The sequence below is a fragment of the Umezawaea tangerina genome, from assembly GCF_003002815.1.
Taxonomy (GTDB): domain Bacteria; phylum Actinomycetota; class Actinomycetes; order Mycobacteriales; family Pseudonocardiaceae; genus Umezawaea; species Umezawaea tangerina.
This window is the reverse complement of the sequence record NZ_PVTF01000019.1, coordinates 1-57671: the sequence shown is the minus strand read 5'-3', so window position 1 is coordinate 57671 and position 57671 is coordinate 1. Positions and strand designations below refer to the sequence as shown.

General features: G+C 71.1%; 58 protein-coding genes and 1 rRNA gene (1 of these 59 running past the window's edge). 17 read left to right on the top strand and 42 right to left on the bottom strand.

All coding sequences use genetic code 11. The features are described from left to right. Positions 1–23, bottom strand: the 5' end (the start) of a protein-coding gene (locus tag CLV43_RS42020; RefSeq protein WP_106195821.1) for a molybdopterin-dependent oxidoreductase. The gene continues 2206 nt to the left of window position 1, outside the view; only the first 23 of its 2229 coding nucleotides appear in the window; the start codon lies at positions 21–23; its stop codon lies beyond the left edge, outside the window. A gap of 361 nt (positions 24–384) precedes the next feature. On the opposite strand from CLV43_RS42020, the gene CLV43_RS48255 reads away from it, so the two are divergent. Continuing rightward, entirely contained in the window at positions 385–843 is a 459-nt protein-coding gene (locus CLV43_RS48255) for an SRPBCC family protein (RefSeq protein ID WP_170156255.1), read from the top strand. 44 nt (positions 844–887) lie between these two features. Here CLV43_RS48255 and CLV43_RS42010 read toward each other — a convergent pair whose 3' ends face one another. Together CLV43_RS42010 and CLV43_RS42005 are read right to left on the bottom strand one after the other, a co-directional pair. After that, a complete protein-coding gene (locus tag CLV43_RS42010; protein WP_170156254.1) occupies positions 888–1535 on the bottom strand; it encodes a TetR/AcrR family transcriptional regulator in 648 nt (215 codons plus the stop codon). A 112-nt stretch (positions 1536–1647) separates the two neighbouring features. Next, positions 1648–2478 (bottom strand): class I SAM-dependent methyltransferase, encoded by an 831-nt coding sequence (locus CLV43_RS42005; protein WP_106195815.1) that lies wholly within the window; start codon positions 2476–2478, stop codon positions 1648–1650. Between the two features lie 127 nt (positions 2479–2605). Between CLV43_RS42005 and CLV43_RS42000 the strand changes: the two genes are divergently transcribed. From CLV43_RS42000 to CLV43_RS41980, 6 genes are all read left to right on the top strand, one after another. Next, positions 2606–3595, top strand: a complete 990-nt coding sequence (locus tag CLV43_RS42000; protein WP_106195814.1) for a PHP domain-containing protein — start codon at positions 2606–2608, stop codon at positions 3593–3595. Positions 3596–3768: 173 nt separating this feature from the next. Next, on the top strand, positions 3769–3921 hold the full coding sequence (locus CLV43_RS48250; protein WP_170156253.1) for a hypothetical protein: 153 nt from the start codon (positions 3769–3771) through the stop codon (positions 3919–3921). Next, the gene (locus tag CLV43_RS41995) at positions 3921–4325 is read left to right on the top strand and encodes an ATP-binding protein (RefSeq protein ID WP_106195812.1); all 405 of its coding nucleotides are present in this window, start codon (positions 3921–3923) and stop codon (positions 4323–4325) included. Before CLV43_RS48250 ends, CLV43_RS41995 begins: the two co-directional genes overlap by 1 nt. Further along, complete coding sequence (locus CLV43_RS41990; protein ID WP_106195810.1) at positions 4322–5062, top strand: SigB/SigF/SigG family RNA polymerase sigma factor; 741 nt, start codon at positions 4322–4324, stop codon at positions 5060–5062. The genes CLV43_RS41995 and CLV43_RS41990 overlap by 4 nt, the downstream gene beginning before the upstream one ends. Before the next feature lie 73 nt (positions 5063–5135). Beyond that, positions 5136–5552, top strand: a complete 417-nt coding sequence (locus CLV43_RS41985; RefSeq protein ID WP_146175120.1) for a DUF4383 domain-containing protein — start codon at positions 5136–5138, stop codon at positions 5550–5552. A gap of 51 nt (positions 5553–5603) precedes the next feature. Further along, the gene (locus CLV43_RS41980) at positions 5604–6605 is read left to right on the top strand and encodes a baeRF2 domain-containing protein (RefSeq protein WP_106195807.1); all 1002 of its coding nucleotides are present in this window, start codon (positions 5604–5606) and stop codon (positions 6603–6605) included. 569 nt (positions 6606–7174) lie between these two features. Here CLV43_RS41980 and CLV43_RS41975 read toward each other — a convergent pair. After that, positions 7175–8149 carry a DNA topoisomerase IB gene (locus CLV43_RS41975; protein ID WP_106195805.1) on the bottom strand — a complete coding sequence of 325 codons (975 nt, stop codon included), beginning with the start codon at positions 8147–8149 and terminating at the stop codon, positions 7175–7177. A 79-nt stretch (positions 8150–8228) separates the two neighbouring features. On the opposite strand from CLV43_RS41975, the gene CLV43_RS41970 reads away from it, so the two are divergent. Next, positions 8229–9311: a carboxylate-amine ligase gene (locus tag CLV43_RS41970; protein WP_170156252.1), complete on the top strand. Its 1083-nt coding sequence runs from the start codon at positions 8229–8231 to the stop codon at positions 9309–9311. 79 nt (positions 9312–9390) lie between these two features. After that, positions 9391–9795 carry an STAS domain-containing protein gene (locus tag CLV43_RS41965; protein ID WP_106195802.1) on the top strand — a complete coding sequence of 135 codons (405 nt, stop codon included), beginning with the start codon at positions 9391–9393 and terminating at the stop codon, positions 9793–9795. Here CLV43_RS41965 and CLV43_RS41960 read toward each other — a convergent pair. The 3 genes from CLV43_RS41960 to CLV43_RS41950 form a co-directional block, all read right to left on the bottom strand. After that, positions 9792–10145, bottom strand: coding sequence for a hypothetical protein (locus CLV43_RS41960; protein ID WP_106195800.1), 354 nt, complete (start codon positions 10143–10145; stop codon positions 9792–9794). The two genes, CLV43_RS41965 and CLV43_RS41960, sit on opposite strands and share 4 nt — an antisense overlap. Before the next feature lie 102 nt (positions 10146–10247). After that, positions 10248–10691, bottom strand: coding sequence for a nucleoside deaminase (locus tag CLV43_RS41955; protein ID WP_245887439.1), 444 nt, complete (start codon positions 10689–10691; stop codon positions 10248–10250). Between the two features lie 9 nt (positions 10692–10700). Continuing rightward, positions 10701–11303 carry a TetR/AcrR family transcriptional regulator gene (locus CLV43_RS41950; protein WP_106195796.1) on the bottom strand — a complete coding sequence of 201 codons (603 nt, stop codon included), beginning with the start codon at positions 11301–11303 and terminating at the stop codon, positions 10701–10703. Positions 11304–11349: 46 nt separating this feature from the next. Here CLV43_RS41950 and CLV43_RS41945 point away from each other — a divergent pair, with 46 nt between their 5' ends. Further along, positions 11350–12699 (top strand): MDR family MFS transporter, encoded by a 1350-nt coding sequence (locus CLV43_RS41945; protein WP_211304820.1) that lies wholly within the window; start codon positions 11350–11352, stop codon positions 12697–12699. Here the strand turns inward: CLV43_RS41945 and CLV43_RS41940 are convergent. Beyond that, positions 12657–15284 carry a CHAT domain-containing protein gene (locus tag CLV43_RS41940; RefSeq protein WP_245887438.1) on the bottom strand — a complete coding sequence of 876 codons (2628 nt, stop codon included), beginning with the start codon at positions 15282–15284 and terminating at the stop codon, positions 12657–12659. The genes CLV43_RS41945 and CLV43_RS41940 overlap by 43 nt on opposite strands. A 107-nt stretch (positions 15285–15391) precedes the next feature. After that, complete coding sequence (locus CLV43_RS49850) at positions 15392–15730, bottom strand: hypothetical protein (protein WP_245887437.1); 339 nt, start codon at positions 15728–15730, stop codon at positions 15392–15394. A gap of 9 nt (positions 15731–15739) precedes the next feature. On the opposite strand from CLV43_RS49850, the gene CLV43_RS41935 reads away from it, so the two are divergent. The 5 genes from CLV43_RS41935 to CLV43_RS41915 all read left to right on the top strand — a co-directional run bounded on the left by CLV43_RS41935 (position 15740) and on the right by CLV43_RS41915 (position 20841). Then, on the top strand, positions 15740–16585 hold the full coding sequence (locus tag CLV43_RS41935) for a S8 family peptidase (protein WP_245887436.1): 846 nt from the start codon (positions 15740–15742) through the stop codon (positions 16583–16585). 112 nt (positions 16586–16697) lie between these two features. Then, positions 16698–17309, top strand: a complete 612-nt coding sequence (locus CLV43_RS41930; RefSeq protein WP_106195790.1) for an RNA polymerase sigma factor — start codon at positions 16698–16700, stop codon at positions 17307–17309. Then, the gene (locus tag CLV43_RS41925) at positions 17287–17739 is read left to right on the top strand and encodes a hypothetical protein (RefSeq protein WP_106195789.1); all 453 of its coding nucleotides are present in this window, start codon (positions 17287–17289) and stop codon (positions 17737–17739) included. The genes CLV43_RS41930 and CLV43_RS41925 overlap by 23 nt, the downstream gene beginning before the upstream one ends. Before the next feature lie 170 nt (positions 17740–17909). After that, positions 17910–18707 (top strand): SAM-dependent methyltransferase, encoded by a 798-nt coding sequence (locus CLV43_RS41920; RefSeq protein ID WP_106195787.1) that lies wholly within the window; start codon positions 17910–17912, stop codon positions 18705–18707. Positions 18708–18798: 91 nt separating this feature from the next. Further along, complete coding sequence (locus tag CLV43_RS41915) at positions 18799–20841, top strand: diguanylate cyclase domain-containing protein (RefSeq protein WP_106195785.1); 2043 nt, start codon at positions 18799–18801, stop codon at positions 20839–20841. Between the two features lie 449 nt (positions 20842–21290). Here CLV43_RS41915 and CLV43_RS41910 read toward each other — a convergent pair whose 3' ends face one another. The 5 genes from CLV43_RS41910 to CLV43_RS41890 form a co-directional block, all read right to left on the bottom strand. Beyond that, the gene (locus tag CLV43_RS41910; protein WP_245887435.1) at positions 21291–21800 is read right to left on the bottom strand and encodes a snapalysin family zinc-dependent metalloprotease; all 510 of its coding nucleotides are present in this window, start codon (positions 21798–21800) and stop codon (positions 21291–21293) included. 232 nt (positions 21801–22032) lie between these two features. Then, complete coding sequence (locus CLV43_RS41905; RefSeq protein WP_106195784.1) at positions 22033–22623, bottom strand: GTP-binding protein; 591 nt, start codon at positions 22621–22623, stop codon at positions 22033–22035. Positions 22624–22652: 29 nt separating this feature from the next. Further along, complete coding sequence (locus tag CLV43_RS41900) at positions 22653–23075, bottom strand: roadblock/LC7 domain-containing protein (RefSeq protein ID WP_106195782.1); 423 nt, start codon at positions 23073–23075, stop codon at positions 22653–22655. Continuing rightward, positions 23072–26011, bottom strand: a complete 2940-nt coding sequence (locus tag CLV43_RS41895) for a sensor histidine kinase (protein WP_245887434.1) — start codon at positions 26009–26011, stop codon at positions 23072–23074. Before CLV43_RS41895 ends, CLV43_RS41900 begins: the two co-directional genes overlap by 4 nt. A 487-nt stretch (positions 26012–26498) precedes the next feature. Then, positions 26499–27527, bottom strand: coding sequence for an ABC transporter substrate-binding protein (locus tag CLV43_RS41890; RefSeq protein ID WP_106195780.1), 1029 nt, complete (start codon positions 27525–27527; stop codon positions 26499–26501). A 185-nt stretch (positions 27528–27712) separates the two neighbouring features. Between CLV43_RS41890 and CLV43_RS41885 the strand changes: the two genes are divergently transcribed. Then, positions 27713–28963, top strand: coding sequence for a 4-hydroxybenzoate 3-monooxygenase (locus CLV43_RS41885; RefSeq protein ID WP_106195971.1), 1251 nt, complete (start codon positions 27713–27715; stop codon positions 28961–28963). 1113 nt (positions 28964–30076) lie between these two features. Here the strand turns inward: CLV43_RS41885 and CLV43_RS41880 are convergent. The 9 genes from CLV43_RS41880 to CLV43_RS41840 form a co-directional block, all read right to left on the bottom strand. Further along, a complete protein-coding gene (locus tag CLV43_RS41880; protein ID WP_106195778.1) occupies positions 30077–30958 on the bottom strand; it encodes an ABC transporter ATP-binding protein in 882 nt (293 codons plus the stop codon). Between the two features lie 14 nt (positions 30959–30972). Continuing rightward, positions 30973–31776: an ABC transporter permease gene (locus tag CLV43_RS41875; protein WP_106195776.1), complete on the bottom strand. Its 804-nt coding sequence runs from the start codon at positions 31774–31776 to the stop codon at positions 30973–30975. After that, positions 31773–32540, bottom strand: a complete 768-nt coding sequence (locus CLV43_RS41870) for an ABC transporter permease (RefSeq protein WP_106195775.1) — start codon at positions 32538–32540, stop codon at positions 31773–31775. The genes CLV43_RS41875 and CLV43_RS41870 overlap by 4 nt, the downstream gene beginning before the upstream one ends. Before the next feature lie 415 nt (positions 32541–32955). Then, the gene (locus CLV43_RS41865) at positions 32956–33717 is read right to left on the bottom strand and encodes a pseudouridine synthase (RefSeq protein WP_106195773.1); all 762 of its coding nucleotides are present in this window, start codon (positions 33715–33717) and stop codon (positions 32956–32958) included. Then, a complete protein-coding gene (gene scpB / locus CLV43_RS41860; protein ID WP_106195969.1) occupies positions 33710–34393 on the bottom strand; it encodes an SMC-Scp complex subunit ScpB in 684 nt (227 codons plus the stop codon). The genes CLV43_RS41865 and scpB overlap by 8 nt, the downstream gene beginning before the upstream one ends. Next, on the bottom strand, positions 34330–35154 hold the full coding sequence (locus tag CLV43_RS41855; RefSeq protein WP_106195771.1) for a segregation and condensation protein A: 825 nt from the start codon (positions 35152–35154) through the stop codon (positions 34330–34332). Before CLV43_RS41855 ends, scpB begins: the two co-directional genes overlap by 64 nt. Beyond that, positions 35151–35483 carry a hypothetical protein gene (locus CLV43_RS41850; RefSeq protein WP_106195770.1) on the bottom strand — a complete coding sequence of 111 codons (333 nt, stop codon included), beginning with the start codon at positions 35481–35483 and terminating at the stop codon, positions 35151–35153. The genes CLV43_RS41855 and CLV43_RS41850 overlap by 4 nt, the downstream gene beginning before the upstream one ends. Next, a complete protein-coding gene (locus CLV43_RS41845; RefSeq protein WP_106195768.1) occupies positions 35480–36451 on the bottom strand; it encodes a ParA family protein in 972 nt (323 codons plus the stop codon). Before CLV43_RS41845 ends, CLV43_RS41850 begins: the two co-directional genes overlap by 4 nt. A gap of 119 nt (positions 36452–36570) precedes the next feature. Next, positions 36571–36891 carry an ArsR/SmtB family transcription factor gene (locus tag CLV43_RS41840; protein WP_106195766.1) on the bottom strand — a complete coding sequence of 107 codons (321 nt, stop codon included), beginning with the start codon at positions 36889–36891 and terminating at the stop codon, positions 36571–36573. A 413-nt stretch (positions 36892–37304) separates the two neighbouring features. Between CLV43_RS41840 and CLV43_RS41835 the strand changes: the two genes are divergently transcribed. After that, a complete protein-coding gene (locus CLV43_RS41835) occupies positions 37305–37883 on the top strand; it encodes an NINE protein (RefSeq protein ID WP_245887432.1) in 579 nt (192 codons plus the stop codon). 27 nt (positions 37884–37910) lie between these two features. Here CLV43_RS41835 and CLV43_RS41830 read toward each other — a convergent pair whose 3' ends face one another. The 19 genes from CLV43_RS41830 to rrf form a co-directional block, all read right to left on the bottom strand. Then, positions 37911–38288, bottom strand: coding sequence for a DUF2752 domain-containing protein (locus CLV43_RS41830; RefSeq protein WP_106195763.1), 378 nt, complete (start codon positions 38286–38288; stop codon positions 37911–37913). Positions 38289–38899: 611 nt separating this feature from the next. Then, entirely contained in the window at positions 38900–39523 is a 624-nt protein-coding gene (locus CLV43_RS41825; RefSeq protein WP_106195761.1) for an NUDIX domain-containing protein, read from the bottom strand. Then, a complete protein-coding gene (locus tag CLV43_RS41820; protein WP_106195759.1) occupies positions 39520–41220 on the bottom strand; it encodes a CTP synthase in 1701 nt (566 codons plus the stop codon). Before CLV43_RS41820 ends, CLV43_RS41825 begins: the two co-directional genes overlap by 4 nt. A 124-nt stretch (positions 41221–41344) precedes the next feature. Further along, a complete protein-coding gene (locus CLV43_RS41815) occupies positions 41345–42283 on the bottom strand; it encodes a copper transporter (protein WP_106195757.1) in 939 nt (312 codons plus the stop codon). After that, entirely contained in the window at positions 42280–43464 is a 1185-nt protein-coding gene (steA, locus tag CLV43_RS41810; RefSeq protein ID WP_106195755.1) for a putative cytokinetic ring protein SteA, read from the bottom strand. The genes CLV43_RS41815 and steA overlap by 4 nt, the downstream gene beginning before the upstream one ends. Before the next feature lie 63 nt (positions 43465–43527). Then, the gene (locus CLV43_RS41805; protein ID WP_106195753.1) at positions 43528–44136 is read right to left on the bottom strand and encodes a hypothetical protein; all 609 of its coding nucleotides are present in this window, start codon (positions 44134–44136) and stop codon (positions 43528–43530) included. Continuing rightward, on the bottom strand, positions 44133–44759 hold the full coding sequence (locus CLV43_RS41800; RefSeq protein ID WP_106195752.1) for a hypothetical protein: 627 nt from the start codon (positions 44757–44759) through the stop codon (positions 44133–44135). The genes CLV43_RS41805 and CLV43_RS41800 overlap by 4 nt, the downstream gene beginning before the upstream one ends. Before the next feature lie 20 nt (positions 44760–44779). Next, positions 44780–45331: a hypothetical protein gene (locus CLV43_RS41795; protein WP_106195750.1), complete on the bottom strand. Its 552-nt coding sequence runs from the start codon at positions 45329–45331 to the stop codon at positions 44780–44782. Further along, a complete protein-coding gene (locus tag CLV43_RS41790) occupies positions 45328–46242 on the bottom strand; it encodes a hypothetical protein (RefSeq protein WP_146175119.1) in 915 nt (304 codons plus the stop codon). Before CLV43_RS41790 ends, CLV43_RS41795 begins: the two co-directional genes overlap by 4 nt. After that, a complete protein-coding gene (gene recN, locus CLV43_RS41785; protein WP_106195747.1) occupies positions 46239–48026 on the bottom strand; it encodes a DNA repair protein RecN in 1788 nt (595 codons plus the stop codon). Before recN ends, CLV43_RS41790 begins: the two co-directional genes overlap by 4 nt. Positions 48027–48109: 83 nt before the next feature. Next, a complete protein-coding gene (locus CLV43_RS41780) occupies positions 48110–49006 on the bottom strand; it encodes an NAD kinase (protein WP_106195745.1) in 897 nt (298 codons plus the stop codon). Further along, positions 49003–49812: a TlyA family RNA methyltransferase gene (locus tag CLV43_RS41775; RefSeq protein ID WP_106195744.1), complete on the bottom strand. Its 810-nt coding sequence runs from the start codon at positions 49810–49812 to the stop codon at positions 49003–49005. The genes CLV43_RS41780 and CLV43_RS41775 overlap by 4 nt, the downstream gene beginning before the upstream one ends. A 4-nt stretch (positions 49813–49816) precedes the next feature. Then, a complete protein-coding gene (locus tag CLV43_RS48245) occupies positions 49817–49990 on the bottom strand; it encodes a hypothetical protein (RefSeq protein ID WP_211304817.1) in 174 nt (57 codons plus the stop codon). Positions 49991–50118: 128 nt separating this feature from the next. Further along, the gene (locus tag CLV43_RS41770; RefSeq protein WP_245887431.1) at positions 50119–51597 is read right to left on the bottom strand and encodes a sensor histidine kinase; all 1479 of its coding nucleotides are present in this window, start codon (positions 51595–51597) and stop codon (positions 50119–50121) included. Then, positions 51594–52286: a response regulator transcription factor gene (locus tag CLV43_RS41765; RefSeq protein WP_106195742.1), complete on the bottom strand. Its 693-nt coding sequence runs from the start codon at positions 52284–52286 to the stop codon at positions 51594–51596. The genes CLV43_RS41770 and CLV43_RS41765 overlap by 4 nt, the downstream gene beginning before the upstream one ends. Next, positions 52258–53154 carry a hypothetical protein gene (locus tag CLV43_RS48240; RefSeq protein WP_170156250.1) on the bottom strand — a complete coding sequence of 299 codons (897 nt, stop codon included), beginning with the start codon at positions 53152–53154 and terminating at the stop codon, positions 52258–52260. Before CLV43_RS48240 ends, CLV43_RS41765 begins: the two co-directional genes overlap by 29 nt. Positions 53155–54006: 852 nt before the next feature. Then, positions 54007–54795, bottom strand: coding sequence for an HAD-IIA family hydrolase (locus CLV43_RS41755; RefSeq protein ID WP_106195738.1), 789 nt, complete (start codon positions 54793–54795; stop codon positions 54007–54009). Next, positions 54792–57299, bottom strand: a complete 2508-nt coding sequence (locus tag CLV43_RS49845) for a hypothetical protein (protein WP_245887430.1) — start codon at positions 57297–57299, stop codon at positions 54792–54794. Before CLV43_RS49845 ends, CLV43_RS41755 begins: the two co-directional genes overlap by 4 nt. Before the next feature lie 99 nt (positions 57300–57398). After that, positions 57399–57515: ribosomal RNA gene (gene rrf / locus CLV43_RS41745) — 5S ribosomal RNA — on the bottom strand. Positions 57516–57671 lie beyond the last annotated feature (156 nt).

Here is a 57671-nt window from a genome sequence, read left to right as displayed (position 1 = left end):
GTGAGAGCGGTCCGGGTCGTCATGCTGGCCTTCCCCTAACGACGCGGGGCGAACGCGCGCCTGGTGAGCGGGTCCGCTGCCGCGGGACCCGCCTCTGACAACGGGTACCCGCCACCGGGCGGTGCCGGCAAGGCGCCGACGACCGGTCCGGGTCGTGCGGGAGGGGGATCGCGCAGGTCGAGGGGGCGACCGGCCGTCGGCCGGGGTGCGCGGTCGGACCGGACCACGTCGTGGTCCGGTGGTCGCAGCACACTGCCCCGTGTCGCCCGCATCCCCACAGCCAACCCCGTGGGGCGGGCGCAGACAAGTACCCGCCTCGCCCGGCCCGTTGACCGGCACGTCCGGCCGCCGGGCTCGTACCATGGGCGCGAGGCGGTGGTCCCAGTGATCGAAGTCGTGCGCAGCGGCCGGGTGTCGGCGTCGCCGGAGCGGGTGTGGCACGTCGTGTCGAAGTCCGAACGCGCCCCCGAATGGCTCAGCTCCGCGGAGAGCGTGGAGATCATCTCCGGCAGCGGCTGCGGCCAGCGCCGGCGGATCTACGGCAAGTGGGGCAGGCGGCGCTCCGAGGTCGACCAGGAGGTCATCGAGTACCGCAGGCCGCTGGTGCTGGCGTGGCGGCACCTCGCCGAACGGCTCGACGGCAGGCCGGCTCCGAGGTTCGCGGCCAGCACGGTGTTCCGGGTCGAGCTGGAACCGGCGGGAGAGGGCACGCTGGTGCGGCTGCGGTCGTTGCAGGAACCGGCGTCCGCGGTGCGCGGCCTGCTGATCAAGCTGTTCGGCCGCAAGGAGATCGCGCAGGGCATGGAGCGGTCGCTGGTGCGGCTCGCGGACGTCCTGCGCTGAGCCCCCCCCCCCCCCCCCCCCCCCCCCCCCGCGGTGGCAGCGGGCTACGCGCCGTACACCGAGCGCAGCCAGATCAGGGTGAGGGCGTCGACCAGCTTGCGGTCGCGGGCCGGGGAGCGGCGGGAGAGGGACTGGTTGAAGCAGGCCTGCTCGTTCATGTTCTCCAGGACGGTCGCCAGCAGGCGGGCGTCCGGCGGGCCCGCCAGCGCGACGCCTGCGGCGCGCTCGCGTTCGATCTGCTCGGCGGCGGCGTCGATGAAGCGGCGGGCGACGTCGGACCAGAACTCCTGCATGCGGGGGTTGACGTCGCGGGCGCGCATGGCCGCGCGCAGCACCGGACCGTGGTTGCGCCAGAGGGCGACGGTCGCGGTGAGGGCGCGGCGGATGGCGTCCTCCGGGGGCTCGCTGCCGCGGCGCAGCCAGAGCGCGGCGGACTCGTGCAGCTCGACGGCGACCTGTTCGGAGAGCGCGTGCAGGACCGCTTCGCGGGACTCGAAGTGGAAGTAGAAGGTGGAGCGGGAGACACCGGCGCCGTCGGTGAGCTCGTCGACGGCGATCTCGTCGAGGGAACGGGTCTCCAGCAGGCGCTCGGCCGTGTCGAGGATCGCCTGCGACGTCAGGTCGCCCTTGCTGCGCTTGCGCCTTGACGCGACCTGGCGCACCGGGGCGCCCGCCTGCGGTCGTGGGGACATGGCGGCCATCCTGACCCACTCGCCCCGGTGCGGCAACGATTTCGGCCGTCGGATCGGCGCGTCTTCGATTCAGAAGGCCGATGGCACCAAAGGAGACGGTCCTGTCGGGACGTCACACGCGGGCGGGGGTTTTCGGGGCGGCCACGGTGAAGCGGACGGCGGTGGTGAGCACGAGGTCGCCGTCGGCGGAGCGGGCGGACTCGATCTCGGCCATCGCGGCGGCGCGCGCCCGTGCGAGCTCCGCGGTCGGCACGCGGTCGAGCAGCTCGCGGCCGCCGTGCGCCCACATCCACTCCAGCCAGTGCTCGGCGTCGCGGAACCGGATCTCCAGCACGTCCTCGGTGATCTCCACCCGCTCGTACCCGTGGTCGGCGAGGAACCCGCGGATCGCGGCCTCGCCGCGGAACGGGCCGCGCGCCGCGCTCAGCTTCGGCGCGAACCGGGCGATGGCGCCCAGCGCGTCGACGAACGCGCGGTCCGGCGCGGCGACCGTGCTGAACGCGATCCGGCCGTGCGGGCGCAGCAGGGTCGCGTAGTGGCGCAGCGCGGCGGCCGGGTCGACGAGCTGGAAGACCATGAGGTTGGCCAGCACCACGTCGAAGGAGCCGGGTTGGAAGTTCGGCTTGTCCACGTCGTCCAGGCGCACGTCGGAGTTCGCGGAGTGCCGGTCGCGCAACCGGGCGGTGGCCAGCTGCACCATGCCGGGGCTGCCGTCGACCCCCATGACGGACCCGGTCTCCCCCACGACGTCCAGCGCCGCGAGCAGCGTCGAGCCCCGACCGCAGCCGACCTCCAGCACGTGCTCGCCCGACCGCAGGCCGGCGCGGTCGACGAGCACGCGGCCCATGGGCCGGAAGAGGTCGACGGCGAACCGGTCGTAGCCGCGCGCCGACAGGTCGAACGTGTCCGCGATCGACGACTCCAGCTCCTCTGACGTGCTCACGGGACCAATTGTCCGCTTCGCTCGTTTCGGTTGTGTTGCCCAGCGGGGTGCGGCGTGCGGCCGAACGGGTGGAGCACGCGCCCCGGTGCGGCGGGCGGCGCGGCGCCCGCGGGTATAGAACAGGGGCGTGGATCCCCTCTGGGCACTGCGGCAGGTCGCCTTCCGGCTGGAACGGGCCGGTGAGCCCACGTACCGGGTGCGCGCGTTCCGGCGCGCGGCCGAGATCGTGGCGGGGCTGCCGCCGGGCGAGCTGGACCGGCGGGTCGCCGCGGGGACGTTGACCGAGCTGTCGGGCATCGGCAAGGCGACCGCCGGGGTGATCGTGGACGCGGTGCAGGGGCGCGAGCCCGCGTACCTGGGGAAGTTGGGCGAGCCGGAGCCGGTCACCGGCGGGCACGAGCTGCGGGCCGCGCTGAAGGGCGACTGCCACACGCACTCGGACTGGTCCGACGGCGGCAGCCCGATCCGGGAGATGGCCGAGGCCGCCCGTGACCTCGGTCACGAGTGGGTGGCGCTGACGGACCACTCGCCGCGGTTGACGGTGGCGCGCGGGCTGACCGCCGACCGGCTGCGCAAGCAGCTGGAGGTCGTGGCGGAGCTGAACGTGGAGCTGGCGCCGTTCCTGGTCCTGACCGGGATCGAGGTGGACATCCTCGACGACGGCGCGCTCGACCAGACCGACGAGCTGCTCTCGCGGGTGGACGTCGTGGTGGCCAGCGTGCACTCGAAGCTGCGGATGGCGCGGGCGGAGATGACCGAGCGGCTGCTCACGGCCGTGGCGAACCCGCACGTGGACGTGCTCGGCCACTGCACCGGACGGCTCGTGGTGGGCAAGGGGCGGCCGGAGTCGACGTTCGACGCGGAGGCGGTGTTCGAGGCCTGCCGGGAGCACGGGACGGCCGTGGAGATCAACTCCCGGCCCGAGCGGAAGGACCCGCCGACGCGGCTGCTGCGGCTGGCGGTCGACCTCGGGTGCGAGTTCGCGATCGACAGCGACGCGCACGCGCCGGGTCAGTTGGACTGGCTCGGGTACGGGTGCGAGCGGGCGGAAGCCAACGGGGTGACCCCCGACCGCGTGATCAACACCCGCGGTGCCACCGAGCTGCTGGGCCGGTAGCGGGCGAGGCACCCGCGCGCCCTCCCGATCAGGTGATCCCGGCTCCTGGTCGGCGTTTCTGGGAGCGCTCCCGACGTGATCGTCCTTTGTGGATCGGACCGGTCGATGTGTAGACGGCGTGCCCACGGGTACTCACTGCACCAGACGGCAACCGAATCCCAAGGAGGTTCCCAGTGACCACCATCGAGAAATCGGTCGGCGTCCGGGTCCCGATGCGGGCCCGTGCCGGGAACATCGTGGAGGGAAGCCCGCGCGGCGGCGTCGTGACGTCCAACCGACCCGACGAGCGGCCCACCAGGATGACCGGCGGACAGCACATGGCGTGATGGGCACTCCGGAGCAGGGCCCCGCGACGACGACGGATCTCGACATCCGGGTCCCCGCGGGGCCCGCTCACCTCTCCAGCATCAGGATCGCCACGTCCGGGATGGCGCAAAGCGCCGCGTTCGACAGCGACACGGTCGCGGAGCTCGTCCTGGCGGTCGACGAAGCCTGCTCACTGCTCATCCGACGCGCGTCCGAAGGAGCGCGGCTGACCTGCCACTTCGCGGTGGCGCACCACGTCCTGCTGTTCCGCGCGCAGGTGTCGTCGCCCAGCACCTGGGTGCCGAAGACGACGTCGTTCTGCTGGCGCGTGATCAGTTCGCTGGCCGACTCGGCGTCGACCATGGTCGACGCGGACGGCATGCTGCACATCGAGCTGCGGCGGCGGGAAGCGACGCTGCTATGACGACCTACCCCGCGATGGAACCCGTCTTCCGCGAGCTGGCCGAGACCGACCCGCGCAGACCGCGGTTCAACGAGCTGCGCGACCTGCTGGTCACCTCGCACCTGCCCGTGGCCGAGCACATCGCGGAGCGGTTCGCCGACCGCGGGGAGAACGCCGAGGACCTCCGGCAGGTGGCGGCGGTCGGGCTGATCAACGCGGTGGACCGGTTCGACGTCGAGCGCGGGATCGAGTTCCTGGCGTTCGCCGTGCCGACGATCACCGGCGAGATCCGCCGCTACTTCCGGGACCTGTGCTGGACCGTGCGGGTGCCGCGCAAGCTCAAGGAGCTGTGCCTCGCCATCGACGCGGCGCGCGCCGACCTGAGCGACGAGCTCGGCCGGGCGCCGACGCCGCGCGAGGTCGCCCGCCACCTGGGAGTCAGTCCCGAGGAGGTCTACGAGGGGCTGCACGCCAGCAGCGCCTACCACCTGCTGTCGTTGGACGACCTGCCCGATGAGGAGATCGACGACCAGCTCCAGTCCGACGACCACGAGCTGGAGGTCGCGGAGCTGCACCACGCGCTCAACCCGATGCTGCGAGGGCTGCCTAAGCGGGAGCGCAGGATCGTCGTGCTGCGCTTCTTCGAGGACAAGACGCAGACCGAGATCGCCAACCTGGTGGGCGTCTCGCAGATGCACGTGTCGCGGCTGCTGGCCCAGTCGCTGGAGCGGTTGCGAAATCTGTTGGAGGAAGAGTGAGCGCGAGTGGTCCACTGGTGGTAGGACTGTGACCATCTCCCGGATCGGGGTGGCAACCGTGGTGGACGTCCGCGTGACCTCTCTCCCGTGGCCGCAGATGGCGGCCCTGGTGCTCAGCGCGTTCCTCGCGCTGCTCGGGCTGGCCGGTTTCGCGGTCACCGGGTTCGACGACTACTTCGGCGCGGGCCCGGACTACGTGCTGGGGCTGCGGGTGAACCCGTTGCAGAACACCATCTACCTGGTCACCGGCCTGCTCGGTCTCGCGCTGTGCTGGCGCTGCCGCTCGGCCCGGATCTTCGGCGCCCTGATGGCCCCGGTGTACCTGGTCGTGTTCGCCATCGGCGCGCCGTCCGGCGAGGTCGCGGGCACCGGGCCGCTCAACGCCAACAGCGCCATGGGCTTCGTGCACCTGCTCATCGGGTTCGCCGCGGTCGTCATCGCGCAGGGCTGCGTCCGCACCGAACAGGCCAGGCGGCACCACAAAGCGTGAACACCGGCCCGGTGGGGTAACCACACCCCGTGACCAACCGGGAGGAGAGCCATGGACACGGGTGATCTTCGGGGGCTCGTCCACGGCGCCGGGCCCTGCGTCTCGCTCTACTTCGACGCCTCCAGCCTCGTCGACCTGCGCTGGCGCGCCATGCGCGACCAGCTCGAGGCCCAGTCCGCACCCGAGGAGACCCTCGACGCGCTGACCTCCGCCGTTCTGTCCGGCGAGCTCCCGCCCGGCTCCACCGGCCGCGCGCTCATCGCCCGCGGCGCCGAGATCGTGCTCGACCGCTACCTCCCGCTGCCGCCCAACGGTTGCACCGCAAGGCTTTCCCCGCTCCCCTACCTGCTTCCGCTGGTCGACCTCGCCGAGCCGCTGGTGCCGCACGTCGTCGTCCGCCTCGACCACCTCGGCGCCGACCTGCGCGGCATCGACCACGCAGGCCGCCCCGTCGCCGTCGCCACCGTCGGCGGCAGGCTGCCCCCGTCCGGCCAGCACCTGCGCGCCGCCGAGCTCGCCGACATCGCCGAAGAGGCCGTCCGCATGGTCACCCGCCTCAACGCCCCGCTCCTGGTCCTGGCAGGCCCCCTCCACTCCCGCCGCGCCCTCCGCAACGCCCTCGCTCCCGCCCACCAGCACATAGTCGTCGAAGTCGACGCCGACCCCAGGCCCGGCGACATCAGGCTCGACAACGTCGTCCAGCACCTCGCGAGCCGCGGCAACCACGACGAACGCCGCGCCGTCGTCGACCGCTTCCGCGACGAGTCCAGCCGCCTCACCGGCAACGCCGTCCACGGCATGCGCTCCGTCCTCGCCGCCCTCAACTCCGGCGCAGTCGCCACCCTCCTCCTCAGCGAACCCCTCGTCGGCGAACGCGCCCTCTGGGCAGACCCAACCCTCACCCAGATCTCCCTGTCCCCCCACCACGGCCTACTCCGCCACCGCGCAGACGAAGTCCTCCCCAACGCCGCAGTAGCCACCAGAGCCGACATCATCCTGGTAGGCGACCGCCTACGCCTGCACGAAGACGTAGGCGCACTACTCCGCAGCTAAAACAGAACACCCAACAAACCCACGCCACCCCCACACCACCCCCGCGCCACCCCCGCGCCACCCCACCCCGATGGGCGCAGCCCGCCAGCGCGCATCCGGCGCGCAGCGCCTGGGGCCTTGTCGGCGCCAGCCGATGCCTTGTCCGACGGCGAAGCCGAGGATGCTTTGTCGGACGGAGTCCGATGCTTGGTCAGGCGGAGCCTGATGCTGGCGAAGCCAGACTCCCCCTCTGCCCCCGATCCACAGCGCCCTCCTGCTTGATCTTGCTTGTCAAGACAGCCCTATCGTCTTGACAAGCAAGATCAAGCATTGAGACAATCGCGCGCCGGGGGCTGGGCTTCGCGCAATGGGAGGGCAGGGCTGGGCTTCCCCAGGGGTGGGAGGGCAGGGGCTGGACTTCACGCGGCGGGAGAGCTGGGAGCTGGGCTCAGCACGGTGGAAGGACCAGGCCTGTCCCAGGGGCAAGCCACACGGGGGGCCGGGTTCCCCAGGGGCAAGAGCACCGAGGGCCGAACTCCACGCAGTGGGAGAACCAGAAACCGCCCCCACACCACAACCAAACCCACCCCTCACCCCCTCTTCACCAACCTGATCACCGCCCGATCCCTCTCCCCCCGATCCCCTATCCCCTCCCGAATCGTCCTCCCACCCTCGAACGCCCTCACCACCCTCGGATCCACATAGGACCTCCGAGCCACCGCCGGCGTGTTCCCCAACTCCTCCGCCACCTCCCTCATCACCTCCGCCTCCACCCTCTTCACCCCCGTCTTCGACCCCGGTGTCCCCGCTTTCGCGAACCCCACCGCCGCCGACACCGTCCCGTGCCACGTGCGCAGGTCCTTCACCGAGTACTCGTCCCCCACCAGCTCCTTGAACCTCCCGTTCACCTCCTCCGCGTGCACTTCGCACCGCTCCCGCCCGTCCCGGTACACCAGCAGCCGGTCGTCCCCGGTCCGCCCGCGCCGCAGTGACCGCACCACCCGTGCCAGCGCCTTGTCCTCGACCACCCGCTCGAACTCGATCCCGCTCTTGGCGGGGAACCGGAACCCGACCGCGTCGCCGTTGACCTCCACGTGGGAGCGGAGCAGCGTGGCGACCCCGTGGGACCCGTTGTCCTGCGCGTAGGACTCCCCGCCCACCCGGAACACCCCGCTGTCCAGCAGGTGCAGGGCGGTGGCGAGGACCCGGTCGGCTCCCAGGCCGGTCGCCAGCATCGACTCCTCCAGCGACTCCCGGAACGCGGGCAGCCGGGGCGCGAGCGTCAGCACCCGGTCGTGCTTCTCCTCGTCCCGGTCGCTGCGCCAGCGCTCGTGGTAGAGGTACTGCCGCCGTCCGGCGTCGTCGGTCCCCACGGCCTGGATGTGGCCGTTCGGGTACGGGCAGATCCAGACGTCGCGCCACGCGGGCGGGATCACCAGGTCCTCGATCCGCTGCCGCGTCGGCGCGTCCGCGACCGCCCCGTCACCGTCGGTGTAGGTGAACCCACGACCGCGACGACGCCGGCGCCAGCCCGGTCCGGTCACGGCACTGCGCCGGAGTCTCATACCGCGCCTGTGCCCCGCCACCCGCCCGACCAAACTCCGATCGATGGTTGGCCATCCCACCGAACGGGTACAGGGACTCATGACCTCCCCCTGGACCGTCGGTGTCGAGCAGGAGCTGTTCCTGGTCGACCCGGAGACCCGTCGACCGGTCCCCCTCGCCCAGCTGGTGGTGGACGAGGCCGGTGACGCCTTCGACGTGCAGCGCGAGCTCACGCCGTTCCAGATCGAGGTGGCCACTCCGGTCTGCGGGACGCCCGGTGAGCTGGTCGAGCAGATCCGCGCCGGCCGCGAGCACCTGGCCAAGGCGGCGCGCGCCGTCGGGTGCAGGCTGATGGCGGCGGCGATCCCGCCGTTGGGGAAGGCGGGCCCGCCGCCGGAGACCGACGACCCCCGCTACCGGTTGATGGAGCACTCGCACCGCAAGCTCCTCGGCGGGCAGGGCGTGTGCGGGTGCCACGTGCACGTCGGCGTGCCCGACGAGGACACCGCGATCCTGGTCTCGAACGCGGTCCGCCCCTGGCTGCCCACGCTCCTCGCGCTGACGGTGAACTCGCCCGTCATGGACACCGAGGACACCGGGTACGCGAGCTGGCGGGCGATGATCTGGTCGCGCTGGCCCGTGGGCGGCGCGCCGCCGCACTTCGAGTCCGGCGCGCACTACGAGCGGCTGGTCCAGTCGTTGATCGACTCGGGAGCCCTGCTGGACAAGGGGATGGTGTACTGGGACATCCGCCCGTCGGCGAACCACCCGACGATCGAGGTGCGGGTGGCCGACCTGCCGATGACCGTGCGCGAGGTGGCCGTGTTCGCGGAGCTGGTCCGCGCGCTCGCCGCCACCGCGGTCGCCAACCCGCCCCAGGACGAGCCCGCCGACCCGGTGCTGCTGCGCGCGGCGGCGTGGCGGGCGGCGCGCGACGGCATCGACGGCCAGGGCGTGGACGTGCGGACCGGCGCGCTGGTGCCCGCGCACGAGCAGGCGGCCAAGCTCGTGGCCTACACGGCGGACGCGCTGCGCGACGTGGGCCAGCTGTCCACTGTGGAAGACCACCTGGAGTGGTTGCGCGTCAACGGTTCGGCCGCCGCCAGGCAGCGCCGGGCCCTCGCGGAGGACAACGACCCCCGCACGCTGGTCGACCGCCTCGTCGACTGGACCCTCGAGTAATCGGGCGGCCCACGCCCCCCGAAGCAGGTCTAACGTAGGTTAACTGCCGAACCGGCAGTCGAAGTGAGAGGAGACCGGTGTGCCAGATCCCACAGCGACGGGAGCGACCGCGCCGCAGCCCGCCGTTCTGGCTTCCGTGCAGGTGAACCGCGCGAAGCAGGACCTCGTGGTGCTGCACGTGTCCGGTGAGCTGGACACGACCAGCGCCCAGGAGCTCTCGGTGCCGCTGCAGACGCACCTCACCGAGGGGGTCCGCACCGTGGTCGTCGACCTCGGTGGCGTGCGGTTCCTCGGTTCGGCGGGTCTGGAGGCCCTGGTCATCGGCCATCAGCGCGCGACCGAACTCGGCAGCGACTTCATCGTCGTGGCCTCCAGCCGGGCCGCGCTGCGGCCCATCGAGGCCACCGGGCTGAACGCCGTGTTCACGATCCTGGGCAGCGTCGACGAAGCCGTCGAGCAGCACGACAAGGCCGCCGGCGCCTAGAGCAGCGAGCGCCGGACCGTCCGGATGGCGCAGCGCACCGCACCCACCGTGGGCAGTGCGCTGCGCCCCGGCGCGACCACCCAGCGCAGCGCACCGGTCTCGAGCCGCCGCGGACCGTCCCAGCACCGCACGTCGGGCGGCAGCACGTAGCGCTGAGCGGGCTCCGGCTCGTACTCGGCCAGGAACAACCAGCGGATGCGGGCCCCGGCCACGGCCAGGATCGGTCCCAGCGGCCCGGCGGACCTGAGCTGGTGGCTCACCTCTCCCGCCCACCCGGCGGGCACCTCCACCGCCACCACGCCTTCGTCCAGCAGCAGCGCGTCTTCGCCGTCCACGAGCCAGTTGTGCATGCCCGGTGATGCTCAGCCCACCACGTGTCCGGGATGTGTCGTGACGCTGCGTGGCGTGTTACGGGTTGTTTCGAGTCCGGCGGTCAGCGCAGGGTGACCGCGCTAGTCCTGGCCGATGTCCTCGAACCACAGGTCCGGCTTGGCGGCGATGAAGTCGGTCATCAGCCGGACGCACTCGGGGTCGTCCACGATCGTGATCTCCACCCCGTGCTCGGCCAGCCAGTCGTGGCCGCCGGAAAACGTTTGCGCCTCGCCGATGACCACGTGCGGGATGCCGAACTGGCGCACCAGGCCGCTGCAGTACCAGCACGGCGACAGCGTGGTGACCATGATCGTGTCCCGGTAGCTCGCCCTGCGGCCAGCGTTGCGGAAGGCGGCGGTCTCGCCGTGCGTGGAGGCGTCGCCGTCCTGCACCCGCCGGTTGTGGCCGCGGCCGAGCACGACGCCGTCCCGGTCGAACAGCGCGGCCCCGATCGGGATCCCGCCCTCGGCCAGCCCGGCGCGGGCCTCGGCGACGGCGACCGCGAGCATCTCCTGTGCGTTCATCGGCCCAAGCTAGGGCCGATGCGCGCGCAGGAACAACCGGACACCCCCGGTGACGAGCTCGTCCACCCGCTCGTCGGACACCGGGACGGCGCCGTAGAGCGACAGGTTGTTCACCATCGAGGTGGCGAGGACGCCGAAGTGCGCGGCCGCCTCCACCGGGTCGTCGATGGCGAGCAGACCGCGGGAGGCGAGGTCGGCGAGGCGGTCGGCCAACGCGCGCTGGGTGCGCCCGACACCGCCCCACTGCTCGCGCAACGCCGGGAAGTGGGTGATCTCGGCGATCAGCAGCCGCATCACCGCCGAGCGCTCGGGTGACCGGGCGACGGCCGTCGCGAACTCGCGGCCGAACGCCAGCAGGGCCGCCTCGACGTCGGTGACCTCGCCCAGCGTCCGGTCGAGCATCGCCGTGAACGCCTCGGCCATCCCCTCGTCGGTCTCGGCGATGACGCTGAGGAACAGGTTCTCCTTGTCGCCGTAGTGGTTGTAGACCGTCCGCTTCGAGACCCCGGCCTCGGCGGCGATCACGTCCACGCTCGCGCGCGCGTACCCCTCGCGGAGGAACACGGCGAGCGCCGCCTTGGCGATCGCGGCGCGCTTCTCCGGTCTGGGCATGCCAGGAGTCTAGCCGATTTGCACTACACGGTGTAGTTTACCCGCCGTGAATGACCCCTTGGACCGCGAACTGCTCGAAGTCGGCCTCATCGTCGTGCTCGGTGCCGTCACGTCGATGCTGGACATCACGATCGTCTCGGTGGCGCTGGCGGGCCTGGCCGCCGAGTTCCACACCTCCGTCGGCACCATCGGCTGGGTCGGCACCGGCTACCTGCTCGCGCTGGCGCTGGTCATCCCCCTCACCGGCTGGGCGGTCGACCGCTTCGGCGCGAAACGGGCCTGGCTGTTCGCGCTGGCGGTGTTCCTGGTCGGCTCCGTGCTGTGCGGTGCCGCGTGGGACGTGGGCAGCCTGATCGCGTTCCGCGTGCTCCAGGGCGTCGGCGGCGGCATGGTCCTGCCGCTGGGCCAGACGATCCTGGTCCGCGCGGCCGGGCCCCGCCGACTCGGCAGGGTGATGGGGGTCGTGTCGGTCCCCGGCCAGCTCGCGCCCGTCCTCGGGCCCCTGATCGGCGGGGTGATCATCGACGCCGCGCAGTGGCGGTGGATCTTCTGGGTCAACGTACCGCTGTGCCTGGTCGCGCTGGTGCTCGCGTGGTGGCGGATCCCCGCCGAGGAGGCGAACCCCGCTCAGCGCCTCGACGTGCGCGGGCTCGCCCTGCTCTCCCCCGGTCTCGCGGCCGTCCTCTTCGGACTGTCCCACCGGGACGCCGCGCCCGCCGCGGTGGGAGCGGTGCTGCTGGCCGCGTTCGCCGTGCACGCGCTGCGCACCCGGCGCACCCCGCTGGTCGACGTGCGGCTGTTCGCCGACCGCGCGTTCGCCACGTCGTCGGTCCTGCTGTTCCTGGCCAGGGTGTCGATCTTCGGCGCGATGTTCCTGATGCCGCTGTACTACCAGCGGGTCCGCGGGCACGACGCGCTGACCGCCGGACTGCTCATGGCGCCGCAGGGCATCGGCACGGCGGTCGCGCTGCTGCTGGTCGGCGGGCTGACCGATCGGATCGGACCGCGGCCGGTCGTCCTGGCGGGCCTCGCGACGACCATGGCGGCGACGTTCGCGTTCACCCGGATCACCCCGGACACCAGCGAGATCGCCCTCGCGGGCGCCCTGCTGGTCTGGGGTGTCGGCCTGGCCGCGGCGGCCGTGCCGGTCACGGCCGCCGCGTACCGCGACCTCGACCGCGCACGGGTTCCGCGCGCCACCAGCGCGCTCGCCGTCGTGCAGAGCGTCGGCGGGCCGCTGGGCACGGCGCTGCTGGTCGTCGTCCTGGAGGCCACCGGGGACTACGGCGACGCGTTCCGGTGGGCGTTCGCGTTCACCGGGCTGTCGTTCGCGGTCGCGCTGCTGCTGCCCCGTCAGCCCGCGCCGAAGCAGACGAACCCGACGCTGGCGGAGTAGGCGATGTCGTCGCCGCCCGCCGAGTGCGCCGACTGGGCCTCGGCCAACGCGACGGCGGGCGCCACCCCTTCGCCGAGCCGCCGGTGCAGGTCGACCATCAGCGGCGTGGTCATCTCGGTCGGCACCGGCATCACCGGCGCGATCAGCGTGGCAGTGCCGAGCCCGAGCAGGGCCGCGGTGAACCCCATCAGCTCGTCGCCGGGCCGCACGGCCGACATGCCCGAGTCGCACGCCGACAGCACCACCCGCACCGGTGGCGTGCGCAGCCGTTCCAGGTCGTAGACGGTCAGCGGCCCGTCGGCCAGCTCCAGCGCGGAGAACAGCGGGTTGTCCGCGCGGAACGAGCCGTGCGCGGCCACGTGCGCCAACGGGGCCCCGTCCATCGCGGCGGCGACCTCGTCGACGGTCGCCTCCTTGCCCACGAGCACCCGCGCCCCCGGCACGTGGTCGGCCACGGCGGTGATCTCGGTCGGCGCGGCGGGCAGCCGCGGCCCGGCGGCCAGCACGGACCGGTCGCCCGGCCTGGGCACCCGCGAGGACGTGGCGGCGCGCAGCCACACCGTCGCCGACGGCGCCACGGTCACCGAACGCCCCTCGTTGCCGGGCAGCACCGACCACGGCAGGCCGTTGAGCACCCCGGTCGGCACGACCACCAGCGCGCGGCCGTCGACCCGCTTGCGCAGCGGCCCGAGCAGCCGGTCGGCGAGCCTGCGGGCGGCGTGCGCGGAGGTCGCGCGCAGGTGCGAGCGGTCGACGGTCGTGGGCAGCGTGACCATGCGGTGCAGGGCGAACCGCAGCAGCCGGATCTCCCGCACCGCCCCCTCGACGTCGCCGAGCCGGTGCAGCGACGCCCGACCTCCCGCGACCACGACGGCCAGCAGCTCGTCGTCGAAGTTCACGTACTCCACCAGCGCCGCCTCGCCCAGCGCCCACGCGAGGTCGCGCACGGCAGGTGGGCGGTGGATCGCGCCGCCGCCGCTGGCCTGGCGGCTCAGGTCGCGGACCCGCTGCTCCATCCGCACCTGCCGCTGCCGCAGCGCGCCCGAGGCCCTGCCCGCCAGCAGCGCGCCCTCCAGGTCCGCGGTCACGGCGCGCAGCTCGGCCAGCGCGTCGGCCACCCCGGAGTCCTCCGGCGGCCGGGCGGGTGTCATCCGCAGCGCGCCCGCCCGCCAGCTCTCCGCCCAGCTCAGCACCTTCGCCGCGTGCCCGGTCGCGACCGCCCCGCGCAGCCCCTCCAACGCCAACGCCTTGCCCTGCGCGCCGGACAGCGCCCGCAGCTCCGCCGCGCCGAGCGACACCCGGTACTCGTCGAGCAGCGCGAGCCCCCGGCGCAACGCCGTCTGAGCGCCGCGGGTGTTGCCGTCCAGCCCGCGCCGCAGCGCCTCGGCGTACCAGCCCTGCACCCGGTCCGCCGCCGTGCCGCCGCGCCGGGCGGCGCCCGCGACCTCCAGGTGCCCGCGCGCCGACGCGGAGTCGCCGAGGTCGCGGGCGATCAGCGCGGCGTCGACGCGCGCCTCCAGCGCCTGCGTCCGCCAGCCCAGCTCGTCCAGCCGGTCGGCCACCTTGGCCGTCGCCGTGACCAGCGCGCGCGACCGCTGCCCGCTCAGGTAGGCCGCGTGCAGCTCGACGTGCCGGGCGCTGGCCTCCCACACCTCGCGCTTCTCCCGCCGGAACCCCTTGCGCGCCGACGTCGCGAACTCCACCGCCCGGTCGAGCTCGCCCTCCTGCAGGGCGACGCGGGCCCGGTAGAACAGGGCCTCGGAGCGGCCGAGCACCAGGTTGCGGCCGCCCATCTCGGCCAGCGCCCGGTCGGCGGCCGCGCGGGCCTCCTCCACCAGCGGCACCGACACCAGCAGCTCCAGCCGGTTGATCAGCAGCAGCGGCCGGGGCACCTCCAGCCGCCGGTACTCCAGGTCCGCCTCGGCGAACATCGTCAGCGCCCGCGGGACGTCACCGGCGCGGACCGCGGAGATGCCCGCGTTCCACCGCACGTCCGCGACCGCCAGGTCCTGGCCGAGGTCCCGGTACAGCCACGCCGCCCGGTCGAAGTCCTCGTCGGCCTCCCGCAGACCGCCGGTGTAGGCGCGCAGCAGGCCGCGGTTGTTGAGCACGCGCGCCTCGGTGAGCCGGTCGTCGAACCGGCGCACGACGTCCACGGCGGCGTTGTACTCGCGCAGCGCCTCGTCGTAGCGGCACAGGAAGTGCAGCACGATGCCGCGGGTCGTCCGGCCGCTGCCCGCGTCCTGCCCGTGCAGGTCCGGCAGCGCCGCGGTGATCGCGCGCAGCGCCTGGACGTGGCGGCCGGTGTTGGACAGCACGAACGCCAGGCTCATCCGCGCCAGCGCCGTCAACCTGGCCGAGTCCGCTTTCCGCGCGATCCGGATCGAGCTCCGCAGGTGGCGCTCGGCGGCGTCGAAGTCGTGCAGCTCGCGGTAGGACAGGCCGATCGCGCGCTCGGCCAGCGACGCCTCCTCGGCGTCGCCCGCCGCCCGTGCGCGACGCAGCGCCGAACGGCCCATCTCGATTGCCGCGTGCGGGTCACGTTGTCTCGCGTCCAGCGCATCGGCGGCGGAAACTTCGGCCACCGCTGCACTTTATCGGGCGGCCGTTTGGGAACGCCGTTGTGGTAGCTTGATCAAGCTGATCGGTGGCCGCCTGTCCCCCTCCTCGACGTTGTTGTGAGGCTTTGGTGTCAAAATCGTCGGACCGCGCCGAGCTTTACCTGAAGGCACTTGACCAGGTCATCGCGAAGGACGAGCGCATTCGGCTGCACGCCGAACCCGGTCGCGAGTTCCTGTTCCGGCCCGGTCAACTGCTGGTCACCGCCGAGGACCTCCAGCGGGTTATCGCCAAACTGCGGGAAAACGGCTTCCGATTCGAATTGGGCAAGGGATTCCTCGGTTTGGAACGGGTGAATCTCCCGAACAATCCGGATGACATTCCGCGGATCGTGCGGCTGCTGCGCGACCCGAAGACGTGGCCCGGTGAGCGCATCCCGCTGGTCCAACCGCACCACCTGCTGGTCGGCCACGGCGGCAACATGCACGGCTGCCCCGGCGACCGGCCCCGGCCGACCAGCCCGCTGCCCAAGCCAGGCAAGCCCGACCTCGGCAAGGGCGTCACGATCGGCGTGATCGACACCGGCATCTCCGCCAGCGCGGGCACCGACCACCCGGACTGGCTGGGCGGCTGGTACACCCCGCAGGCCGACGACGTGGACGTCGCCTACGACCACGGCGACCTCTTCGCGCTGCAAGGTGGGCACGGCACGTTCGTCGCGGGTGTCGCCCGGCAGGCCGCGCCCGGCTCCCGGTTCGACCCGGAGGTCGCGCTCGACCCGAACGGCCTCGGCGACGAGGAGGCGCTCGCCACCGCGATCACCGGGCTGTCCAGGGACGTCCAGATCGTCAACATGTCGCTGGGCTGCTTCACCCTGGACAACGTCGCCTCCGAGCCCATCCGACGCGCGGTCAACCTGCTGCCGAAGGACGTCGTGGTGGTCGCGTCGGCGGGCAACCAGGGCACCGAGCGGCCGAGCTGGCCCGCCGCTCTGAGCAACGTCGTCGGCGTGGCCGCGCTGGCGCTCAACGGCGACGGCACGATCGTCCCCGCCTGCTACAGCAACCACGGGCACTGGGTGGAGCTGTGCGCGGTCGGCAACCGCAGCAGCACCTACCTCAAGGGCGAGTGGCAGCTGCCCGGCGAGCCCGCGCCCGAGGCGTTCGACCGGTTCGCCTACTGGGCGGGCACCTCCTTCGCGACCCCGCACGTGGCGGGCACCATCGCCGCGCTCATGACGACCGGCGGCCTCACCGCCGGGCAGGCCCGTGACCAGCTGCTCGCGGGCCCCGAGTTCCACCCCGGCTACGGCGTCCAGGTGCCCTAGCCCGAACGAGAAGCACCCCGATGTGTATCTGACGGCCCCCTGGGCGCTCCGCACCTTGTGGCAGCATTCCGAAGTACGGCGCGTCAGTCCCTGCTGAACAAGAGGAGGGGACGTGACCCATGCATCCCCGATCGCCTCGCTCGTCGACGCGGCGAACGACGGCGATCAGCGTGCCTGGAACGAGATCGTCGACCGGTACACGCCACTGGTGCTCTCGGTGATCTACCAGCACAGGTTGCGCCCCGCGGACGCGGCGGACGTGAACCAGACGCTGTGGCTGCGGCTCGTGGAGCAGATCGGCAGGCTCCGCGACCCGGAGGCGCTGCCCGGCTGGATCGCGACCACCACGCGCAACGAGTGCCTGCGCATGCTGAAGCTCCAGCAGCGGACCCAGCCGTTCGACCCCCAGGCGACCGACGAGCAGCCGGTGGCCGTGGACCAGGGCGACGTCGAGGCGGAGCTGCTGGCCGCCGAGCGCAGGCAGGCGCTGCGCGACGGGTTCGACATGCTGTCCGAGCAGTGCCGGGAGCTGCTGGCGAAGCTGATGGCGGACCCGCCGCCCAGCTACGCCGACGTCGGCAGGCAGCTGGACATGCCCATCGGCAGCATCGGGCCCACCCGGATCCGCTGCCTGAACAAGTTGCGCAAGACGCCCGCGATCCTCGCGTTCACGGGCGGGACACCGGAGGGAGGTGTTCTGGGTGCAGCACTGGGACAGCGATGAGAACCTGCTGGGCGACCTCCGCGCCGCGCTGACCGAAGCGGACGCCGTGCCGCCTGCGTTCCTGGAGGCGGGCCGGGCCGCGTTCGCGTGGCGCACGGTCGACGCCGAACTGCTCCTGCTCACCAGCTACGACTCGATCCTGGACACCGAGCTCGCGGGCCGGGCGAGGGCTGTGCTGACCGCGCGGCAGCTCGTGTTCGACTCCGACGGCGTGTCGTTGCAGGTCGAGGTCACGGCCGCGGGCATCGCGGGGCAGATCATGCCGCCCGGCGCGGCCGTGGTCGAGCTGCTCACCCCCGCCGGTCCCGTGGAGGAGACCGGGGCCGACGAGTTCGGCTCGTTCCTGCTGGGCCCGCCACCACCCGGCCCGATGCGGCTGCGCTGCACGATCGACGGCACCGCCGTGCAGACCGACTGGATCTGCGTCTAGCCCCGTCGCGTTCTCCACGCGGTCCGCGACGGGGCTGCCGTCCTCCCGGCACGGGCACGCGGCCATCCGGCACACGGGTGAACCTCGGCGTGAGCCATTCGGTCGATGGCCCTCATCGGTAGGGTGGTCGTCTTCGGAGTGGACGCGGCACGAGAACGGGCAGGTGCGGTGTGGTCGACCGGGTCGAATGGGTTCCGGAGGGCGTCGACGTCGAACTCCCCAGCTCGGCGCGCATCTACGACTACCTGCTGGGCGGTGGTCACAACTTCGCCGCCGACCGGCGCACCGCCGAGGAGCTGATCAAGGTCCTGCCGGTCCGCGACATGGCCCGGCTCAACCGCGCCTACCTGCGCCGGGTCGTCATCGAGCTCGCGGGCCTCGGCGTGCGGCAGTTCCTCGACCTCGGCTCGGGCATCCCGACCGTCGGCAACGTGCACGAGGTCGCCCACGAGGCGGACCCGTCGTGCCGCGTCGTGTACGTGGACTTCGAGCGGGTCGCGATCACCCACGCCGAGCTGCTGCTCGCCGACAACCCGAACGCCACGGCCGTCCTCGCCGACCTGCGCGAGCCGGAGGACGTGCTCGCCAAGGCGTCCCTGCTCGACTTCTCCGAGCCCGTCGGCCTGCTCGCGGTCGGCGTGCTCCAGTTCATCCCGGACTCCGACGACCCGTGGGGTCTGCTGGCGCGCTACCGCGACGCGCTCAGCCCCGGCAGCTACCTGGCGCTGTCGCACTTCACCCCCGACCGGATGCCGGAGGCGATGGCCGCGGGCAAGGACGTCTTCCGCAGCACCGCCGAGCCGATCACCCCGCGGACCGCCGCCGAGGTGCTGCGCATGGTGGACGGGCTCGAGATCCTGGAGCCCGGTCTGGTCATGACACCCGAGTGGCGGCCGGAGACGCCCGACGAGGTCGGCGACGACCCGAACCGCGCGAACCTGTACGCGGTGGTCGGCCGCAAGCCCTGATCCACCCAGCCCTGCGACGCCCAGCCCTGCGACGTCCGAACCCCCTGCGACGCCCCGTCGACCCGAGCACCCGCCGCACCAAGAGAGAACGATGAGCACGATCCGGGGACCCGAGCACTCTGCCGACGGCGCACCGTCCGAAGTGGACCTCGCACGTCCGGCGCTCGGCGAGCGGTGGGCGAAGTCGTTGGCGCGCACCGCTTACTCGCCCATGGCGCGGCGCAGGATCAGGCGCGAGCTCGACGCGCACGTGGCCGCGCTGGTCGCCCTGCTCCGCGCCGAGGAGTTCACCGCCGACCCGGCGGGCTCGGTCGGCGACTGGCTCGTCGCCTCCCGCTACACCGGGCAGCGCAGCCTCCAGGCCACCGTCGACCTCCTCGGTCCCGCCCTGCGCACCGACCCCGCCCTCACCGCCGTGCCGGACCTGGCTGACCGCGTCACGTTCGTGCTGAGCGCGTTGTCGGCCGGGTACGCGAACGCCGTGCGGAACCAGATCTTCGAGGAGCAGGAGAAGGTCAGGAACTCCCTGCTGCTCACGCTGACCGAGACCCAGCAGGAGCTGCACGACAGCGAGGCCCGCTTCCGCCAGGTCTTCGCCAGCTCCGCGGCGGGCATCGCGATCCTCGACCTGCCCGGCGACCTCGTCGAGGTCAACCCCGCCCTGGTCCGCATGCTCGGCCACGAGGCCGACGTCCCCGACGAGGTCTTCACCCCCGACGACCTCGCCGAGCTGCGCACGTCGTGCCACCGGATGCTCGTCGCCATGGAGGAGAGCTCCCGCTTCGAGCACCGCTTCACCGGCGCGGGCGGCGAGGAGATCTGGGCCAACGTCGTGCTGTCCGTCGTGCGCGACAGCGACGACCGCCCGAAGTACTACGTCGCCGTCACCGAGGACGTCACCGACCAGCGCAGGCTCCGCGAGTACCTGCGGTTCCAGGCCCTGCACGACGTCCTGACCGGCCTGCCGAACTGGCAGAGCTTCCTGCCGCACCTGGAGAAGGTGCTCGGCGGTCTGCGCGTCCCGGACACCATCACCTTGTGCTACCTCGACGTCGACAGCATGGCCATCATCAACGACGGCCTCGGCTACCACGCCGGTGACCGCGTCCTCACCGAGATCGCCCGCAGGCTCACCGCCGTCGTCTCGTCCGAGACCGCCATGGTCGCCAGGGCGGGCGGCGACGAGTTCGTCATCCTCGTCAAGGACTCCCCCACCACCCCCAGCATCTCCCAGCTCGCCGAGGCCGTCGACACCGCGCTCGCCGCCCCCATCACCATCGACGGCCACCGCTCCACCGCCGTCTCCGCGTGCATGGGCTTCGTCCGCACCTCCGCCCGCGGCACCGACGCCGCAACCCTCGTCCGCCAGGCCCACAGCACCTTGCGCGGCGCGGAACGCAAGGGCAAACGCCAGTGGGCCTACTACGACCACGACCAGGACAAGATCAACCGCCCCCGCCTGGTCCTCCTCGCCGCACTACCCGGCGCCCTCGCCACCGGCGACATCTACACCGAGTTCCAGCCCGTCGACAACACCGCCACGATCGCCAACCTGCGCTGGGAACTCCAGGACGACACCGTCCTGCACCACACCGACTGCCTGGACCACGCCGACGAGCTAGGCCACACCATCCCCTTGGCCCACGCCCTCCTCACCCAAGCCTGCACCAGAGCCTCAGAAGACCCGGACTCCTTACCCGTCCTCGTAAGACTCTCCCCCGAATACACCCGCGACCCGGACCTCACCAGAACCATCGGCACCATCCTCACCACCACCGGCTTACCCCCCAACCACCTCTGGCTCAGCCTTTCCCTACAGGGCATGACCGACGTGGAAGGCGAAGACAACCTCGCGGTGCTCAAGGACATGGACGTGCACGTACTCCTGCACGACCTCACCGGCAACACCGAAGAACTGTCCATTGTGGAACAACACACCCCACACGCCGTAATACTCGCACCAACCCCCGACAGCAAAATCGCCAAAGCAGCAACAGCCGCCCTAATCCCCCTACTACACGAAACCGGCGCCCTAGTCATCGCCGAAGAATCCACCCCGGACCAGTCCAAGTGGTACAGATCAATCGGCGTCGACCTACTACTACCAACCCAACCAGCACCAGACGAGTACTAACCACCAACGCAAAACCAAGGGCAAAACCTACCGCCACCCCCACCCCGTTGGGCGCAGCCCGCCAGCGCGCATCCGGCGCGAAGCGCCTGGGGCCTTGTCCGCCGCGAAGCGCGGATACCCTGTCCGCCGCGAAGCGCGGATGCCTTGTCCAACGGCGAAGCCGAGGATGCTTTGTCGGACGGAGTCCGATGCTTGAGTCAGGCGCAGCCTGATAGCTGGCGAAGCCAGACTCCCCCTCTGCCCCCGATCCACAGCGCCCTCCTGCCCGATCTTCGTTGTCAAGACAGCTTTACCGTCTTGACAACGAAGATCGGGCATTGAGACAATCGCGCGCCGGGGGCTGGGCTTCCCCACGAGTGAGAGGGCCGGAACCGAGCTTCACCAGGAGCGAGACAGCCGGAACCGAGCTACGAGAGGCGAGAAAGCCGAACCCCGGCCTTCACCACCCCCTAATCCACGAACTCCCCCCGCCACACCCCAGCAGCCTTCAACGTCCGAAACGCCGCCTCAACCTCCGCCTTCTCCCGAGCATTCGGATTCGGGTTCGTGCACCCGATCCCCGCGCTACTCCCCGACATCAGGCTCGTACAAGGCCCGGGCTTCCGATCCGGCTGCCCCAGGATGTGCCCCAGTTCGTGAGCCGCGATCCGAGTCGGGTTGTACCCCTCGTTCGTCGCTTCCCGGCCCATCCACACCGTCCCGTTGCCCAGGCTGGTCGTCTGGGCGCGCGGCCACCCGTTGTCCGCCACCACCCGGATGTTCGCGCTGGACGACGTGGTCGACACCAGCTTCACGTTGGCCACGCTCGAATTCCACACGGCCGCGCCGGCGTCCACCGCCGCTTTGAACTCCGCCGCTCCGCTCGCGTTGTACGTCAACGTCCGCGCGGCTACAACGACATCCGCCGATGCGGCGGGCGCTTGCAGGCCGACCAGGCCCACCACGCCGACCGCCGCCACCAGCGCACCAACAGTTTTTCGGAACACGATGAGTTCTCCTCGTCGCAGGGGAGGGAACTTGCAGGGATTTCGACCGTAACGACGTCTCCGAGCCGACCGCAAGAACGGTTAATGTGATCCGGTGACGCCGAAGGGCCGCGGTCGCCGGTCGGCGGCCGCGGCCCTTCGGGTCGGACTCGGGGTCGGGCTCGTGGTCACACCCCGCGGTGCGGCCGGGAACCCTCTGCTCGGTTCACGCGTACGTCGGCTGGCGCAACGCGTGTTCCACCAACGTGATCAGCGTCTGCTTCGTCGACTGCCGGTTGCGCGCGTCGCACGGCACGATGGGGACCGACGACGCGATGGTGAGCGCTTCGCGGATGTCCTCCACCTTGTGGTGCATGAGCCCGTCGAAGCAGTTCACCCCCACCACGTAGGGCAGTTCGCGGTCCTCGAAGAAGTCGATCGAGGCGAACGCGTCGTCGAGCCTGCGGGTGTCGACCAGGACGACGGCGCCGATGGCGCCGCGCACCAGGTCGTCCCACATGAACCAGAACCGGTGCTGACCGGGCGTGCCGAACAGGTACAGGATCAGGTCGCTGTCCAGGGACACGCGGCCGAAGTCCATGGCCACGGTGGTGGTGACCTTGTTCGGGGTCGCCGACAGGTCGTCGATGCCGACACTGGCCTCGGTCATCACCGCCTCCGTGGTCAACGGCACGATCTCGGACACCGAGCCGACGAAGGTCGTCTTGCCGACGCCGAAGCCGCCCGCGACGACGATCTTCGTCGACATGGTGGGCTTGGCGGGCGACCCCGGTCGTCCGAGAGCACCAGAGCTCATCGCTGGTCTGCTTTCTCCTGAGTAGTGGTTCAGCCGCGCATCGAGACGTGGAGCTGCGAGCGGATCTCCGGCGTGAGCTGGATGCCGACCCGCTCGACCAGCCGGGTCATGGCGTAGCCGATGAGCCCGATGTCGCAGTTGGGGGCGGCCAGCACCGCGAGGCAGGAGCCGTCGCTGATCGACATGAGGAACAGGTAGCCCCGCTCCATCTCGACCACCGTCTGCCGGACCTCGCCCGCCTCGAAGCAGCGCGCCGCGCCCTGGTTGAGGCTGACGAGTCCCGACGCCACCGCGGCCAGCTGTTCAGCACGGTCGATCGGGAGCCGCTCGGACCCCGCCAGGAGGAGGCCGTCCGCGGACACCACGATGGCGTGCGCTACACCGGCCACTCGGCTGACGAAGTCCTCGACCAGCCAGCTGAAGTTGTCCAGTTCTTCGGACGTGGTGGTCACTGCTGCTCCTTCTCTGCGCTCATGTCCCCTGAGGTCGTGCTGAACAAGGGGCTGTCCCACGACTCGATGTCGTCGAGGGATTCGCGACCCATCTGCACACCGCGCTGGTAGGTCGCGAACTGCTGCCGCAGCCGCTCGGCCGATCGCCTCCGCGGAGGCGCGGTCGTGGCGACCGAGGCGGACTGCCCGCTCGGGCCGCTCTGACCGGTGGGCGCGCTGCTCTTCGCGGGCGCCGCCTGCTGCTTCGGCGAACCGGGGATGAGACGCGCGTTCGGAACCCGCTTGGGCAGACCGGCGGTGGTCTTGTCGTCCACCGCGGTCTTGAGCACCTTGTTCGCGGTCTGCCAGCCCTCGTCCGCGCCGCCCCAGTCGGCGGCGGCCTTGGAGGACGCGGCCGGGGCCTCGGGGGTCGGGAGCTGGTCGAGCCGCGGTGCCTTCTTGCGGACCGGCATCGGCGGGGTGTCCTGGACCTCCCGCTTGGGCAGCTGCGGGGACGCGGTCCGCTGGGCGGGCGCCTCGAGGGTGCCCACCGGGGCGAACAGCTCCGTCGCCTCGCTGCCGTTGGCGGCCTTGCCGTTGCCGTTGCCGTTGCTAGCGGGCACGGCCGCGGCGCCCTTGCCGGGGGGCTCGGTCACCTCGCCGCCCTGGAACCAGCGGGACAGCACGTCCTCGTAGATCGGCAGCCGCTCGGTGACCGGCTCGACCTTCGGCTTCGCCGGGGGTTTGCGCGGCAGTGCCGTGCGTTCCGCGGCGGGCGGGTACGAGTAGTCGATCTGCTCGACGCCCTCGGGGGCCACGGGCATGCCCGCGACCGTCGCGGTGAACAGCCCCTCGGTCGAGGTCCGCTCGACCAGGTGCTCCGCGTGCGGGTCCTCGTCGGGCGTCCGCATCACCTGCGGGAACTGGGCCGAGTCGAACTGGCCGGTGTCGACCTGGCCGGGCGTCCACTTCGGGACACCGGCGATGACGCCGACGCCGGTCGACTCGGACTCGCCGGACAGGTGCTGCTCGAAGCTCGCCGCGTTCGACGCGCGGGCGGGCTGCGGGGGCGGGAGCTGCGAGGCGCCCTTGTGCAGCAACGAGACCGGCAGCACCACCTGCGCGGTGACACCGCCCTCGATGTCGTCGTTGTTGGTCAGCGTCACGCGGATCTCGTGCCGCTTGGCCAGCTGGCCGACCACGTAGAGACCCATCTCGCGGGCGACGGAGACGTCGACCTCGGGCGGCTCGCTCAGCTTGTGGTTGGCCTCGATGATGTCGTCGTCCTGCATGCCGACACCGCGGTCGTGGATGCGGATCGCGATCTCGCCGCGCCGGGTCTCCGTCGCCCGCACCGTGACCTTGGTGGTGGGCTTGGAGAACGCGGTCGCGTTGTCCAGCAGCTCGGCGATGAGGTGCGCGAGGTCGTTGACGACCCGGCCCTGCACCTTGATCTCCGGCCCCGGCGCGATCTGGATCCGGGCGTACTTCTCCACTTCGGACACCGCGGCGCCGAGCACCTCGGACACCGGCACCGGGCGCGTGACGCGTCGGTTGACCGTCGTGCCGGAGAGCACCAGGAGGTTCTCGCTGTTGCGGCGCATCTGCGTCGCGAGGTGGTCCAGCTCGAAGAGGCTCGCGAGCTGGTCCGGGTCCTGCTCGTCCTGCTCCAACCGGTCGATCACGCCGATCTGGCGCTCGACGAGCGCCTGGCTGCGACGCGACAGGTTGATGAACATGTCGTTGACGTTCGCGCGGAGGGCCACCTGCTCGACCGCGAGGCGGACGGCCTCGCGCTGCACCGCGTCGAACGCGCGGGCCACCTGGCCGACCTCCTCCGTGGTGTTGATCGGCACCGGGAAGAGGGCTTCCTCCGCTGCGCGCTCCGGGTCGCGGTGCTGGCGGATCCTCTGGATCGCCTCCGGGAGCCGGTTGCGCGCCACGTCCAGGGCGGTGCGGCGCAGCACCCTGAGCGGGATGATCATGGAGCGGGCGACGATCGCCATGAGGCCGAACGCGATGATGAGGGCGACGAGCACCAGTGCCGCGTCGCGCCACGCGTTCGCCCGACCCACGTCGATCAGCCTGGTGGTCTCGACGTCGATCTGCTTCTGGATGTCACCGGAGACCGTGGTGAGGAGGTTCGCCGTCTCCTCACCGGCCTGCAGGACGTCCGCGTCGCCGATCTCCACGCGTCCTTCGTCGTTCTCCTCCTGCTGCACCAGTGCGAGCTGGACGAGCCGGTTGCGGCCGTCGACGGCGCCACCGCTCACGACGTCCTGGAACAGCTGGCGGTTCTCCTGCGAGGCGGCGGCGGTGAAGTCGGTCAACGCGGCGTCCAACCTGGACTGCGCGGACCGCAGGGAGGCCACCTGGCCGGGCGCGAACCCGCCGCGCCTCGCCGTCGCGACGAGGATCGCGTTCTGCTGCGTCAACTGCTCCTGCGCGCTGTAGAGCGCGAGGTTGGCCTCGGACAGCGGGTTCAGCCGCGGGTTGCTCACGCTGCTCGCGGCGACCCGGTGCACCTGGTTCACCGCGGCGAGGATCTGGCTGTAACCGCTGAGGACCGAGGCGTCGGGGTACTTCGTGGTGAGCATGGTGTTGCGCAGCGAGCTGAGGTTGTCCAGCGACTGCAACGACTTCTGGAACGCCTCCGCCACCGCGGGGTCGATTCCCTCGGTGGCGGCCGCGACGTCCCGGTACTTGCCGACCTCGACGTCGACCTTGCCAGAACGCGCCACCTGCTCGGCGCTGATCGCGTTGTCCGAACGCCCGGCCGCCACGAAGTGGACGGCGGTGTCGCGTTCGAGCTGGATCGCGTTGGACACCGACGCGGCCTGCGCGCTCAGCGCGAGCTCGCGCTGGACCTTGCCGAACAGCTCGACGTCGTCGAGCTGGCTGTTGAGGCGGAGTCCCGCGAGCGCGAGCGTGCTCAGCGCGGGGACCAGCAGCACCACCGCCAACTTGCTGCGCAGGCGCCAGTTCGTCAGGCGCCAGCGTCGGATGCCGCCGACCGAGGCCTGCGCATCCGTGTCAGCGCGACCATCCCCACCGCCGGCAGCGGGACGGGATGACGCGGAATTCGAAGTCGGAACCGAGTAAGCAGGTCTACCGCCCTCGGAATCCGACTCTTGTCGGGCTCGCTCCGGATCGGATCCGGACGCGGGGTCACCGTGACCGCGCACCGTCAGCACACTCCCCAGCTTCCAAGCCGATGAAAGAAACGTCTGTACAAACCTGGTGGATCTTCGAGTAAAAGCGGCCCCAGTCATACCGCCATTTGGCGGACGACGCCGGTCGTTTTGAAATCAACCAGTATGAGTCAAGGGGGTGAGAACCCCACTAAACACTCGCTAACCGAGGTGCTTCCGGACATTTTCCCGGACGTGACGACCCGGAAACAACTGCGGGGAGCCGCAAGGCTCCCCGCAGTTGCCTGATTCGTCAGCTACCAGGGGTGGCGATGATCAGGGGCTTGACGTCGAGCTCCTTGTCCAGCAGGCCGTACGTCTTCATGAGCGTCGCGACGCGCTGGAGCCGCGTCGCGTCCAGGCTGGTCGGGTACTCACCGAAGTGGACCAGGCTGGCGGTTTCCTTGTCGACCTTCGCGTAGTCCTGGAGCAGCGGCTCCACGATGGAGCGGTCGGCGGCGTCCTTCTGGCCCTTGGCCATCGCGCGCTGGAACGCGGCGACGGTCTTCGGGTTCTCCTTCGCGAACTTCCCGGACGTCGTGTAGCCGGCGATCGGGATGTTGTCGGTCGGGCCGGAGGCCGCGTCCATCACCGTGACCTGACCCGCGGAGCGCTGCGCACTGGTGATGAAGGGCTCGACCATGAACGCCGCGTCGACGGAACCGTTGTCCACCGCCGCCTGCATGTCGCCGAACTTCATCTCCTTGAACGTCACGCCGTTCGGGTCGACGTTGTTCGCCTCCAGCGTGGCCTTCGCGGTCAGCTCGGCGATGTTCCGCTTCGCGTTGATCCCGATGGTCTTGCCTGCGAGGTCCTTCGGGCCCTTCACCGGGCCGTCCTTCTTGCCCAGGAGCAGGAACATCTCGGGCTTCGCCTGGTAGCCGTCCGAGACGAGCTTGAACCCGCCGACGTCCTTCAGCGCGTCCTTGGCCTCGGCCGAGAAGAACGAGACCCAGTTGCCGAAGGAGAAGTCCAGGTCACCCTTGACCAGGGCGGGGATGGACGCCGCGCCGGTGTCGAGGACCGTCAGCTTGACGTCCAGGCCCTCGTCCTTGAAGTAGCCCTTCTTGAGCGCGACGTGGACCGAGGCCACGTCGAGGACGTTGAGGACACCAAGGTTGATCGAGGGCTTCTCCACCTTGCCGTCGGCGGCCGCGGAGGTGGCGGGGGCGTCCGCCTCCTTGCCGCCCAGCAGGCCGCAACCTGCGACGGAGGTGAGCATCGCGAGGACGGACAAACCGCCGACGATCATGCGTGCGTGGCGGCCGACTCTTCGAGTCATGTGGGGCACTCTCCTGGTTGGAGCGGGGCGTTCGTTGCGGGGGATGCTCGATCGACCAGTCGCTGCGGCTAGCCACTCAAAGTGACACTCGCGGTTCACCAAGACCCCGGTCGACCGACACACGAAGGTGAAATCCACTACCTTCGGTGAGCATCTTTGCACAGGCCGTCCAGAGGCAGGGGTACATGGTGAGACAAGCTCATCTCGAATGGACCATTCAGAGCACAACCCGTCCCGTGGTGGTCGTAGGCGCGGGACCTGCGGGTTTGATGGTCGCGAACCTGTTGCGGCGAGCCGACGTGCCCTGCGTCGTGCTCGAGCGCGGCACTCGTGAGTACATCGAAACGAGACCTCGCGCGGGAATGCTCGAAGACCGCTCGGTGAGGATGTTGGAACAGCACGGTCTGGCCGACCGCTTGCTTACTCAGAGTGACACTCACAGTGCGTGCGAATTCCGGGTCAACGGGGAGGCGCACGAGCTGAACTACTCCGACCTGTCGGAGGGCAAGCTGCACTACGTCTACCCCCAGCAGGAGGTCGTGAAGGACCTCGTCGCGCAGTACCTCGCGAGCGGGGGCGACATCAGGTTCGAGGTCACCGACGTCGAGCTGCACGACGTGCTCGACGACAAGCCGTCGGTGTCGTGGACGGCGAAGGACGGCAACCGGCACCGCCTCGACTGCTCGTTCATCGCCGGGTGCGACGGCTTTCACGGCGTCACCAGGAAGAGCATTCCGGAGGGTGCGGTGGAGGAATTCACCCACCAGCACGGCATCGGCTGGCTCAGCATTCTGGCGGAGGCGCCGCCTTCGACGGAGAAGGTCATCTACGCCTTGCACGACGACGGATTCGCGGGGCACATGCTGCGGAGTCCGACGGTGAGCCGCTTCTACCTCCAGGTGCCGGTCGGCGAGAACGTCGACAACTGGCCGGACGAGAAGGTGTGGGCGGAATTGAAGAAACGCCTCGCCCTGCGCGACAGCGACTGGTCGCTGACCACCGGGCCGATCATCGAGAAGCGCGTGCTCGACATGCGTTCCCACGTGGTCGAGCCGATGCGCTACGGCAGGCTCTACTTGTTGGGCGACGCCGCCCACATCATCACGCCGATGGGCGGGAAGGGAATGAACCTCGCGCTGAACGACGCGGAGGTGTTCGCCGACGCGATCGTCTCCTACTACGACCACAAGTCCACCACGGGACTGGACGACTACTCGGCGATCTGCCTGCGCCGCGTGTGGCGTGCGCAGGAGTTCTCGCAGTGGATGGTGGACCTCATCCACCGGAACGAGCAACCGTTCATGAGCCGATTGGGTCACGCCCGGTTGCAGCACTTGATCGAGTCGCCGGCGGCAGCCGCCGCGTTCGCCCAGGACTACGTGGGCGCCTCCTATTCGGGTACGGGCCTCTACGAGGCCACCGCGACGCGCGAATAACACACCGCGGGATAGCTCTGGGGCCGAATTGTTAACACCTTTCGACAACGGCACGCCGAAGACGCTCGTCGTCGAGGTCGAAGAGACGATTCGACCATCACCGGCAGGGCGGCTGCCCATTCCCCCCGATCGGGTTCGTCGTGGAGTGGACAGCCGCACCGGCGCCAGCGGACACCGCTGACCGGATACCACAGGAAGCGGATGCGCGAGGACGGATTCGCCGAGGGCCATCCGACCCCTTTTGTTGGGCCACCCGGCGGGATGGGCCGGAATGGCGGACCGGACGGTTTGCATTGGCCACCAATCCAGTGGGCCGCAGAACGGCGGTGACCGCCCAGGAGCCCTCGACCGCGCATCGGCACCCAATCCCCACCCGATGACCGCCCCGGCTCCACAGCGCCGCGCAGGATACGCGGAACAGGTGCGGCGAATCGCGAACAAGCCAAGGGGAAACCGCATTCACAGGTCGCCCGCACGCCGGTAGGGCCGATCGTCGGGCTTCCCGGCACGGGTCCCGCACGGCTACCGGAGAGGGTCTCCACCGCCCTCCCAGGGCGTCCCGCAGCGGTCCTGGGACTGCCCGGGAGCACCCCGACAGCGGCGCCGGAGGGCGCGCAAAGGCATGGGACAAGACCTTTGTGGACGCCTTGGACCGGCGGTCCGGTCCGACGATTTGCCTTGCGCGTCAGGGAAACGAGCGTTAACGAGTGTCCACACCCGATCATGAAGCCGCCGGGTCTCGATCTGGACACGCAACGTTCGGTAACCGAAATCCCATAGCCAGGACCGAAAACGGACGTCTCTCCGGTGCCATCAGACCGTTCGATGCGGTCATCTGGTCCGCAAATCCTGTCCCGGACAGGGCGGAACACGGCGGTTGACAGCCCAGTGTGTCCTACCCCACACACCCGATTACGGCCGCACATTCCAAGTCGCGAACATTTCGTGCGGGAAGACGAAAGTCACCAATTGAGACGCGGGTGGGACCACGCCTCGAACGTCCCAGAACACCCACGGGGGAAGGAAAAGGCCCTGAAACGGCGCAGGCGCCCCTGGAACCCCCGATGACGGGAGTTGCCAAGGGCGCCCGGTTTCACGCGCCTGCGGGAGAACTCAGTTGGTGGCGCGCTCCTGCGCCTGCGCCTCGAGCAGCGCCGCGCGCTCGGCCTCGGCCCACTTCGCGGCCACCGCGGCCTCGTTGTCGACCTTCCGGGGCGTGCCGACCGCCGTGCGGTCGACGTGCAGCAGCCTGGCCACCTCGCCGCGCAGCGCCACGAAGGCGTCCGACTCGCGGGTGGTGATCTGGTTGCGGTGCACGGGCAGGTCGACCCTCAGGTCGGCCACCACGGCCGCCGGGGAGCTGGAGAGCACCAGCACCCGGTCGCCCAGGTAAACGCTTTCGTCGATGTCGTGCGTGACGACCAGGACCGTGGTGTTGTTCTCCCGCTTGACCTTCAGCAGGAGGTCCTCCAGCTCGAACCTGGTCTGCGCGTCCACCGACGCGAACGGCTCGTCCATGATGAGCAGCGCGGGCCGGTAGGCCAGCGCCCGTGCGATGGCGACGCGCTGCTGCATGCCGCCGGAGAGCTGCCACGGGTGCTTGCCGCCTGCCTTGTCCAGCCCCACCAGCGCCAGCGCCTCCGCGGCACGGGCGCGCCGCGCGGAGCGGCCGAGGCTGCGGCGCAACGGGAACTCGACGTTGCGCTGCACCGTGAGCCACGGGAACAGCGAGCGGCTGTAGTCCTGGAACACCACGGCGAGGTCGTCCGGAACGCCGTGGACCTCGTTGCCGTGCAAGCTGATCCCGCCCTCGGTGGGCTTGATCAGACCGCAGATGGTGCGCAGCAGCGTGGACTTCCCGCAACCGGACGGGCCGACCACGCAGACCAGCTCACCCGCGCCCACGGTGAAGGTCAGTCCGTCGATGGCGCGGTGCGCCCCGTCCTTCGCCTGGTACGTGTGGCCGAGTCCGGCCACCTCGAGCATGGCGGTCATATGTCGTCAGTCCCCTATACCGTCGCGAGTTGTGCGGGCTTGCTGTGCTCCTGCTTCGGCTGCCAGCCGAGCACTCGGCGTTCGGCCACCAGCAGCAGGGAGTTGAGCACGTAGCCGATGACGCCCAGCAGGACGATGCCCGCCCACATGTTGGCGTAGTCGAACTCCCGTTGCGCCAACAGGAGCTGGGCACCGATCCCGTTGTCGGTGCCGACCAGTTCGGACACCACCATCAGCACCAGGGACAGCGACAGCGAGACGCGCAGCCCGGCGAAGATCTTCGGCGCGGCCGAGGGCAGCACGACCCCGAGGACCCACTGGACCCTGGGGACGCGGAACACCTTGGACGTCTCGACCTTGGTGGCGTCGACGGTCCTGGCGCCGTCGATCGTGTTGAGCAGGATGGGCCACAGGATGCCGAACACGATGGTGGCCAGCTGCATGAACGAACCGATCTTGAACAGCAGCATGAACACCGGCACCAGCGCGGGCGGCGGGATGGACCGCATGAACGTCAGCACCGGTCCGGTGTACTCGAGCGCGGTCCTGGACCTGCCGAGCGCGATGCCGATCGAGATCCCCACGACGGCGGCGATGGCCCACCCGCCCAGGAGCCTGGTCAGGCTGTCCAGCACGTCGTCGTAGACCACGTCGGTGAGGAACAGCTTGTCCGGCGGACCGGACAGCCAGAGCTTGTACGCCGCCTCGCCGATGTCGCTCGGCGGCGGGAAGAAGGGATCGTCCGTGTACACCGTGACGACCTGCCACACCACGAGCAGGCCGACGAACACGACCCAGCGCTTGAAGAAGTTCGTCACGACCGGCCTCCGATGGCGGTGTCCCAGCCGAACCAGCGCTGCTGGGCCCGTTCGAGGCCCTCGTTGAGCAGGTAGCCGAGCACGCCGGCGACGACGGTGCCCGCGAGCACCAGGTCCATCCGCCCGGCGCCGCTGCGCGCGACCATGATGAACTGCCCGAGCCCCGGACTCCCGCCCAGCAGCAGCTCGACGCTGACCAGCACGACGAGCGCCGTCGTCGCGGCCAGCCGGATGCCGGTGAACACGAACGGCAGCGCGCTGGGCAGCGCGACGGAGAACATCACGCCTACCCTGCCGGTGCCGAAGACCTTCGCCGTCTCCACCAGCAACGGGTCGAGCTCGTCGAGCGCGTAGATCGTGTTGAACAGGATCGGCCAGATCGCCGCGTAGACCGCGAGCGAGATCTTGGTCTCCGGTCCGATCCCGATCAACATGATGGCCAACGGGATCGTGGCCACCGAAGGAATGGGTCGCAGGAACTCGACCACGGCCCTGGTCGCGTACCGGACAGCGGGAACGCTGCCCAGCAGCAGACCAAGGGGAACCGCGATCCCCACGGCCACTCCGACTGCGATGAGCAGGGACAGCACCGTCGCGATCACGTCGCGGAGGAACTGCTCATCACCCAACAACTTGCCTAGCTCGCCGAAAACCACACTTGGTGGCGGCAGGTATTGCGCGGAGACGAACCCGAACCGGCCGAAAAGCTCCCACAGAATCAGGAACCCGACCACGCCGAGCACACCTCGGGTGAGGGCACGCACGCCGAACGCCTCTCCAGTTGATCAACTTCCGGGACGACCCGGACCAATCTAGAGACTGGACACCCGAAGCCACAATGAGTGCCGAGGAAACTTCACAAAGTGATACGTGAATAACATGGTCAATTTCAGTCAACACTGAAGCCACAGCGGTGCCACCCACGTGGGAGGACCGTCGATCCCGCTGCCCCAAGGCGACCTGGATGCCCTAACAGCGGTCGCACGGCCCACGGGCAAGCGCATTCCTCGTCGTACCCCACCAACGCCGGAGAAGCGCGATCCACGCCCCCGACGGGAACGCCGTCCACGCCCGCACCGACCATTCCACGCCGTGCGGCCAGAATTCCACGTCCGGGGTGCGCGAAACGGGCCCACCGGCATGACCGGCGGACCCGAAGGGCGCGGGGAACAACGCGGGTTAAAGTCCCACAAGCTTGTAAAGCGAGCCGACTTCCTGCCGGTTCAGCACGCGCATCGAACCGGGCCGCTGGTTGCCCAGCTGGACCTCGCCGATGTGCGTGCGCACGAGGCTCGACACCGGGTAGCCGACGTGGTCGAGCAGGCGGCGCACGATGTGCTTGCGGCCCTCGTGCAGGATCACCTCGACGAGCGCCTTGCCCGGCATGGAGTCGACGAGCTTGAACGAGTCGACGCGGGCGAAGCCGTCCTCCAGCTCCACACCCGCGCGCAGCCGCTTGCCGACGTCCTTGGCGACCGGACCCTGCACCTCGGCCACGTAGGTCTTGGGGACCTCGTAGGAGGGGTGCATGAGCCGGTGGGCCAGGTCGCCGTCGTTGGTGAGCAGCAGCAGGCCCTCGGTGTCCGCGTCGAGCCTGCCGACGTGGAACAGGCGCTCGCGGCGCTCGTGCAGGTAGTCGCCGACGCACGGGCGGTGCTGGTCGTCGTGCATGGTCGACAGGACGCCCCGCGGCTTGTTCAGCACCAGCGTGACGACGTCCTCCTTGAGGACCACGCGGACGCCGTCGACGTGCACGACGGCGGTGTCCGGGTCGATGCGGCGACCCTGCTCGGTCACCACCTCGCCGTCGACGGTGACGCGGCCGAGGTCGATCAGCTCCTCCGAGACCCGCCGCGAGGCGATCCCCGCCTTGGCGAGCACCTTCTGCAGCCGGATCCCCTCGTCGTTGGGGTCGGGCCGCGCGGAACGGGTTTCAGACATCGTCGATCGCATCCACTTCGGGCAACAAGGGAGCGATCGGGGGCAGGTCCGCGAGGGACGACAGGCCCAACCGCTCCAGGAACAGTTCGGTCGTGCGGTAAAGGATGCCACCAGTGTCGCTGTCGGTACCGATCTCGCTGATCAGCCCGCGGGCGACGAGGGTGCGGATCACACCGTCCACGTTGACCCCGCGAACCGCGGCGATGCGCGCCCTGGTGACCGGCTGCCGGTACGCGATCACCGCGAGGGTCTCCAGAGCGGCCCTGGTGAGCTTGGCGCGCTGCCCGTCGAGCAGCAGCTTCTCCACGTAGGGCGCGTACCGGTCTCGCGTGTAGAACCGCCAGCCGTCGCCGATTCTACGCAGGTCGATACCGCTGCCCGACTCGGTGTACCTGGCGGACATCCGCTTGAGGGTCTGGGTGACGCGCTTCACCGACTGGCCGAACACGTCGGCGAGCAGCTTCTCGCTCGCGGGCGAGTCGATCACGAGCAGCACGGACTCCAACGCGCCCTCGAGCTCGGCGTCGTCGGACAGGTCCGGTCCGGTCTCGACGACCTCGACCTCGTCTTCCTCCTCCGGACCGACCACGGGCTCCGGCGCGACCGGCTGGGTCACCCGTACTCCTCTTCTCCGTCGGGCTCGACCGGCGGCGGCGCGTCGTCGTCGCCGATCCAGCGGACCAGCAGCTCCCCGAGCGCCTCGGGCTGGTCGAACGCCAGCACGGTCTCGCGGTAGAGCTCCAGCAGCCCGAGGAACCGGGCCACCATCCCCAGTGTGTCCTCGCAGTCGGCGACCAGCTCGCTGAACGTGAGCTGACCGGCCGCGATCAGCCGTTCGCGCATCAGGTTCACGTGTTCGCGCACCGACACCTTGGCGACGTGCAGGTGCGTCAGCGACACGGTGCGCGGCGGCTTGGGGCGGAACACCGACGCGGCGATGTCGGCGAACTTCTTCGGCGTCACGCCGAGCATGACCTCGGGCAGCAGGCCCTCGTAGCGCGGTTCCAGCGCGACCGAGCGGGGGTAGCGGCGGGCCGCGCCCTGCTCCAGCTCGCCGAACAGCGCCGCCACCTGCTTGTAGGCCCGGTACTGGAGCAGCCGCGCGAACAGCAGGTCGCGCGCCTCCAGCAGGGCCAGGTCCTCCTCGTCCTCCACGTCGCCCTGCGGCAGCAGCCGGGCGGCCTTGAGGTCGAGCAGGGTGGCGGCGATGACCAGGAACTCGGTGGTCTCGTCGAGGTCCCACTCGTCGCCCATCGCCCGGATGTAGGCGATGAAGTCGTCGGTCACGGTGTGCAGCGCGACCTCGGTCACGTCGAGGGTGTGCGCCGAGATGAGCTGGAGCAGCAGGTCGAACGGGCCCTGGAAGTTGGTCAGGTTGACGGTGAACCTGCCGTTCGCCGGGTCGGCGTCGACGGCGACGTCGGGCTCCCCGGTCACCGCTCGCTTCCCTGGCGCAGCCTCCGCACGAGGTGCGAGCGCTCGCCGTGCTCCTCCAGGTCGGCCAGCAGCACCGCGATGGCCTCGCGGACGATGCGGCCGCGGTCCACGGCCAGCCCGAACGTGCCGCGCAACGACAGCCGCGCGTGCTCCAGCGCGAGCAGCTCCTCGTCCGACACGTACACGGTGATCTTCGTGTCGTGCTTCTGGCGGCCGGTGCTGGGGCGGTCCGGTGCCGCGGGCTGGGCTGGTTCGGGGTCGGTCGGGCGCACGAGACTGGTCGGGCGGAACAGTTCGGACGCGCCGGGCAACGAGGCGCGACGAGTCACCTGGCGATCACCTCGCGCGCCAGCGCGCGGTAGGCCTTCGCGCCCGCGGAACGGGGCGCCCACTTGGTGATCGGCTCGCCCGCGACCGTGGTCTCCGGGAACCGCACGGTCCGGTTGATGACCGTGTCGAACACGATGTCGCCGAACGCCTCCACGACCCTCGCCATCACCTCGCGGGAGTGCAGGGTGCGCGGGTCGTACATCGTGGCGACGATCCCGGTGATCTCCAGCTTCGGGTTCAACCGCTCCCTGACCTTCTCGATGGTGTCGATGAGCAAGGCGACCCCCCGCAGCGAGAAGAACTCGCACTCCAGCGGGATGAGGACGCCGTCAGCCGCCGCGAGGGCGTTGACCGTGAGGAGTCCGAGCGACGGCTGGCAGTCGACCAGCACGTAGTCGTAGTCGTCGATGACGGGGCGGAGGGTGCGCACCAGCGTGTGCTCCCGGCCGACCTCGGACACGAGCTGGATCTCGGCCGCGGACAGGTCGATGTTGCTGGGCAGCAGGTGCATGTCCTCGACGCCGGTCTCCATGATCACGTCCTGCACGCCGACCGCGCGCTCCATGATCACGTTGTAGATCGTCTGGTCGAGCTGGTGCGGGTGGATGCCGAGGCCGACCGAGAGCGCGCCCTGGGGGTCGAAGTCCACCAGCAGCACCTTGCGGCCGTACTCGGCCAGCGACGCGCCCAGGTTGATCGTGGACGTGGTCTTGCCGACCCCGCCCTTCTGGTTGCAGATCGCGAGGATCTTCGCGGGACCGTGCCGGGCGACCGGCTCGGGGTCGGCGGTGAACCGCAGGACTCTGCCGGTCGGGCCGATCTCACCGGCCTCCTGCTCCGCCGCGTCCTCGTCGTGCGGTGCGGCGTGCGGCGCTAGGCTCAGTTCGACCGAGGCGCGGGGCACACCGGGCGGCTGCGGCGGGGGAACGTCGAACGTCCTGCCCTCCACGTGCTCCGGTGTCGACATCGCAACCTAACTCCTCGTAGTCCTCGACCTGGGCGCAGCCTAAGGCCGTGACTCGACAGCGGCAACGCGCCTCGCCGTAGCGCCCGAAGCCTATTTCCGGTGGCTGTCGGCCGGTCGGCTCAGTGCACCGCCTCCATCCGGGCGGCGGCCGAAAGGACCACGTCGAGCAGTCCGGGGAACAGCTGCTCCAGGTCGTCGCGGCGCAACGACACCCAGCGCTGGTTGCCGCAGCACCGGGTCCTGGTGATACCCGCCTCGCGGAGCACCCTCAGGTGCTGGGAGAGGGTCGACTTCGCCACGTCCACGGCCATCGCGCCGCACAGGCGTTCGCCGTCGGCCTCGATCTGCCGGACGACGGCGAGCCTCGTGGGATCGCTCAACGCGTGCAACACCGCCGAGAGCTCGATGGCCGACGCCTCCGGCTCGTCCAGGTTCGGCACGGTACGCGGTACCTCCCGCTCCGGTGGGACTGCAAGGTGCGCACACCGTACCCGCGGCCGTCGAAAGATCGGCGATGTTCACGAAACCCTCATTGTCACGAACCGACGCGCCTGCGCGGGGTCTTGCCGGCCCCTCACGGCGCCGTGACCGCCACCACCGTGCAGACCTGCGCAGTCAGCCCGGAAACGCGCCCGCGACGGGCATGCGCGACGTGGACGTGGAGTCATCCTCCGATCAGGCGGGTGGCGAAAGAATGCCGCCGCGGGGACGACCGCGCCGGAGTTCTTCCGCGGCGGCTCCGGCGGCGGTCGCCGCGGCGGGCCGGGAGTCCCCGCGACCGCGCCTGCCCTGGCCGGGTGGGAGTTGGCGTTTCGGGGCGGTCGGAGGTGACCGATCGGATACCGTTCCCGCCGTGTCAGGACCTTTCGAGCCGAACTCCGTGCGCATCGGCAACCAGCAGCGCGAAGAAGCGATCCGCGCCCTCAACGACCACTTCGCCGCAGGCCGGATCGAGATCGGCGAGTACGAGCAGCGCGTCGCCTACGCGTCGGCCGCGCAGACCGTCGCCGAGCTGGGCTCGTTGTTCGCGGACCTGCCGCAGCCGCACCCGCCGTTCCTGGTCGTCCCGCCCCCGCCGTCCTACCAGGTGCCGCCACCCCCTTACGGCGCACCGCCTCCCGGCTACGGCCCGCCCCCGCCCGGCTACGGCACCGGCGGCTACGCGACCGGCGGCTACCAGGCGGGCTTCGCGCCCTACGGGGTCGACCCGATGACCGGGATGGCGCTGTCGGACAAGTCGAAGGTCGTCGCCGGGATCCTCCAGCTCTTCCTCGGCGGGTTCGGCGTCGGCCGGTTCTACACCGGGCACACCGGGATGGCCGTCGCGCAGCTGCTGACGTGCGGCGGCTGCGGGATCTGGGCGCTGGTCGACGGGATCATCCTGCTGGTGAACGGCGGGACGGACGCGCAGGGGCGGAAGCTGCGGGACTAGGTCTCCGGCGGTCTGGTTCGCGGGGATCTACGCGAGCAGGTTTCTGGTGATCATCCAGGTCGTGGCGACCACGAGGATCGTCGTGGTCGTGCGGCGTGGGAGCGGGGGTGTGGGGACGCCGGAACTGCTGGCGCGGAACCACCTGAACCAGAGCCAGGCGAGCACGGGGAGCCCGGCGACGAGCATGACCGCGTTGTAGTGCCAGGCGGCGGGGAGGTCGCCGTGCAGCAGGGCGTGGACCATGCGGGTGGAGCCGCAGGCGGGGCAGTCGAGGCCGGTGAGCCAGTTGAACGGGCACCTGGGGAGCCAGGAGCCGGGTTTGGTGGGGTCGGCGAAGAGGAGGACGACGGCGCCTGCGGCGGCGGCCACGGCGGCGGCTGTGGGGCCGGTCAGGGCTTTCCGCATGTGGGGGGCTTTCGGGGGGTGTGGGTGTGGTCTTTGTGGCTGCTGCTCGGTGAGTTGGGGGGTGGGGGCTGCTGCTCGGTGAGCGGCGGTTGTGGGCTGCTGCTCAGTGAGCTGTGGGCTGTGGGCTGCTGCCCGGTAGGTGGGGGTTGGGGGCTGCTGCTCGGTGGGGTGAGTGGCGGGGCGGGTTGCGTTGTGGTGTGGCCGATTTGACTTGGGGCCCCTCTTTTTGGGCCTCGTCGGGCGAAAAAGGGCAGGTGGTAGAGCCTGCCCGCCGACTCATTGTAGGCCCAAAAACCCCAAGTAAAATCGGCCACGGTTGGGTGCTTCCCGTTGCGTGGGGCCGTGGTTGTCATTGAGCACGGCGGCTTGGGGTGGCGGCTGTGTGGGGCAACGACTGTGTGTGGGGCGGCTGCTTGGCGGTGGTGTCCTTGGCCTTCGCTGTGCGGGGTGGTGGTGGGCTTGGCCTCGCCCCTTGGCCTCGCGCCTTGGCCTCACTCCCTGACCTCGTCCCTTGGCTACGCCTGTGCGGGGTGGGGTTGGGTGTTTTGGTTGCGTGGGCGGTGGTTGTTGTCCTGGGTGGATGGCAACCACCGCCGCAGGCGGCGTTTTTCTCAGTTTTGGCGTGCTGCGAAGGTGTGCGGCCTGTCCGGCCAGGGGGCGTCGGCGGGGCGGGGGGTTGTGCCTGATTTGACTGCTTGTGCGGCTAGTAGGCCGGCGACCGCGGCGCCGTTGATGATGTCGCCCGCCAGGGCCATGCGGACCGCTTCGGTGAGCGGGAAGCGCTTGACCACTAGGTCGGCTTCTTCATCGCCTTGCAGGTCGCGGTCCACAGTGGACAGGTCCTCGGCGAGGAAGACGCGGACGACCTCGTCGGTGAAGCCGGGTGAGGCGGCGACGTCGACCAGGGTCGACCAGCGGGAGGCGTCCAGGCCGACCTCTTCCGCCAGTTCGCGGCGGGCGCCTTCGACCGGGATCTCGTCCGGGGAGTCGAGGAGGCCCGCGGGGAGCTCCCACAGCCGGTGGCCGAGGGGGTGGCGGTACTGGTGGATGAGGACGACCTGGTCGTCGTCGTCCAGTGCCACGACGGCGACCGCGCCGAGGTGTTCGACGACCTCGCGGAGCGCGGTCCCGCCGCCGGGCATCGCGACCTCGTCGACGCGGAGGCCGACGACGCGGCCGATGTGCACGTCGCGCGAGGACACGGTGCGGAACTCGTGTGCGCCTGCCTCGGTCACTTCGCGACCGCCACGGCGGGTTCCGCGAGCTCGACCGGGAGGCGGTCGGCGAGGCGGTAGTCCAGGGCCGCGCGCACGAACGCCGCGAACAGCGGGTGCGGCTTGGTGGGGCGGGACTTCAGCTCGGGGTGGGCCTGGGTCGCCACGAAGAACGGGTGCACGTCGGAGGGGAGCTCGACGAACTCGACGAGCCTGCCGTCCGGTGAGGTGCCGGAGAACACCAGGCCCGCCTTGGAGAGCTTGTCGCGGAACGCGTTGTTGACCTCGTAGCGGTGGCGGTGCCGCTCCGACACCTCGTTGGTGCCGTACGCGCGCGCCACGACGGAGCCGGGGGTCAGCTTGGCCGGGTAGGCGCCGAGGCGCATGGTGCCGCCCATGTCGCGTTCACCGGAGACGACGTCCTGCTGGTCGGCCATGGTGGAGATGACCGGGGTGCCGCCCTCCTCGAACTCGGCCGAGTTGGCGTCCTGGATCCCGGCGAGGTTGCGGGCCGACTCGATGACCATGCACTGGAGACCGAGGCACAGGCCGAGCACCGGAATGCCTCGGGTGCGGGCGTAGGTGATGGCGCCGATCTTGCCCTCGATGCCGCGCACGCCGAACCCGCCGGGCACGAGCACGCCGTCCAGTCCGCCCAGCGCGTGCGCCGCGCCGGAGGGCGTCTGGCACTCGTCGGACGGCACCCAGACGACCTCGACCTTGGCGCGGTGGGCGAACCCGCCCGCGCGCAGGGCCTCGGTGACCGACAGGTAGGCGTCCGGCAGGTCGACGTACTTGCCGACCAGGCCGACGCGCACGGTCTCGGTGGGGTTGTGCACCCGCTCCAGCAGGTCGCCCCACACGGTCCAGTCGACGTCGCGGAACGGCAGGTCGAGCCTGCGCACGACGTAGGCGTCCAGGCCCTCGCCGTGCAGCACCTTGGGGATGTCGTAGATCGACCGCGCGTCGACGGCGGCCACGACGGCCTCGTTGTCGACGTCGCACATCAGGCCGATCTTGCGCTTGAGCGCGTCCGGGATCTCCCGGTCGGCCCGGCACACGATGGCGTCGGGCTGGATGCCGATGTTGCGCAGCGCGGCCACGGAGTGCTGGGTGGGCTTGGTCTTCAGCTCGCCTGACGGCGCGAGGTAGGGCACCAGCGACACGTGCAGGAAGAACACGTTGTCGCGGCCCACGTCGTGGCGCACCTGGCGGGCGGCCTCCAGGAACGGGAGCGACTCGATGTCGCCGACCGTGCCGCCGACCTCGGTGATGACGACGTCGGGCACCAGGCCCTCGGCGTCCGGCTCGGCCATCGCGCGGATGCGGCGCTTGATCTCGTCGGTGATGTGCGGGATGACCTGGACGGTGTCGCCCAGGTACTCGCCGCGGCGCTCCTTGGCGATGACCTCGGAGTACACCTGGCCGGTCGTCACGTTCGCCTCGCCGGACAGGTCACGGGCGAGGAAGCGCTCGTAGTGGCCGATGTCCAGGTCGGTCTCGGCGCCGTCGTCGGTGACGAACACCTCGCCGTGCTGGAACGGGTTCATCGTGCCGGGGTCGACGTTGAGGTAGGGGTCGAGCTTCTGCATGGTCACCCGCAGACCACGGGAAGTCAGCAGCTGGCCGAGGCTGGAAGCGGTGAGCCCCTTGCCCAAGGAGGACGCGACGCCTCCGGTGACGAAAACGTGCTTGGTGGTACGTGCTTGAAGCACCAACGAGGCTCCCGTGGTCTGAAAGGTTCCGAAAGGGGATAACCCCTGTCCACGGGCCACAACGCTAACACGTGCCCGACCGCCGATTCCCTCCAGACCACGCGAACGCATCCCCCGTACGGGTTAATCAGCTGGCCTGACCAGGTGATGGGGCCTCGGCGTTGCCCGCCACGCCGTAACGGCCGGACTTGCCGTCGAGCTGCTCGCGCAACGCCAGCACGGCCACGACGCGACCCGCCGCGGTGTCGGCGTTGTCGACGGTCGACAGGACGGAAGTCGCCGCCGTGTCCGCCCGCACGACGCCGATGGCGCCCGTGCCGTCGGCCGACCCGGAGCCGCCCGCGAGCACCGCGCCCGCGCCGGACCGGTCGAGCTGGATGGCGAAGCGCGCGATCGTGGCGGCGCGATCGCCTGCCGAGTCGCCCGCCACGGCGCCACCGGTGAGCACGACGGCGAGCTGCGCGGGTCGAAGCCCCTGACCGGGCTTCACGAAACCCGCGCCGGTCAGCCCGCCGAGCGCGGAGGCCGTCTCGTCGGCCGAGGCCTGCGGCTGGTTGGTGTCCTTGTTCAGCAGCAGCAGCGCGCCGAGCAGGCCGCCCGCGCGGGTGCCGGGGTCGGACGCGGTCGGCAGCTGGGTGCCCGCGGGCTGCAGCCGGGCGACCAGGTCGCGCAGCTGGTCGGCCTTGTGCGGGTCGGCGAACGAGTCGGTGAGCTGGAGCTCGCCGGTGACCGTGGCACCCGCGGCGCGCAGCAGCCCGGCCAGCGAGTCGCGTTCGCCCGGCCGCGCGTCGGAGGTGGTCACCAGCACGACGGTGCGGTCGGTGAGCTGGCCCTTCACCGACAGCGGGCCGACCGACGTGGCGAACCGGTCGGCCTCGGTGAGCTTCGAGTTGAGGGTGTTGCGCTCGGTCTGCAGGTCGACGACCTGCCTGCCCAGCGCGCCGTTGTCGTCGCTGAGCCCGGAGAGCAGCCTGCTGCTGATCGCCGTCGAGCCGAGCACGACGCCGACCGCGAGCGAGAGGAAGACGGCCGTGATCGAGACGATGTGGTAGCGCAGCGAGATCAAGAGAACAGCCCCTTCGACCAGTCGGAGACGGTGCGGAACGCGTCGACGGCGATGTCGACGTAGACGTGGCCGACCCCGGAGACGGCGACCGCGGCGACCATCGCGAGCACGGCGGCCAGCACCAGCAGGAGGATCACGCCGAACGAGACCCGGCTGCGGTGCAGGGTGGCGACGGCCTCGCCGTCGACCAGCTTGCTGCCGAGCTTGAGCCTGGTGAGGAAGGTGGACGGGTTGGAGCCCGAGTGGCCGCGGTCGAGGAACTCCCGCAGCCCGGCCTGCACGCCGACGGTCACCACGAGGCTGGCGCCGTGCGCCTCGGCGATCAGCAGCGCGAGGTCCTCGGCGTTGCCCGACGACGGGAACGTCACCGCGCCGATGCCCAGGTCCTGGATGCGCTCCAGGCCGGGCGCGTGCCCGTCGGTCTGCGCGGGCACGACGACCTCGCGGCCCGACTTCAGCGTCTCGGTCCCGATGCCGTCCGGGTCGCCGACGATGACGTCGGGCTTGTAACCCGCGGCGAACAGCGTGTCGGCGCCCGTGTCGACGCCGACCAGCACCGGCCGGTACTCGCGGATGTACTTCCGCAGCCGCCGCAGCTCCTCCGCGTGGCTCGGGCCGCCCGCCACGACGAGCACCTGCCGGTCGCGCATCGGCACGTACAGCTCGGGCACGCCGACGCCGTCGAGCACGAGCGCGCGTTCCCGGCGCAGGAACTCGATGGTGTTGGCGGAGAAGGCCTCCAGCTGCGCGGCCATGCCGGCCTTGGCCTCGATCATCGCGTCGGCGATGGACTCGGCGCTCTGCTCGTCGCCGCGGGCGATCTCCGTCTCGCCGTCGTAGACGACCCCGTCGAGCAGCCGCAGCTTCGTGCCGTCCCTGATGTCGCGCAGGACGGAGCTGCCGACGTTGTCGATCAGCGGGATGCCCGCCTCGATCAGCAGCTCCGGGCCCAGGTTGGGGAACCGGCCGGAGATCGACGGGGAGGCGTTCACGACGCCGACGACCTCGGCGGCGACCAGCGCCTCCGCGGTGCGGCGGTCGATGTCGACCTGGTCCAGGACGGCGACGTCGCCGGGACTCAGCCGTCGGAGCAGGTCACCAGCGCGGCGATCGACCCTGGCGACGCCGATGGCGCCCGGGAGGTCGTGGTTCGTGCGGCTGAGCAACCCGGAGAGCTTCATGCGTCCGATGGTGGCCGATGCCGGGGTGGCGGGCCGAGCGCCACGCCGACCTGTCGGGGCTGCTCAGGTGGGTGATGATTCCTCTGTGGACACTTCCGGGTGAATCCCGACCCCCATCGGAGGGGTGTCCGCGGCGGTGTCGTCCGGGAGCTGGTAGACGACCGCGCCCTCGGGTTCGACGGCCCGGCGCGGGCGGCGTTGGACGAGCAGGGCACCGACGAGCGCCGCGCCGCACGCGGCCACCAGCAGCCACATCGCGGAACCGCCGGAGGAGTCGACCGATCCCGTCGTGATGTCGTCGCGCCTCGCCATCACCACCACGAGTTGACCGATGGTCCACACCGAGCCGAGGAGCAGCGCGGCGGCGGCGACCGCTCCCACCCGCGCCGCCGCGGCCGCCCGCGCGGGGAGCCGCGACTCGGCCAGCACCAGCACCGCCGCGACCACCAGCAGCACCGCCGCGACGACCACGGGGACACCGAAGCGGACCGGGTCCATCCCGGCGGCGACGATCCCGTCGGGGGACGTGTACTCGCTGCCCCACAAGGACATCCGGTACCCCGTGCGGTGCCCGCTGTCCACCCGCACCTGCTCGAACAGCGGCCGCGACGAGGCCGCCACCACCAGCGCCGCTCCGCCGAGCAGTCCGGCCGCGCCCACGACCCGGCTCACCGGTCACCGCCCGCGGTGTCGTCGGGAACCGGGATCACGGGCCCGCCGGAGTCGTCCGGGAGCCGGTGCACCACCACGCCCCGCTCCGGTGGGGGCACGGCGGCCCGAACGGGCCAGGCCTGCACCAGCAGACCACCCGCGAGGGCCACGACGCAGGCCAGGCCCAACACCCACACGCCTTCGCGCACGGAAGTCGTGACGGTGGCGAACGCGCTCTCCTCGTTCCGGAACGACGACAGCAGGACTTGACCCACGGTCCACCCGGAGCCGGTGAGCAGGAAGGCCGCGAGCACCGCGCCGACGTTCACGGGCGCCGCGAACCGGTCGGGCAGCCTGCGAGCACCCAGCACCAGCGCGGCCGTGACGACGAGCAGTACCGCCGCCACGACGACCGGCACGCCGTAGCGAACTGGGCTGGGGTCCAGCACCGAACCGATGTCCGAGGACGCCCTGGTGCCCCACAGGCCCGTCTCGTACCAGGACGCGCCCTCGGGGAACCGGATGTCCTGCCGCGTCAGCGGCAGCCGCGTGGCGACCAGCGCCAGCACCGCGCCCGCCGCCAACGCGACCCCTCCGACCACCCGCCGTCGCGGGGACCGCGACACGTCCTCGCGCAGTTCCACGGTCCCCCCGGTTCGGACGGCTACGACACCTGCTCGTGCTCTTCGCTGTCGGGCAGCCGGTAGACGACCGGGCCTTCGGGCTCGGGCGCCCGTTCGAGCTGGTCCGGCACCCGCTGCACCAGCACACCACCGACGAGCGCCACGACGCAGGCGATCGCCAGGATCCACAGGCCGAGGCCGGGCGAGGTCAGCGTGATCGGGTCGGCGCGGCGGTTGCCCTGGGCCAGGCGCAGGTAGACCTGGAGGATCGTCCACACCGCGCCCACGAGCATGAGCGGCACACCGGCGGCCAGGAACCGCGCGACCGCGCCGAACCGGCGGTGCCGCAGGAACAGCGCGGCCAGGACGAGCAGACCCGCCGCGACCGCGAGGGGGATGCCGTACTGGACCGAGGAGCGGAACTCGTCGCTGTCGGGCTGGGGACCGGTGATCGTGCGGACGTTCCAGGCCGTGACCTCGAACTCGAGCTGCTCGGCCAGCCGGTAGGCCTGGTGGTAGAGCGGCAGCAGGGCGCCCACGAGGGTCAGCACCGCCCCGGCGAGCAGTGCGAAGAGCCCGAGGCGGGACCTCATGAGCGGCCGGGCGGGTCGACCGGGTCGAGGGTCACCCTGGTGGTGGAGGCGTCGGGGTCGTCCTCGGGCCCCTGGGGGCCGAACTCCGCGGGCGGGAAGCCGAACGCGGGGGTGTCGAGGTCGTCCGTCGGCGCGTCGGGCAGCTGGTACACGACCGCCTCGCCGGTGTCCTCGACGCGTTCCCGCTCCTCGACGCGCCTGCGCCTGCCACCGCGCCCGCGCTCCTCGTCGCGTTCCCGCGGGCGTTCCCGCTCCCGCGGGCGTTCCTGCTCCTCCTCGCGTTCCCGCGACCGCTCCTCGACGGCGTGCCTGCGCCTGCGGCGGGGTGCGCGTTCCGGGTCCGGCACGGTCTCGGGTTCGGGCTCGCGCACCCGGTCGCGGATGCGGTCGGCGCGCTCCTCCAGGTCCCGCCACTGGGAGCGGTCCTCCTCCTCGGGCAGCTCCTGCACGAGGACGGCGCCGAGCGTGCCCACGAACCAGCCGCCGCCGAGCAGGAACAGGCCGAGGTCGAGGGTCTGCACGAGCTGGCCGCCCGGCGGCACGGACACCACCGCGACGGCGGCGGCGTTCGTGACGAACAGGTAGACCGACCAGGCCACGCCCAGCAGCACGGCGGCACCGGCGACGGCCGTCATCCGGCCGACCGGCGAGGCGCCGCGGAACACCAGCACCGCGGCGAGCAGCAGCAGCAACGCGGCCAGCACCAGGGGCACCGCGAACACCGGGGTGGACGCCGTCACCCCCGGTGTCAGCGTGCTGCCGAGCGCGGTGACGACCAGGGTGGCCTGCTGCCCCGGAAACGTCCGCACCTCCGTGTACAGCGGCAGCAGCACACCGCCGACGGTCGCGACCGCGCCCACCGCCAGCGCGCCCGCGCCCGCGAGGCGGCGCTTCATCCCGGCTGGGTTCATGTGACCTTTTTACGCGTCTTGCGCCGCACGACCGGGGCGCTGTCCTTGTCCGCCTTGGCCGCCGCGAGCAGTTCCACGGCGTGCGCGCGGCCGGTGTCGGTCGAGTCCATGCCCGCCAGCATCCTGGCGAGCTCGACGACCCGTTCCGACTCGTCGAGCACCCGCACACCGCTGCGGGTGAGGATGCCGTCCGCCGTCTTGTCGACGACCAGGTGCCGGTCCGCGAACGCGGCGACCTGCGGGAGGTGGGTGACCACGATGACCTGGTGGCTGCGCGCCAACCGGGCCAGCCGCCTGCCGACCTCGACCGCGGCCCGGCCGCCGACCCCGGCGTCGACCTCGTCGAAGACCAGCGTCGGCACCGGGTCGGAGTGCGAGAGCACGACCTCCAGCGCGAGCATCACCCGTGACAGCTCACCGCCGGAGGCGCCCTTGTGCACCGGCAGCGCGGGGGCGCCGGGGTGCGCGATCAGGCGCAGCTCGACCTCGTCCACCCCGCTCGCACCCGCGTGCAGCAGGACCTTGCCCACCTGCAACGCCTGCGTGTCGCCCTTCTCGGCGGCACGGGGGTGCACGGCGACCTCGATGTTCGAGTGCGGCATCGCGAGCCCGGTCAGCTCGTCCGACACCTCCTTGCCCAGCTCCTCGGCGGCGCTGGTGCGCGCGGCGGAGACCTGGGCGGCGTAGACCGCGAGCTCCGCGGCCAGCTCGTCGCGGCGGGCGGCCAGCGCGGCCAGTGCCTCGTCGGACGTGTCCAGCGTCGACAGCCGCTGGTTGGCGTCCTCGGCCCACGCGATCACGCCGTCGATGTCGGCCGCGTACTTGCGGGTCAGGTGCTTGAGCTCGGACTGCCGGGCCAGCACCGTCTCCAACCGGTTCGGGTCGGCGTCGAGGTGGTCGAGGTAGGAGCCGATCTCGGCACCGACGTCGGCCAGCACGGCGGCGGCCTCGACGAGCCGGGACTCCAGCGCGCGCAGCGCCGGGTCCTCCGACGTCGCCACCCGGCGGCGCGCCTCGCCGATCAGCCCCAGCGCGCCGGGGTTGTCCGGGTCGCCGTCCGCGGCACCGCTCACCGCGTACTGCGCGCCCGTGGCGGCCTCGCGCAGCTGGTCGGCGTCGGCCAGCCTGCGGGCCTCGTCGACGAGCTCGACGTCCTCGCCCGGCTTCGGGCCGACGGCCTCGATCTCGCCCAGCCCGTGGCGCAGCAGGTCCGCCTCGCGGGCGAGCTCGCGGGAGCGCTCGGAGCGCTCCGTCAGCTCGTTCGCGACGCGCAGCCACTCCTCGCGCAGCCGCTGGTACTCCTGCAGCGGCTCGGCCACCTCGTCACCGGCGAACCGGTCGAGGACCGCCCGCTGCTCGGAGGGCCGGAGCAGCCTCAGCTGGTCGTTCTGCCCGTGCACGGCGAGGAGCTGCTCCGCGAGCTCAGCGAGCACACCGACCGGCACGGAACGGCCGCCGAGGTGTGCCCTCGACCTGCCGTCCGACCCGACGGTGCGCACCGCGATCACGGTGCCGTCCTCGTCCGGTTCGCCGCCGACCTCGTCGGCGACCTTCGCGGCCGGGCTACCCGCTGGTGCCCGGAACCTGCCCTCCACCACGGCTTTGTCGGCACCGGTGCGCACTCTCGACGCCTCGGCCCGACCGCCACCCAGAAGGTGGAGCCCGGTGACGACCATGGTCTTGCCCGCACCGGTCTCACCGGTAACGACGGTGAACCCGGCATCGAGTTCTAGGGTTGCCTCATCGATCACACCGAGGCCCTGGATGCGCATCTCGGCCAACACAGGGCGAACCCTAGCCGCACGCACCGACACCGCGGTGCCTCGGGAGGCGAATCCGGTCACGACCGCGTGTCCCAGCGGTGCCGTCAGCCGCGCGACGGCCCGCGCCAGCCCTGCACGGGGAGCGAGAACTTCTCCACGAGCCGGTCGGCGAACGGTCCTTCGCGCAGTCGGACGAGCTTGATGGGCGTCTTCCCGCCGACGACCTCGATCCGGGTGCCCGCGGGCAGGTCGAACGTGCGCCTGCCGTCGCAGCACAGCACGGCGGGGTGGCCGTTGGGGTCGACCTCGAACGCCACCACGGACGCGGGCGACACGACCAGGGGGCGGGCGAACAGGGCGTGCGCGTTGCTCGGCACCACCAGCAGCGCCTGCACGTCCGGCCACACCACCGGTCCGCCCGCGGAGAACGCGTATGCGGTGGACCCGGTGGGGGTCGCGCAGAGGACGCCGTCGGTGCCGAACGCCGACACCGGGCGGCCGTCGATCTCCACGACCACGTCGAGGATGCGCTCGCGGGAGCTCTTCTCCACGCTGGCCTCGTTGAGCGCCCACGTCTTCGCGATCTCGAGGCCGTTGACGCTGGCCGTCACGTCGACCGTCATCCGGTCCTCGACGTGGTACTCGCGGTCGATGACGTGGGTGATGGCCTCGTGCAGCATGTCCGAGTCGGCCTCCGCGAGGAACCCGACCCGGCCGAGGTTCACGCCCAGCACCGGGACGCCCGCGGCGCGCGCCAGCTCGGCCGCCCGCAACAGGGTCCCGTCGCCGCCGAGCACGAACACCAGCTCGGTGCCCTCGGCCGCCTTGTCGTCGGCGGGCACGATGCTCATCGAGCAGCACGGGTAGAGCTGCGGGGCCTCGTCGTCGAGCAGGCGCAGCCGGACGCCCGCCTCGGCGAAGCGCAGCGCCACCTCCATCGCCAGCTTGATGTTGCTCTGCCGTCCGGTGTGGACGACGAGCAGGATCTCGCGCTCGGTCATTGAGGTCCTTCCGCGACAGCGGTTCGCACGAGTGCGGCGGCGGCGTCCGGCTCCAGGGGGTCGCCCAGTCGGAGGCGGACGAAGAACTCGACGTTGCCGGAGGGGCCCGGCAGCGGACTGGCGATCACGCCGTGCAGGCGCAGGCCGAGGTCGGCGGCCGCGGCGACCACCGTGAGCACGGCGTCGGCCCGCAGCTCAGGGTCGCGCACGACCCCGCCGGACCCGAGCCGTTCCTTGCCGACCTCGAACTGCGGCTTGACCATCGGGACCAGGTCGCCGTCGGGCTTGAGGCAGGACTTCAGCGCGGGCAGCACGAGCTTGAGGGAGATGAACGACAGGTCGGCCACGATCAGGTCGACCGGCCCGCCGACGTCCTCGGGCGTCAGCGCCCGGACGTTGGTCTTGTCCTTGACGACCACGCGGTCGTCGGTGCGCAGCTTCCAGTCCAGCAGCCCGCGGCCGACGTCCACCGCGACCACCTGACCGGCGCCCTTGCGCAGCAGCACGTCGGTGAACCCGCCCGTGGACGCGCCCGCGTCGAGGCAGCGCGCGCCGGTCGGGTCGATGTCGGAGAACGCCTCCAGCGCGCCGACGAGCTTGTGCGCGCCGCGCGAGGCCCAGTTCGGGTCGTCGACGTCCTCGCGCACGACCACCGCGGCGTCGATCTCGACCGCCGTCGCCGGTTTCGTCGCGACCGTGCCGCGCACCGTCACCCGACCCGCGGACACCAGCTGGCTGGCGTGCTCACGGGACCGGGCGAGCCCTCGCCGGACCAGCTCGGCGTCGAGCCGAGACCTCCTGGGCACGGGATCAGACCTTGTCGATGCTCGAGAGCGCGACCGTCAACGCCGTGTGCGCGATGTCGAACCGCGCCACGTGGTCAACGATCTCGAGGTGCTCCAGGCCCTCCAGGCCGGCCAGGGCCGCGTCGATGCCCAGCACGGGATCGACCGGCGGGCCGGGCAGGGGAACGTCGACGTTCACGTGTTCACGGTAGCGGATCGTCCCGGCGGAACACGCGCGAGAGTGGCGCACGGCGCTTCCGGGCGCACGGGTGAACCGACGGCCCCGAACCCACGTAGAACCCGTGGTGAACCCTGTCCGAACACAGGTCAGACGGGGCGTGCGGGCAGCGCCATCGTGAAGACCGCGCCCGCTCCCGGCGTGGCCGTGACGAGCAGGTCCCCACCCTGCGCGACGACCAGCGACCGGGCGATCGCGAGCCCCAGCCCGGCACCCCCGCCGTCGGCGCGGGTGCGCGAGGCGTCCGCCCGGTAGAACCGCTCGAAGACCCGCTCCGCCTGTTCCGGGGTGAGCCCCGGCCCCTCGTCGGCGACCTCCACCACCGCGCGCCCGTCGACGGTGCCGACGCCGACGCGGACCGCCGTGGCGGCGGGGGTGTGCCGGACGGCGTTGCCGACCAGGTTCGTCACCACCTGGCGCAGTCGGGCCTCGTCGCCGAGGACGGGCGCCGGACCGACCGGTCCGCCACCGGGTCCGGTGAGCTCCACCGGGCGGGTCGGGTCGAGCGCGCGCAGGTCGTGCAGCGCGTCCACGGCGACCGCCCGCAGGTCCATCGGCTCCATCCGCAGCGCGGTGGGGTCCGCGTCGTCGAACCGGGCGAGCAGCAGCAGGTCGTCGACGAGCCGTTCCAGCCTGCGCGACTCCCGTTCGATCCGGTCCATCGTCCGGTCCACGTCCGCGCGCTCCGGCAACGCGCCCATCCGGTACAGCTCCGTCGACCCGCTGATGCCCGCCAACGGGGTGCGCAGCTCGTGGCTCGCGTCGGCCACGAACCGCCGGGTGCGCGCCTCCGACTCCGCCCTGGCCGCGGCCGCCTCGTCGAGCCGGTCCAGCATCCCGTTCATCGTGGCGGCGAGGCTGCCCACCTCCGTGCTGGGCGCGGCGATGTCCGGCACCCGGCGGCCCGGCTCACCGGCCGCGATCGCCGCCGACGTGGCCTCGACCTGGCGCAGCGGCCGCAGTCCGGCGCGCAGCGCGAAGAACCCGAGCAGCGACAGCAGCACGAGCAGCGCCGAGCCGATCAGGTAGCAGTTGGTCCTGACCCGGCCGACGACCGCGTCCACGTCCGCCAGCGACGCGGCGAACACGACCACCACGCCGTCGGCCCCGGAGTACCGGGCGGGCAGGACGAGGACGCGCCAGGTAGTCCCGGTGTCCGACTCGATGTCGAACGGCCCCTGCCCGCTCCTGGCCGCGGTCGAGGCGCCGAGGTCCGGCAGCCCCGGATCCGGCGCGGTGCCCGCCGTGCCCAGCCGGAACATCCGCTCCTGCCCGCCGTCGGGGGACACGTAGGTGATGTGGGTGTCGGTGACCAGGTCCAGCAGCCCCGAGCTGTTCGCGGGCGCGCCTTGCCCGACCGCGGCCCGACCGACCGCGTCGAGCGCCTGCGGCGGGAAGCGCGAGAGCAGCTCACCACCCGCCCGCAGCCGGCCGTCCACCCGGTTCACCAGCGGCCCGCGCAGCGACGCCACCACCACGGCGGTGGTCGCGACCAGCCCGACGGCCAGCAGCACCAGCGTGATCACCAGCAGCCGCGCGCTCAGCGGGACCCGGCGCAGCACCGTCACGGCCGCGGTGTCCGCAGCACGTACCCGATGCCGCGGACCGTGTGGATCAGCTTGGGCTCGCCCCGTTCGACCTTGCGGCGCAGGTAGCTCACGTAGGACTCGACGATGCTCGGGTCGCCGCCGAAGTCGTGGTTCCACACGTCCCGCACGATCCGGGACTTCGCCACGGTCTGGTCCGCGTGCTCCATCAGGTAGCGCAGCAGCTTGAACTCCGTCTGCGACAGCTCGACCCGTTCCCCGCCGCGCGTCACCAGGTGCGCGTTCGGGTCCAGCTCCAGGTCCCCCACCGCGAGCGGCGTCCCGTTCGGCACTCCCGCCGACCGCCCGGCGCGGCGCAGCACCGCGTGGATGCGCGCGATCAGCTCCTCCAGCCGGAACGGCTTCGTCACGTAGTCGTCACCACCGACCGACAGCCCGTCCACCTTGTCCTCGTGGGTGTCCCGCGCCGTCAGGAACACCACCGGCAGGTCCTCCCCGTGCGCCCGCCGCAACCGCCGCAGCACCTCGAACCCACCGATGTCGGGCAGCATCACGTCCAGCACCACCAGCCCCGGCGCCTCCCGCTCCGCCAACCCCAGCGCCGCCGCCCCGTCCACCGCCGTCACCACCTCGAACCCCGCGAACCTCAGGCTCGCGCCCAGCAGCTCCCGCAGCGTCGGATCATCCTCGACCACCAACAACGACGCCATTCCCAGCCCTTCCGCCCACCCGCCCCCCGACCACGAACACCACGGCACCCAACGCCCCCGCCACCGCTCCCGCGACGGTCCCCACCAGGGCAGCCTCCCACCACACCCCCACCACCCCAGCACTCCCGTCCAGGAACACCAACCCCCGCACCGACACGGCCACGTGCGCCCGGACCGACGCCACCACCACCATCACCACGGACACCACACCACCCACCACCCCCAACCCGGCAGCACTCCGAGCCACCCTCTCGACCGCCCCGTCCCCACCCGTCCACCACCCGGTCAACAGCCCACACCCCAAAAGCAGCAGAACGGACACCACCGACATCGGCCACACCGGCACGTCCAGCACCCCCAACTCCACCATCCCCCCACCACCAACCCTCTCCAACACCCCCTTCACAGCGTCATCAACCCGCACCTCCCACCCGACCCCCATCCCCCGCGTCACCACCGCGAACACCACACTCGGCCCCAAAAGCACAACCACCCCCACCACCCACGCCCCCCGCCCCTGCGCAACCACAACCCCCACCCCCACAACCATCGCCACCACAACCGCCCCACCCAATACCCGCACCACAGCCACCACCGCGGGCCTCACCACCTCCACAGTGGTCAACCCCCACACCCCCACCACCAGCAGAACGAACAGAACCCCTTGCACCACAACACTTCCCGACTCCACCCACACCCCCGCACCCCCACCAACCCCAAAAGCCACAAGGGACAAAACCAAGGCAAACCCACCTACGACCCCAACAGCCACCCCCCACCGCCCCACCCACCACAACCCAACCCCCACAACAACAACCCCGACAAACGCGACCCCCGTCGCCACCACCCCAAGCCCCACCTCAACCACCGCCCCCACCCCAGCCCCCACCCCCGGCAACTGCGGCACAACCCTCACCGGCACCCCAACCGCCGCCCCCACAACCCCAACAGCCCGCCGCACAACCTCCCCAACCCCCAACAACCCCAACCCCGCAGCCGCCACCCCCCACATCACAACAACCGCAACCGCCCCGATCCCCACCCCGACCAACACATCCCGACCACGCACATTTCCCATACCCAGCAACGTATGCACACCACATCGCGCCACCCTGAACGTCTCCTGGACACCACCTGGGAAACGACCCCACCCCCGGCCAAAACACAGGAGAAGACAACCCACACCCAGGAAGCACAAGGAAATTGCCGGCAAACCCACAGCAACACTTGGAAGACAGAACGACGCAAAGCAAGACACACAAAACCGGCGCAGCCGCCACCTCGCACCCGACGCGGAGCGCCCGCCCGCTTCGTCCGACGCGAAGCGAGGATCCCCACGACGGGCGCAGCCCGCCCGCGCGCATCCGGCGCGGAGCGCCTGGGGCCTTGTCCGCCGCGCAGCAAGGATGCCCTGTCCGCCGCGAAGCGCGGATGCTTGGTCCAACGGCGAAGCCGAGGAAGCCTCGTCGGGCGGAGCCCGATGCTTGGTCAGGCGCAGCCTGATGCTGGCGAAGCCAGACCTACCCCTGCCCCCGATACACAGCGCCCTCCTGCCCTGCCCATGTTTGTCAAGACAGCTTCACCGTCTTGACAAACATGGGCAGGGCATTGAGACAATTGCGCACCGGGGGCCGGGCTTCACCAGTCGGTGGACACAACACAACCGAGGGCCAGACTCCCCCAAGAGAACTTGCAAGGCAGACACGCCCCACCCAACCCCCTACAACAACCCACCCAAATCCGCCGCGATGTACGTAGGCCTCCACCCCTCAGCCAACGCCATCGCCTCCGCCTCCGTCGACACCCCCGTCAACACCAACAACGAGTCCATCCCCGCGTTCACCGCCCCCGCGATGTCCGTGTCCAGCCGGTCTCCCACCACCAACGGCCTCTCGGCCCCCAGCGATTTCGCCGCCTGTTCCAGCAACGGCGCCGCGGGTTTCCCCGCCACCATCGGCTCCCGATCGGTGGCCGCCTTCAACGCCGCCACCAGCGCCCCGCACCCCGGCAGCAGCCCGCGCTCGGTCGGCAGCGTCACGTCCACGTTGCACGCCACCCACAACGCTCCCCGGCGCAGAGCCACGCAGGCCTCGGCCAGCTCACGCCAGCCGAGGTCCTGCGACAGCCCTTGCACCACGGCCACCACGTCGTCCGAAGCCTCGCGGACCGGCACGAACCCGGCCCGCGACACCTCTTCGGCCAGCGCGTCCGTGCCCAGTACCAGGACCTTGGTCCCGGCGGTGAGGTGTTCACCCAGCATCGCGGCCGCGGCCTGCGCGCTCGTGCTCACCTCGTCGAGAACGGCTTCGAACCCGATCTCGGCCAGGTGGTCGGCGACGTCCTGCGGTGCCCGAGAGGCGTTGTTGGTCACGAACCGGATGCCCACCCCCAACGCGCGGGCGGCCGCCACGGCCTCCGCGGCGCCGGGGACGGGCTCCTTGCCCCGGTACACAGTGCCGTCGAGGTCCAGCAGCAGTGCGTCGTACCGCGCCAACAACGTCTCGGTCACTTCTCCGCGTTCCCCTCGTCTTCGAGGGCGTCTTCCTCGACGTCCTCTTCCACGATCGAGAACCCGAACGCCCGCTCGGCGGCGTCCGTCTCGTTCTCGTCATCGGCTTCGGCCGCGTGCAGGAACCACTGCACCGACTCCTCGGCGCGGCCCGCGGCCTCGAGGTTGTCCGCGTAGGCGTAGAACAGCCGGGCGCTCCACGGGTCGCGGCGCTTCGGGTCGAGGTCCTCGCCCTGGAGCGCGACCACGGCCGCGTCGAACTGCCCCATGTCCCGACGGGCCCCGGCCGCGACGATCCGCAGCTCCACGGCCTCGTCCGGCGCCAGCGGCTGGCCCTGGACCTCGCGGGCCAGCTCGATCGCCCGTTCCGGGCGGCCCAGCGCGCGCTCGCAGTCGGCCATCACCGCGATGTGACCGGTGCCGGTCGACATGCGGCGCGCGGCGCGCAGCTCGGACAGCGCCTCGGCCCACTCGCCGGCGTGGTACGCGGTCAGTCCCGCGGCCTCGCGGATGACGCCGATGCGAGCGGCCTTGCCCCGCGCGTAGCGGGCGTGCTCCAGTGCCAGCACCGGGTCGGTGTCGACCAGGAGCCCGGCCGCCGCCAGGTGCCGACCGACGATCTCGGCCAACCCCTTCGGCAGGCCCCGCAGCTCACCCTTGATCTCGGGGTCGAGCGCGGAGATGTCGGCCTCCGGCGGGAGCTCCGGCGCACGTGCCCGCTGGTAGCCCTCTTCCACGACAGGAGCCGCGGGAGCGGACTCCTGCGCCGGCGCCTCGGCTGCGGGAGCGGACTCGGCGTCGGAACGCACGTCGGCGTCGACGACCGGCGCCTCCACCGACTCGTCGCCCTCGGCTTCCGGGGCCGCACCCGACCCGTACTGGGGGGTGCGCTCCTGGAAGCGGGCGGCCCGCTGGCGGCTGCGCTCGTCGCGCTTGTCGTCCTTGGCGGAGGTGGTCTCCTGGGGAGCGTCCACCTTCGGCTTGGTGTGCCGCGGCTTCTCGTGCCGGGGACGGTCCTCGCGCGACGTCGTCCGCTCGCCGCCCGCACGCTCGTAACGCGGCTTGTCGTCGCGCTGGTAGCCGCTCGACCCGCGGTCCTCGCGGGGCTTGTACTCCCGGCGTTCACCACCGGAGCGGTCGTCACGGGACTGGTAGCCGCTGCCGGTCTCGGTGCGCGGCTTGTACTCACGACGCTCACCGCTACCGGCGCGGTCGTCCCGACGCTGGTAACCGGTGCCGGTCTCGGTGCGCGGCTTGTACTCACGACGCTCACCGCTGCCCGCGCGGTCGTCCCGACGCTGGTAGCCACCGCTGCTCTCGGTGCGCGGCTTGTACTCACGACGGTCGCCACCGCGGTCGTCGCGCGACTTGTACTCGCGGCGCTCGCCGCCCGCGGACTTGTCGTCGCGGTACTGGTACCCGCCGCGGCCACCCTCGTCGCGGCGCGGGGCGCTGCCCCGGTCGTCGCGCGGCTTGTCGTAGCGGGGGCGGTCGTCGCGCTGGTAGCCGCCGGAGGACCCGGTGCGGGGCTTGAAGTCCCGCCGGTCGTCGCCGGAGCGGTCGTCACGGGGCTTGTCGTAGCGCGGCTTGTCGTCGGAGCTGCGGTAGCGGCTGTTGCCGTTGCTGGAGATGCCACCGCGCTCGTCACGACGCGGGTAGTTGCTGCTGCCGCCTTCGGTGCGGGGCTTGTACTCGCGGCGCTCGCCACCGCCGGAGCGGTCGTCGCGCTTGAAGCTGCTGCCGGTGCCCGTGGTGCGGGGGCGGAAGTCGGGACGGCCGTCGCGGCTGTCGCGCTTGTGCGTGCCGCCCGAGGCGCCACCGGTGCGCGGCCGGAAGTCCGGCCTGCTGTCGCCGCCGGAACGCTGGTAGCCGCCGCCGCGGGGGGCGTCGTCCTTGCGATAGGTGCTGCCACCGCGGTCGTCGCGCGCCTTGTCGTACCGAGGCCGGTCGTCACGGGGCTTGTACGAGCTCGAACCGCTGTCGCTGCGCGGCTTGTAGGTGCTCTCGCGCGGCTTGTACTCCCGGCGTTCGCCACCACCGGAGCGGTCATCGCGAGGCTTGTACTCGCGGCGCTCACCGGAGCCCGAACGGTCGTCACGGGGCTTGTACTCGCGCCGTTCCCCACCACCGGAACGGTCGTCACGGGGCTTGTAGGAGCCGCCCGTGCTACCCGAGCGGTCGTCGCGACGGGGGTAGCCGCCGCCACTGCTGCCGGAACCGGTGCCACGGGGCTTCTCGTAGCGGGGGCGGTCGTCGCGGGGCTTGTACTCCCGGCGTTCGCCACCACTGGACGTGCCGCGCTGGTCGCGCCGCGGTCCGTCGCTGTTGGGGGCGATGTGCTTGTCGTCCCGCCGCGGGTAACCGGCGGCACGCTCACTTCCCGTCGGGCGGCCACTGCTGGACGGCCTGCGGTCACTGCTTTGGGCTGGACCACCATCGGAACGGCGCGGTCGGTCTCCCTGGCCACGCTGACGGTCGCCGGGACGTTCCCCGAACCTGGACACCTGATTCCTCCTATGGACAACGCCTGAACACGCCGAAAAGGGCTTGTGATTTGAGCACATAAGATGTGCCCCCATCACAAGCCCTTTCAGGGAATAATTGTCCCGCGGTGACCTACTCTCCCACACCGTCACCAGTGCAGTACCATCGGCGCAGGAGGGCTTAACTACCGGGTTCGGAATGGGACCGGGTGTTTCCCCTCCGCCATGACCGCGGAAACACTATGAAATTACCTACCGTGGGCACCAGAGTCTCCACCCCCGTAGGAGTGGACCCTGATGGTCCGGTTCGGTTCTTTCAGAACCGCACAGTGGATGCGTAGCGTCTTCGTAAACAAGTCCTCGGCCTATTAGTACCGGTCAACTCCACCCATT

What these genes read in the sequence shown, in the direction of transcription:
- CLV43_RS42010 (WP_170156254.1), bottom strand. Translation starts at nt 1,535, where the DNA reads ATGTCCCCACGACCGCAGGCGGGCGCCCCGGTGCGCCAGGTCGCGTCA.
- CLV43_RS41995 (WP_106195812.1), top strand. Translation starts at nt 3,921, where the DNA reads ATGGGCACTCCGGAGCAGGGCCCCGCGACGACGACGGATCTCGACATC.
- CLV43_RS41990 (WP_106195810.1), top strand. Translation starts at nt 4,322, where the DNA reads ATGACGACCTACCCCGCGATGGAACCCGTCTTCCGCGAGCTGGCCGAG.
- CLV43_RS41980 (WP_106195807.1), top strand. Translation starts at nt 5,604, where the DNA reads ATGGACACGGGTGATCTTCGGGGGCTCGTCCACGGCGCCGGGCCCTGC.
- CLV43_RS41975 (WP_106195805.1), bottom strand. Translation starts at nt 8,149, where the DNA reads ATGAGACTCCGGCGCAGTGCCGTGACCGGACCGGGCTGGCGCCGGCGT.
- CLV43_RS41970 (WP_170156252.1), top strand. Translation starts at nt 8,229, where the DNA reads ATGACCTCCCCCTGGACCGTCGGTGTCGAGCAGGAGCTGTTCCTGGTC.
- CLV43_RS41960 (WP_106195800.1), bottom strand. Translation starts at nt 10,145, where the DNA reads ATGCACAACTGGCTCGTGGACGGCGAAGACGCGCTGCTGCTGGACGAA.
- CLV43_RS41955 (WP_245887439.1), bottom strand. Translation starts at nt 10,691, where the DNA reads ATGAACGCACAGGAGATGCTCGCGGTCGCCGTCGCCGAGGCCCGCGCC.
- CLV43_RS41950 (WP_106195796.1), bottom strand. Translation starts at nt 11,303, where the DNA reads ATGCCCAGACCGGAGAAGCGCGCCGCGATCGCCAAGGCGGCGCTCGCC.
- CLV43_RS41935 (WP_245887436.1), top strand. Translation starts at nt 15,740, where the DNA reads ATGCACGGCTGCCCCGGCGACCGGCCCCGGCCGACCAGCCCGCTGCCC.
- CLV43_RS41915 (WP_106195785.1), top strand. Translation starts at nt 18,799, where the DNA reads ATGAGCACGATCCGGGGACCCGAGCACTCTGCCGACGGCGCACCGTCC.
- CLV43_RS41905 (WP_106195784.1), bottom strand. Translation starts at nt 22,623, where the DNA reads ATGAGCTCTGGTGCTCTCGGACGACCGGGGTCGCCCGCCAAGCCCACC.
- CLV43_RS41890 (WP_106195780.1), bottom strand. Translation starts at nt 27,527, where the DNA reads ATGACTCGAAGAGTCGGCCGCCACGCACGCATGATCGTCGGCGGTTTG.
- CLV43_RS41885 (WP_106195971.1), top strand. Translation starts at nt 27,713, where the DNA reads ATGGTGAGACAAGCTCATCTCGAATGGACCATTCAGAGCACAACCCGT.
- CLV43_RS41880 (WP_106195778.1), bottom strand. Translation starts at nt 30,958, where the DNA reads ATGACCGCCATGCTCGAGGTGGCCGGACTCGGCCACACGTACCAGGCG.
- CLV43_RS41865 (WP_106195773.1), bottom strand. Translation starts at nt 33,717, where the DNA reads ATGTCTGAAACCCGTTCCGCGCGGCCCGACCCCAACGACGAGGGGATC.
- CLV43_RS41845 (WP_106195768.1), bottom strand. Translation starts at nt 36,451, where the DNA reads ATGTCGACACCGGAGCACGTGGAGGGCAGGACGTTCGACGTTCCCCCG.
- CLV43_RS41830 (WP_106195763.1), bottom strand. Translation starts at nt 38,288, where the DNA reads ATGCGGAAAGCCCTGACCGGCCCCACAGCCGCCGCCGTGGCCGCCGCC.
- steA (WP_106195755.1), bottom strand. Translation starts at nt 43,464, where the DNA reads ATGAAGCTCTCCGGGTTGCTCAGCCGCACGAACCACGACCTCCCGGGC.
- CLV43_RS41795 (WP_106195750.1), bottom strand. Translation starts at nt 45,331, where the DNA reads ATGAGGTCCCGCCTCGGGCTCTTCGCACTGCTCGCCGGGGCGGTGCTG.
- CLV43_RS41790 (WP_146175119.1), bottom strand. Translation starts at nt 46,242, where the DNA reads ATGAACCCAGCCGGGATGAAGCGCCGCCTCGCGGGCGCGGGCGCGCTG.
- CLV43_RS41780 (WP_106195745.1), bottom strand. Translation starts at nt 49,006, where the DNA reads ATGACCGAGCGCGAGATCCTGCTCGTCGTCCACACCGGACGGCAGAGC.
- CLV43_RS41765 (WP_106195742.1), bottom strand. Translation starts at nt 52,286, where the DNA reads ATGGCGTCGTTGTTGGTGGTCGAGGATGATCCGACGCTGCGGGAGCTG.